General features: G+C 28.7%; 44 protein-coding genes, 3 pseudogenes, 1 riboswitch and 1 other annotated feature (1 of these 49 running past the window's edge). Of the genes and pseudogenes, 11 read left to right on the forward strand and 36 right to left on the reverse strand.

Features of this window, described 5'->3' with window-relative positions; all coding sequences use genetic code 11:
* Positions 1–203 (forward strand): transposase domain-containing protein (locus FNZ64_RS13290; protein ID WP_142415498.1); only part of this gene is annotated, 203 nt, incomplete at its 5' end.
* 291 nt (positions 204–494) lie between these two features.
* Here FNZ64_RS13290 and FNZ64_RS15085 read toward each other — a convergent pair.
* The 5 genes and pseudogenes from FNZ64_RS15085 to FNZ64_RS13315 all read right to left on the reverse strand — a co-directional run.
* Positions 495–719, reverse strand: a pseudogene (locus FNZ64_RS15085) (flagellin); the annotation flags it as partial.
* Positions 720–725: 6 nt separating this feature from the next.
* Positions 726–1,538 (reverse strand): annotated as a pseudogene (locus FNZ64_RS13300) (flagellin N-terminal helical domain-containing protein); the annotation flags it as partial.
* A gap of 438 nt (positions 1,539–1,976) precedes the next feature.
* Complete coding sequence (locus tag FNZ64_RS13305; RefSeq protein WP_142415499.1) at positions 1,977–2,798, reverse strand: flagellin N-terminal helical domain-containing protein; 822 nt, start codon at positions 2,796–2,798, stop codon at positions 1,977–1,979.
* Between the two features lie 310 nt (positions 2,799–3,108).
* Positions 3,109–4,515 carry a DEAD/DEAH box helicase gene (locus FNZ64_RS13310; RefSeq protein WP_142415500.1) on the reverse strand — a complete coding sequence of 469 codons (1,407 nt, stop codon included), beginning with the start codon at positions 4,513–4,515 and terminating at the stop codon, positions 3,109–3,111.
* Between the two features lie 187 nt (positions 4,516–4,702).
* Positions 4,703–5,245 carry a biotin transporter BioY gene (locus FNZ64_RS13315; RefSeq protein ID WP_142415501.1) on the reverse strand — a complete coding sequence of 181 codons (543 nt, stop codon included), beginning with the start codon at positions 5,243–5,245 and terminating at the stop codon, positions 4,703–4,705.
* Between the two features lie 305 nt (positions 5,246–5,550).
* Between FNZ64_RS13315 and FNZ64_RS13320 the strand changes: the two genes are divergently transcribed.
* Positions 5,551–5,895 carry a cupin domain-containing protein gene (locus tag FNZ64_RS13320; RefSeq protein WP_142415502.1) on the forward strand — a complete coding sequence of 115 codons (345 nt, stop codon included), beginning with the start codon at positions 5,551–5,553 and terminating at the stop codon, positions 5,893–5,895.
* Between the two features lie 216 nt (positions 5,896–6,111).
* Positions 6,112–8,208 carry a methyl-accepting chemotaxis protein gene (locus FNZ64_RS13325; protein WP_142415503.1) on the forward strand — a complete coding sequence of 699 codons (2,097 nt, stop codon included), beginning with the start codon at positions 6,112–6,114 and terminating at the stop codon, positions 8,206–8,208.
* Between the two features lie 177 nt (positions 8,209–8,385).
* Here the strand turns inward: FNZ64_RS13325 and FNZ64_RS14975 are convergent, their stop codons facing one another.
* From FNZ64_RS14975 to FNZ64_RS13350, 6 genes are all read right to left on the reverse strand, one after another.
* Entirely contained in the window at positions 8,386–8,673 is a 288-nt protein-coding gene (locus FNZ64_RS14975) for a hypothetical protein (protein WP_243129287.1), read from the reverse strand.
* Positions 8,576–9,310 carry a patatin-like phospholipase family protein gene (locus FNZ64_RS13330; protein WP_243129288.1) on the reverse strand — a complete coding sequence of 245 codons (735 nt, stop codon included), beginning with the start codon at positions 9,308–9,310 and terminating at the stop codon, positions 8,576–8,578. Before FNZ64_RS13330 ends, FNZ64_RS14975 begins: the two co-directional genes overlap by 98 nt.
* A gap of 151 nt (positions 9,311–9,461) precedes the next feature.
* The gene (locus FNZ64_RS13335; protein WP_341472639.1) at positions 9,462–10,277 is read right to left on the reverse strand and encodes an IclR family transcriptional regulator; all 816 of its coding nucleotides are present in this window, start codon (positions 10,275–10,277) and stop codon (positions 9,462–9,464) included.
* Positions 10,278–10,307: 30 nt separating this feature from the next.
* The gene (locus tag FNZ64_RS13340; protein ID WP_142415505.1) at positions 10,308–11,438 is read right to left on the reverse strand and encodes a THUMP domain-containing class I SAM-dependent RNA methyltransferase; all 1,131 of its coding nucleotides are present in this window, start codon (positions 11,436–11,438) and stop codon (positions 10,308–10,310) included.
* A gap of 211 nt (positions 11,439–11,649) precedes the next feature.
* Positions 11,650–12,945: an NCS2 family permease gene (locus FNZ64_RS13345; RefSeq protein ID WP_142415506.1), complete on the reverse strand. Its 1,296-nt coding sequence runs from the start codon at positions 12,943–12,945 to the stop codon at positions 11,650–11,652.
* A 346-nt stretch (positions 12,946–13,291) separates the two neighbouring features.
* Positions 13,292–14,989: a M3 family oligoendopeptidase gene (locus FNZ64_RS13350; protein ID WP_142415507.1), complete on the reverse strand. Its 1,698-nt coding sequence runs from the start codon at positions 14,987–14,989 to the stop codon at positions 13,292–13,294.
* Between the two features lie 149 nt (positions 14,990–15,138).
* Positions 15,139–15,399, forward strand: a binding site (T-box leader).
* A 117-nt stretch (positions 15,400–15,516) separates the two neighbouring features.
* On the opposite strand from FNZ64_RS13350, the gene FNZ64_RS13355 reads away from it, so the two are divergent.
* Entirely contained in the window at positions 15,517–16,062 is a 546-nt protein-coding gene (locus tag FNZ64_RS13355) for a tryptophan transporter (protein WP_142415508.1), read from the forward strand.
* A gap of 260 nt (positions 16,063–16,322) precedes the next feature.
* Here FNZ64_RS13355 and FNZ64_RS13360 read toward each other — a convergent pair whose 3' ends face one another.
* On the reverse strand, positions 16,323–17,684 hold the full coding sequence (locus FNZ64_RS13360) for an MATE family efflux transporter (protein WP_142415509.1): 1,362 nt from the start codon (positions 17,682–17,684) through the stop codon (positions 16,323–16,325).
* A gap of 182 nt (positions 17,685–17,866) precedes the next feature.
* On the opposite strand from FNZ64_RS13360, the gene FNZ64_RS13365 reads away from it, so the two are divergent.
* Positions 17,867–19,117, forward strand: a complete 1,251-nt coding sequence (locus FNZ64_RS13365) for a putative manganese transporter (protein WP_142415510.1) — start codon at positions 17,867–17,869, stop codon at positions 19,115–19,117.
* An 83-nt stretch (positions 19,118–19,200) separates the two neighbouring features.
* On the opposite strand, the gene FNZ64_RS13370 is transcribed toward FNZ64_RS13365, so the two are convergent.
* The 8 genes from FNZ64_RS13370 to FNZ64_RS13405 form a co-directional block, all read right to left on the reverse strand.
* Positions 19,201–21,087 (reverse strand): magnesium chelatase subunit D family protein, encoded by a 1,887-nt coding sequence (locus FNZ64_RS13370; RefSeq protein ID WP_207705531.1) that lies wholly within the window; start codon positions 21,085–21,087, stop codon positions 19,201–19,203.
* A 16-nt stretch (positions 21,088–21,103) separates the two neighbouring features.
* Positions 21,104–22,042 (reverse strand): magnesium chelatase ATPase subunit I, encoded by a 939-nt coding sequence (locus tag FNZ64_RS13375; RefSeq protein ID WP_185903795.1) that lies wholly within the window; start codon positions 22,040–22,042, stop codon positions 21,104–21,106.
* A gap of 50 nt (positions 22,043–22,092) precedes the next feature.
* The gene (gene bchH / locus FNZ64_RS13380) at positions 22,093–25,833 is read right to left on the reverse strand and encodes a magnesium chelatase subunit H (RefSeq protein ID WP_142415511.1); all 3,741 of its coding nucleotides are present in this window, start codon (positions 25,831–25,833) and stop codon (positions 22,093–22,095) included.
* Between the two features lie 42 nt (positions 25,834–25,875).
* A complete protein-coding gene (locus tag FNZ64_RS13385; RefSeq protein WP_142415512.1) occupies positions 25,876–26,664 on the reverse strand; it encodes an ABC transporter ATP-binding protein in 789 nt (262 codons plus the stop codon).
* A gap of 8 nt (positions 26,665–26,672) precedes the next feature.
* Positions 26,673–27,713: a FecCD family ABC transporter permease gene (locus FNZ64_RS13390; RefSeq protein WP_142415513.1), complete on the reverse strand. Its 1,041-nt coding sequence runs from the start codon at positions 27,711–27,713 to the stop codon at positions 26,673–26,675.
* Complete coding sequence (locus FNZ64_RS13395; RefSeq protein ID WP_142415514.1) at positions 27,688–28,731, reverse strand: ABC transporter substrate-binding protein; 1,044 nt, start codon at positions 28,729–28,731, stop codon at positions 27,688–27,690. The genes FNZ64_RS13390 and FNZ64_RS13395 overlap by 26 nt, the downstream gene beginning before the upstream one ends.
* Positions 28,732–29,039: 308 nt before the next feature.
* Positions 29,040–29,221, reverse strand: a riboswitch (cobalamin riboswitch).
* A 77-nt stretch (positions 29,222–29,298) separates the two neighbouring features.
* Positions 29,299–30,516, reverse strand: coding sequence for an EAL and HDOD domain-containing protein (locus tag FNZ64_RS13400; protein ID WP_142415515.1), 1,218 nt, complete (start codon positions 30,514–30,516; stop codon positions 29,299–29,301).
* A gap of 227 nt (positions 30,517–30,743) precedes the next feature.
* Positions 30,744–32,477, reverse strand: a complete 1,734-nt coding sequence (locus tag FNZ64_RS13405; RefSeq protein WP_243129289.1) for a methyl-accepting chemotaxis protein — start codon at positions 32,475–32,477, stop codon at positions 30,744–30,746.
* Positions 32,478–32,859: 382 nt separating this feature from the next.
* Between FNZ64_RS13405 and rluF the strand changes: the two genes are divergently transcribed.
* Positions 32,860–33,579 carry a 23S rRNA pseudouridine(2604) synthase RluF gene (rluF, locus tag FNZ64_RS13410; RefSeq protein ID WP_142415516.1) on the forward strand — a complete coding sequence of 240 codons (720 nt, stop codon included), beginning with the start codon at positions 32,860–32,862 and terminating at the stop codon, positions 33,577–33,579.
* Between the two features lie 159 nt (positions 33,580–33,738).
* On the opposite strand, the gene FNZ64_RS13415 is transcribed toward rluF, so the two are convergent.
* From FNZ64_RS13415 to FNZ64_RS13440, 6 genes are all read right to left on the reverse strand, one after another.
* Positions 33,739–35,379: a SulP family inorganic anion transporter gene (locus FNZ64_RS13415; RefSeq protein WP_142415517.1), complete on the reverse strand. Its 1,641-nt coding sequence runs from the start codon at positions 35,377–35,379 to the stop codon at positions 33,739–33,741.
* 66 nt (positions 35,380–35,445) lie between these two features.
* Positions 35,446–35,643 carry a cold-shock protein gene (locus FNZ64_RS13420; protein WP_142415518.1) on the reverse strand — a complete coding sequence of 66 codons (198 nt, stop codon included), beginning with the start codon at positions 35,641–35,643 and terminating at the stop codon, positions 35,446–35,448.
* 330 nt (positions 35,644–35,973) lie between these two features.
* Positions 35,974–37,068, reverse strand: a complete 1,095-nt coding sequence (locus tag FNZ64_RS13425) for a GerAB/ArcD/ProY family transporter (protein WP_142415519.1) — start codon at positions 37,066–37,068, stop codon at positions 35,974–35,976.
* A 17-nt stretch (positions 37,069–37,085) separates the two neighbouring features.
* A complete protein-coding gene (locus tag FNZ64_RS13430; RefSeq protein ID WP_142415520.1) occupies positions 37,086–37,295 on the reverse strand; it encodes a hypothetical protein in 210 nt (69 codons plus the stop codon).
* Position 37,296: 1 nt separating this feature from the next.
* Positions 37,297–38,448, reverse strand: a complete 1,152-nt coding sequence (locus tag FNZ64_RS13435; protein ID WP_142415521.1) for a Ger(x)C family spore germination protein — start codon at positions 38,446–38,448, stop codon at positions 37,297–37,299.
* Positions 38,445–40,013, reverse strand: coding sequence for a spore germination protein (locus FNZ64_RS13440; RefSeq protein ID WP_142415522.1), 1,569 nt, complete (start codon positions 40,011–40,013; stop codon positions 38,445–38,447). The genes FNZ64_RS13435 and FNZ64_RS13440 overlap by 4 nt, the downstream gene beginning before the upstream one ends.
* Before the next feature lie 215 nt (positions 40,014–40,228).
* Here FNZ64_RS13440 and FNZ64_RS13445 point away from each other — a divergent pair, with 215 nt between their 5' ends.
* The gene (locus tag FNZ64_RS13445; protein ID WP_142415523.1) at positions 40,229–41,116 is read left to right on the forward strand and encodes a LysR family transcriptional regulator; all 888 of its coding nucleotides are present in this window, start codon (positions 40,229–40,231) and stop codon (positions 41,114–41,116) included.
* Positions 41,117–41,325: 209 nt separating this feature from the next.
* Here FNZ64_RS13445 and FNZ64_RS13450 read toward each other — a convergent pair whose 3' ends face one another.
* The 4 genes and pseudogenes from FNZ64_RS13450 to FNZ64_RS13465 all read right to left on the reverse strand — a co-directional run.
* Positions 41,326–42,666 (reverse strand): NCS2 family permease, encoded by a 1,341-nt coding sequence (locus FNZ64_RS13450; protein ID WP_142415632.1) that lies wholly within the window; start codon positions 42,664–42,666, stop codon positions 41,326–41,328.
* A 101-nt stretch (positions 42,667–42,767) separates the two neighbouring features.
* Positions 42,768–43,871 (reverse strand): ABC transporter permease, encoded by a 1,104-nt coding sequence (locus tag FNZ64_RS13455; protein ID WP_142415524.1) that lies wholly within the window; start codon positions 43,869–43,871, stop codon positions 42,768–42,770.
* Complete coding sequence (locus tag FNZ64_RS13460) at positions 43,871–44,992, reverse strand: ABC transporter permease (RefSeq protein ID WP_142415525.1); 1,122 nt, start codon at positions 44,990–44,992, stop codon at positions 43,871–43,873. The genes FNZ64_RS13455 and FNZ64_RS13460 overlap by 1 nt, the downstream gene beginning before the upstream one ends.
* A 103-nt stretch (positions 44,993–45,095) precedes the next feature.
* Positions 45,096–45,758: pseudogene (locus tag FNZ64_RS13465) on the reverse strand (ABC transporter ATP-binding protein); the annotation flags it as partial.
* A 398-nt stretch (positions 45,759–46,156) separates the two neighbouring features.
* On the opposite strand from FNZ64_RS13465, the gene FNZ64_RS13470 reads away from it, so the two are divergent.
* Complete coding sequence (locus tag FNZ64_RS13470) at positions 46,157–46,945, forward strand: response regulator (protein ID WP_142415527.1); 789 nt, start codon at positions 46,157–46,159, stop codon at positions 46,943–46,945.
* Positions 46,946–46,987: 42 nt separating this feature from the next.
* On the forward strand, positions 46,988–48,190 hold the full coding sequence (locus FNZ64_RS13475) for an alanyl-tRNA editing protein (protein WP_142415528.1): 1,203 nt from the start codon (positions 46,988–46,990) through the stop codon (positions 48,188–48,190).
* 197 nt (positions 48,191–48,387) lie between these two features.
* Here FNZ64_RS13475 and FNZ64_RS14815 read toward each other — a convergent pair whose 3' ends face one another.
* Entirely contained in the window at positions 48,388–49,557 is a 1,170-nt protein-coding gene (locus FNZ64_RS14815; protein ID WP_185903796.1) for a DUF5667 domain-containing protein, read from the reverse strand.
* Between the two features lie 193 nt (positions 49,558–49,750).
* On the opposite strand from FNZ64_RS14815, the gene sigI reads away from it, so the two are divergent.
* Together sigI and FNZ64_RS13485 are read left to right on the forward strand one after the other, a co-directional pair.
* A complete protein-coding gene (sigI, locus tag FNZ64_RS13480) occupies positions 49,751–50,434 on the forward strand; it encodes an RNA polymerase sigma-I factor (RefSeq protein ID WP_142415529.1) in 684 nt (227 codons plus the stop codon).
* On the forward strand, positions 50,431–51,492 hold the full coding sequence (locus tag FNZ64_RS13485) for an anti-sigma-I factor RsgI family protein (RefSeq protein WP_142415530.1): 1,062 nt from the start codon (positions 50,431–50,433) through the stop codon (positions 51,490–51,492). Before sigI ends, FNZ64_RS13485 begins: the two co-directional genes overlap by 4 nt.
* A gap of 111 nt (positions 51,493–51,603) precedes the next feature.
* Here the strand turns inward: FNZ64_RS13485 and FNZ64_RS13490 are convergent, their stop codons facing one another.
* From FNZ64_RS13490 to FNZ64_RS13510, 5 genes are all read right to left on the reverse strand, one after another.
* Positions 51,604–53,328 carry an ABC transporter ATP-binding protein gene (locus tag FNZ64_RS13490; RefSeq protein WP_142415531.1) on the reverse strand — a complete coding sequence of 575 codons (1,725 nt, stop codon included), beginning with the start codon at positions 53,326–53,328 and terminating at the stop codon, positions 51,604–51,606.
* A gap of 1 nt (position 53,329) precedes the next feature.
* A complete protein-coding gene (locus FNZ64_RS13495) occupies positions 53,330–55,078 on the reverse strand; it encodes an ABC transporter ATP-binding protein (protein ID WP_142415532.1) in 1,749 nt (582 codons plus the stop codon).
* 301 nt (positions 55,079–55,379) lie between these two features.
* Positions 55,380–56,369: a helix-turn-helix domain-containing protein gene (locus tag FNZ64_RS13500; RefSeq protein WP_142415533.1), complete on the reverse strand. Its 990-nt coding sequence runs from the start codon at positions 56,367–56,369 to the stop codon at positions 55,380–55,382.
* Between the two features lie 208 nt (positions 56,370–56,577).
* Positions 56,578–57,264 carry an ABC transporter ATP-binding protein gene (locus FNZ64_RS13505; RefSeq protein WP_142415534.1) on the reverse strand — a complete coding sequence of 229 codons (687 nt, stop codon included), beginning with the start codon at positions 57,262–57,264 and terminating at the stop codon, positions 56,578–56,580.
* Positions 57,257–57,671 carry the 3' portion of an ABC transporter permease gene (locus FNZ64_RS13510; protein WP_142415535.1) on the reverse strand. The gene runs 743 nt beyond the window's last position, so 415 of the gene's 1,158 nt are visible here — the last part of the coding sequence; its start codon lies off the right edge, out of view — the gene reads right to left on this strand; the stop codon is at positions 57,257–57,259. Before FNZ64_RS13510 ends, FNZ64_RS13505 begins: the two co-directional genes overlap by 8 nt.

The raw sequence follows: 57,671 nt of genomic DNA on the forward strand, positions 1-57,671 counted from the left end.
CTGCTAAGGGGGCAACTGCAAGTAGCAATATTTATAGTATTGTTGAAACTGCCAAGGCTAATAATTTAGTTGTAGAAAGATACTTGGTTTATCTGTTTGATAATTTATCAAAGATAGATATAAAGGATAGCGAAAGTCTAGGGAATCTCATGCCTTGGTCTCATAAGATCCCTGAAAATATGAAAATTAAAGATAAGAAATAAAATTAATCCTAGTAAAGCTTTTATATTGCCTTACTAGGATATTTTAATACTATTTTTGAAATTATTAAAGGTGCTAAAACTTTGACGCTTACGTTTTATCAAGGAAAAGCTAGCTTTTTTGTTGTGCGAAAGTTGAGTTATGAACTTAAAGAAACTCCACCGATTTACATCGGTGGAGTATTCTATACTAATTAAATAAGAAATTTAAATTTCAATTTTAAAAATGAAACTCCTTCTCCTTACGTCGAATAAGTAAGTTCCACTAACTAAATCAAAGATTTAGAGTGTCAGCTATCTTAATAATTGAAGAACTCCTTGAGGTTGTTGGTTTGCTTGAGCAAGCATAGCTTGTGCAGCTTGAGCTAAGATATTGTTTTTAGAGAAGTTCATCATTTCTTTAGCCATGTCTACGTCTCTAATTCTTGATTCTGCTGCTTGCAAGTTTTCTGAAGAGTTATCTAAGTTAGCTATAGTATGTTCTAATCTGTTTTGATTAGCTCCAAGTTTCGCTCTTTCTTTNTATCTTAATAATTGAAGAACTCCTTGAGGTTGTTGGTTTGCTTGAGCAAGCATAGCTTGTGCAGCTTGAGCTAAGATATTGTTTTTAGAGAAGTTCATCATTTCTTTAGCCATGTCTACGTCTCTAATTCTTGATTCTGCTGCTTGTAAGTTTTCTGAAGAGTTATCTAAGTTAGCTATAGTATGCTCTAATCTGTTTTGGTTAGCTCCAAGTTTTGCTCTTTCTTTTGATACTGAGTCAATAGCATCATTAATTGTCTTTATCATTCCTGATATTGACCTAGCAGATTTAGATATATCAATCTTGTCTACTTTTAATGCAGAAGTATTCATAGTACCTATAGTTAATTCAATGTATTGTTTTTCGTTTGCTCCAATTTGGAAGACCATTGATTTAGCTGAACCATTTAAAAGGTTTTTAGTATTAAATTGTGTTTGGCTAGCTATTCTGTTTATTTCGCCTTGAAGTTCGCCAACTTCTTTTTGTAGATTAGCTCTATCTACGTTTACATTTGTATCGTTAGCTGATTGAACTGCTAATTCTCTCATTCTTTGTAGAATTGAGTGAGTTTCGTTTAAAGCACCTTCAGCTGTTTGGATTAATGAAATACCATCTTGAGCATTTCTTGAAGCTTGGTTTAATCCTCTAACTTGAGCTCTCATTTTTTCAGAAATTGCAAGTCCTGCAGCGTCATCTCCAGCTCTGTTAATTCTTAAACCTGAGCTTAATTTTTCCATAGACTTTCCTGATGCAGTTGTATTACCTGTCATCATTCTATGAGCGTTCATAGCATTCATATTGTGATTGATTATCATAATAAATACCCTCCTTGAATTTTACAGTAAACTTCCTTGCTTACCTATTTTTTATTATGTAAGATCTTCTTTTCAAACCTTACATTACTAATATCGCAATATAAAAAATAAACTTTATATTTTTTTATAATTTTTTTATGTTTTTTTAAATTTTTTTTGCATTGTTACAATGCTGTGATATATCCATCCTCCCTTTGCATAGGATACGGATATACTTCTCATTGTATCGAATGAGTAAGCGACTCACACAATTTTAGAAAACCGCTAAAATTGGTTCTATAATTAAAGAAACTCCACCAACTTACATCGGTGGAGTAATCCATACTAACTAAATGAAAAGTTTAATTTCTCAATTTTTAAAATGAAACTCCTTCTCTTTACGTCGAATGAGTAAGCGACTCACACAATTTTAGAAAATCGCTAAAATTGGTTCGCTGCTTATCTTAATAATTGAAGAACTCCTTGAGGTTGTTGGTTTGCTTGAGCAAGCATAGCTTGTGCAGCTTGAGCTAAGATATTGTTTTTAGAGAAGTTCATCATTTCTTTAGCCATGTCTACGTCTCTAATTCTTGATTCTGCTGCTTGCAAGTTTTCTGAAGAGTTATCTAAGTTAGCTATAGTATGTTCTAATCTGTTTTGATTAGCTCCAAGTTTCGCTCTTTCTTTTGACACTTTGTCAATAGCATCATTAATTGTCTTTATCATTCCTGATATTGACTTAGCAGTTTTGCCACTTCCTATATCAATACTGTTTACGCTTAATGCAGCAGTATTCATAGTACCTATAGTTAATTCAATGTATTGTTTTTCGTTTGCTCCAATTTGGAAGACCATTGATTTAGCTGAACCATTTAAAAGATTTTTAGTATTAAATTGTGTTTGGCTAGCTATTCTGTTTATCTCACTTTGAAGTTCTTTAACTTCTTTTTGTAGATTTTCTCTATCTACTTTTACATTTGTATCATTAGCTGATTGAACTGATAGCTCTCTCATTCTTTGTAAAATTGAGTGAGTTTCGTTTAAAGCACCTTCAGCTGTTTGAATTAATGAAATACCATCTTGAGCGTTTCTTGAAGCTTGATTTAATCCTCTGATTTGTCCTCTCATTTTTTCAGAGATTGCAAGTCCTGCAGCGTCATCTCCAGCTCTGTTAATTCTTAAACCTGAGCTTAATTTTTCCATAGACTTTCCTGATGCAGTTGTGTTACCTGTCATCATTCTATGAGCGTTCATAGCATTCATATTGTGATTGATTATCATAATAAATACCCTCCTTGAATTTTACGGCAAACTTCCTTGCTTGCCTAATCTTTTATTATGTAAGATATTATTTCTAAGTCTTACATTACTAATATCGCAGTATAAAAAATAAACTTTATAGGTTTTTAAAATTTTTTTATTTTTTAAAAAAAAGTTTTTCACCCTATTACAACGCTGTCATATGTGTATTTTTTTTGGTGGAAGTTACACTCTTTCCATATATAAATTAAGACCCCATGCTATCTAATCATGAGGTCTTTTTCAATATTTCAAAATCATTTATAAGTAAAAACTTTAAGTGCTTCTGGTGTTAAACTTTAGAAACCCTTATAAAATCTTTTTTAATTTTAATTTCACCTTTTTTAATCAATTCTTTTCCATATCCATTTAATATATCTACAGTACTATAGTAATCAAATATATCTATAACTCCAATACTATCTCCTGGTATACCTATATCCTTTGCTAGGGCTCCAACTATATCTCCTCTACGGACTTTATTCTTCTTTCCTCCGTTTATTTTAACTTTAATAACTTCAAAGGAAGGGCCTTCTTTTTTAATTATTTCTGTAGTTTTTCTAGGAATACACTTGCTTAATTCTTCTTTTGTTGGTGCCATGACTTTTGTTATTTTATGGTCTATAAATTCTTCTATTGCTCTTAAAAATTTTTCCTCATAAGGAGTTACAAAAGTTAGGGCTTCTCCTTTGCTGCCTGCCCTTCCTGTTCTTCCTATTCTATGGACATAAGCTTCTAATTCTAAGGGAATGTCATAGTTTATAACATGGGTAACACCACTTGCATCTATACCTCTTGCAGCTACATCTGTTGCCACTATAAACATATATTCCCCACTTTTAAATGCATTTAAAGCTTCTAGTCTATCTCTTTGTTCCATGTCACCATGTATCTGGCAAACGGAGTATTCATTACCTTTTAAATTAGAATAAAGTAATGCTACATTTTTCTTTGTTCTACAAAATATAATGCCCTGATTTATTTCTTTTATCTTAAATAAATCCTTTAATAAATCTATTTTTTTCTCTTCTTTAACTTCATAATAAACCTGATTTATATTATCTACAGTTAATTTTTCTGGATTTATTTCAATAATATCTGGACTTTTCATATGTTTTTTTGTAAGATTTTTTATTTCCTCAGAAAAAGTAGCTGAAAACATAAGCGTTTGTCTATTTTTAGGTAATAAATTTATAATTTCTTCTACCTGTTCTATAAAGCCCATATTTAACATTTCATCTGCTTCATCAATAACCAAATATGATATATTACTTATATCTAAGTTTCCCTTTTTAATATGATCCATGGTTCTTCCAGGAGTACCTACTACTATATGTACCCTTTGATTTAGTTCTCTTTCCTGAACCTTCATAGGTTGTTTTCCATATATAGCTGCTACTTTAATCTTTTTATATATTCCTAAATTTGTAATTTCTTCTTTTACTTGAACAGCAAGCTCTCTAGTAGGTGTTAAAATAAGAGCAGCTACCTTATTATTTTCTATATCAATATTTTCTATAATAGGAATAGCAAAAGCTGCAGTTTTTCCACTTCCTGTTTGTGCCTTTACTATTAGATCTTTTCCCTCTAATAATTTTGGTATTGTTTCCTCTTGAACCTTGGATGGGTTTTCATAACCCATATTTTCTATACTTTTTAATATCCTTTTATCTAAATTAAATTTGTAAAATCCATTCATAAATTTAAAAACCTCCTTAGCTACTTTATTTTACCCTTAATTCTACATAATTAAAAGCATTTTCACTAAGAAGGTTTTATATTTAAAAAGTTTTATATTTAAATACGCTAAAAAAAGTATAGTCCCTAGATAATAATTTATAAGTTTTAGCGAGAGTAAAAACTCCCACTAAAGCGTAGAACTCTGCTTATTGACTATAAAATCCCTGTCTTAAACTAAGAGTTTTCTTTATTTTAACTCCAATTATAGCTACCATAGATAATTTAATTAAATCAAAAACAATAAAAGGTAAAACTCCTAAGGTTAGTGCCTTTGTATAACTTATTTTAGCTACAAAAGAAAGTTGAATACTTCCTAATAAATAACTTAATATAAGTCCTAATAATCCCCCTAAAAATATATAAGTTACTTTATTATTTTTTTCGGTAAAATATCCTATGATTAATGCCATAAATGGAAAAGCCATTAAAAATCCTCCTGTAGGCCCAACTAACATTTGAATTCCACCCTTCATACCAGCAAAAACTGGTGCACCTATTGCCCCTAAAAGTATATAGAGAACTACAGATATAAAGCCTTTTTTAGGACCTAGCACAGTTCCAGCTAAGGCAACTCCAATTACTTGAAATGTAAAAGGAACCGGCTGTATTGGTATAGATATTTGAGCTAAAACTGCAATTATAGCTGCAAAAAGTGAACATAATATTATATCTCTTGTATTTAATTTCATTTTCAAACCCCCTTATTGTAAACTTACTTTTTTTATAGGTTTACATTTATTTTAATAAATCTATTTTTATTTGTCAAAGATTTTTTATAAACAAATTTATTGTAACTTATGGAATTAATTAAATTTAGAACATTTATATATAAAATATACTTTTTAGGAAATCCTATTATTTAAGAAAGTATTCTAATTTTAATACTCTATAATTCTTTCATATCTAGTAACATATGTTACAGATTATTCTATAACATATGTTATGATTAAATTATAATAAATATATTATCTATAACTATAAGGAGGATTTTTTTATGGAAAAAAAACATCTAATAAAAAATATAGATTTTGCTAAGGTTCTAACTATGGGTGATTTAGTGGATTATGAAGATGGAAGAGTTGTAAGCAGAACTCTAGCTCAAGGAAAAACCATGAGCCTTACTCTTTTTGCTTTTGATTCTGGTGAAGAGATAAGTTCTCACTCCTCTTCCGGTGATGCCATGGTATATATACTAGATGGTGAAGCTAAAATCACTGTGGGCAATGAAGATTTTTCTGTAAAATCAGGGGAAACTATTGTTATGCCTGCTGGCATTCCTCATGCATTACATGCTACAGAAAAATTTAAAATGCTTTTAGTTGTAGTTTTTAGTCTTTAAAATACTAATTTTAATCAATTTAATATTATAACTATAGCCTGTATAAAAACTATTAGCAGGCTATTTTTTATTAAGTATTATAAATATAAATATATATTTTAATAGTATAAATTATTATATTAAAGTGTTTGATTTTCATGTATAATTAAGTTAACATTTAGTTGTAAAACTATTAACATAAATTTAATATATTTTTATACATACGAGGTGGATATAATGAAAAATGGGGTAAAGAAAAGTTTCTCTCTTGGTAAATTATCAAGTAAAATTCTTTTATTAAGTCTTTTAAGTGCTTTTATAGTTTCTTTCGCGGTTGGATTAACTTCCCTTATAGTTTCTACTAAAATAGTAGAAACTAAGTCTAATAAAGCTTTAGATGCTTCAGTAAAAGAGCAAACTACTAATTTTGAAAATTTACTTCAATCAGGAAAGAATAATTCAAATATTCTTTCTCTAAATATTCAGGATACTTTTGATATTTCTAAAAAAAATGATCCTAAATATATTGAAGCTTATGTAAACTCAAAAAAAGCTTTAATGAAAACTCTAATTAGAAATGATAACTATGTGCATAATATGGTTATTATACTAAACCCTAAGGTCTTTGGAAAATCTTTTCCTGCAGGACTTTCTAAACTTAACAACGCTATTAACAACATGGATTTAAAAGAAAGGTATAATATGTCTGAGAGTAATCCTGATCATAAATGGTTTTTTGATTGTTTAGATCATAAGGAAGCTCTTTGGTATGCTCCTTATGTAGATAAGCAGACAAATGAAAGCATAATTTCATATGTTACTCCTGTATTTATAGACAATATACCTATTGGTATAGTGTGCACAGATATCTTCTTTAGTGAGTTAAAAGAGAATATTGTAAATGCTGCTCCTTTAGCCAAGGGAAGTTATGCAATTTTAGACCAAAACTATAACTTTATCGTCCATAAAACTTTTGATGAAAAGACCAATATAGAAACCCTTTTAGGAGATAAATTTTCTAACTTTAAAAAAGATATAAAAGAAAATAAAAAAGGCTCCTTAGAATATACCTACAAAAGTGAAAAAAACTTTTGTAACTATAATAGATTAGAAAATAGATGGATTGTGGTTTCTTTAGAAAAATCTAAAGATATATTTAATGATATATCCACTTTAAGAAATGTGATTTTCTTTATAATACTAGTGGGAATTATTTTTTCTAGCATAATATCCATAATATTTGGTAAAAAGTTATCTAAATCTATAATGAAGGTTACAGAAATTGTAGATAAAACTTCTAATTTAGATTTATCAGAAGATAAAAGTTATAATTTTCTCCTTAAGAAAAAAGATGAAACTGGAGACATTGCAAGATCTATTCATAACTTAAGGACTAAATTGAAAGATATAGTTGTAAATTTAACCACTAGTTCCTCCTCCACATATGAACTCTCAGAAAGTTTATCTTCTGTCTGTTCAGATTTAGTTCAATCTATGGAATCTATTTCATCAACAACTAATGAACTTGCAAATGGTGTTTCAACTCAGGCAGAAGAAGCTCAAAGGTCTAATGAAAATCTGCTACTTCTAAATGATGAGATAGATATTATGATTAAAGATGGTACTCTCGCAAAAGAAAAGGCAGATGAGATGAATTCCAATAGTTCGGAAGGCATGAAAAGCATTGAAGATCTATTAGTAAAAATGAATAACAATGTAGATGCAACCTTAAAGATGCGTACTAATATAGATAATCTATATGAAAAATCTGAGTTCATAGTTGAAATATTAAATACAATTGAAGCTATAGCATCCCAAACAAACCTTCTTGCACTTAATGCAGCCATAGAAGCTGCTAGGGCCGGAGAAGCTGGCCGTGGTTTTGCTGTAGTTGCAGAAGAAATAAGAAAACTTTCAGAAGGAACATCTAATGCAACAAAAGAAATAGGACAATTATTAGGGGATATTCAATTAGAGGTAAATAACTCTAGAGACAATATGAACTTAGCACAAGAAACAAATAATGAAGCTAAAACTTCTGCTGATTCCTTAAAAAATGTCTTTACAGGTATTAATGAAAGCATAGGTATAGCCTTAAAGTCTGTAGAAAGCTTACTTCAAAGTATGGATAAAATTGACTCTGATAAAGAAAAGGTTTTAGAAAGCCTTCAAAATATGTCTGCAATTTCAGAAGAATCCTCTGCAGCTACAGAAGAAGTATCTGCAACTATGACAGAAGAATTGTCTGAAATTCAAAAGGTTTCTCAGTCCTCTGAAGAATTAGAGACTCTTGTAAATAAGTTAAACACTATAATAAAAGAATTTAAAATTTAGAACATATTTTTAAATATAAAAAGTAAGGTATTATTTTAAAATTTTACCTTACTTCTTTATATTAAGACTTTATATTAAGACTTTATATATAAATCATATGAACTTATTATAATATTCATGTGAAGAAATTTAATTATTAAAAAACCTCTGTTCATAGAAGAACCTATACAATAAAACCTACTTTTCCCTGTGTTTTCTTACATATTCTTCAAAGTTCCATCTCTTTAAAAATTCATCTGCTTCTTTATACCCAGAATCAAATAATTCTTTCTTCTTTTTATTGCTAAGATTAAAATCTATGGCGCTTACCCCTAAAGTAGGAATGGATATGGTCCTCTCCTTATCTTCTTCGCTTAAAAGAACCTCATCATAACACCCTATAGTAGTATCTATTACATCTAAAGCATATGAAAAAAAAATTATTTTTAAATTTACTAAATAGATGCTTTTTTTCAGGTTTTTCAAATTTAAAACCTATGGTTGGCCACTTAGGTCTTCCTTTAACATCAAATATCCATATAGGATAATTACTTGTTATACCCCCATCTACTATAAAACATTGTTTTCCCATATAATTAAGTTTAACTGGTTCAAAGAAAAAAGGAATACTAATACTCATTGTAACAGCCTTAGCTATTTCAAATTCCATAGGATCTATGCCATACTTTTTTATATCATTAGGCAAAATCAGTAATTCTTTATTAGTTACATCTGACGCTATAACCTTTAATTTAAATTCCCCATCCTTATACATATCTTTAAACTTTGTCTTACCCTTATGTTTATATAAAGACTTAAGATATTCTTCTATATCCCCAGTTCCAAAAACACCTTTTTTCATAAGTATTCTTAAGTTTTTACCAAAAATTTTACCTTTTTTAATAGAATCTTCCCCTTTAAACTCAGTAAAATCTAAATCATACATTAATTTTTCCATTTCAACCCCTGTATAACCTACAGCTATAAGTGAAGATATAAAGGCTCCTACGGAAGTTCCTGCAACCCTTTTCCACTGCACTTTAGACTCTTCTAGCCTGCAAATAGCACCAACTAATCCAATCCCCTTTACTCCTCCACCTTGAAATACTCCATCTATTTTCAAATAAATCTTCCTCTAAAATTAGTATACATTTTAGATATATGAATAATAAAAGAAAAATATGTAATTGTTTATCTAGTTCAGCCTTCCTATTCCTTATACTTTTTAAAAATAAAAGGAATAGAACATATCATCATAAAAAAACTTGGTTACATTAACCTTTGTAACCAAGTTCTCTTGAAATTATACGAGCATACTCTATAAGATATGGAGCAAATTTCTCTACTTTATCCTCAGTAAAACTTAAAATAGAACCCGAAACACTAATAGCTCCACAGATGTTTCCATTATAATTCTTTAAAACTGCACCTATACATCTTAATCCCTGTTCATTTTCTTGCTCATCTATAGCATAACCTTTTAGTTTAACTTCCTCTAAATGTTCTTTCATCTGCCCTAAATCTACTATGGTTTTTTCTGTTAATTTTCTAACATCACTTTCATTCCATAGTTTATCTAACTCTTCTTTAGTCATATTAGACATCATAGCTTTTCCTACAGCTGTAGAATAGATTGGCATCCTCTTTCCTATTCTTGAATACATTCTAATAGTCTTTTGAGGCTCTACTTTTGATACATAAACTATTTCAGACCTTTCCCTTACGACTAAGTGAACAACTTCTTCAGTTCTTTCCATAAGTTCCTTTAAATAAGGCTCAGCTACTGAAACTAAGTTCATTTGTTCTACTCTTTTATTTCCCAGTTCAAATAATTTTAAAGTAAGTCCATACTTATTTGTGCTTGAGTCTTGCATAACATATCCTTTGTATATAAGGGTATTTAATAATCTATGTACTGTACTCTTGTGTAAATTTACTTTTTCACTTATATCTGTAATGCCAAGTCCCTCTTCATAATCAGATAAAACTTCTATAATAGAAAGAGTTCTATCCACTGATTGAACAATTTCTTGCATGTAAAGATTATCTCCCTTCAAATTAAATTTAGTAACTAAATTTAATCTTATCATATAATTGTAAATTAGTGAATATGTTCAGTTCTATTTCTCTTCAGGATTTTTTCCAAAGTATTGATAATAATAACATTTTAACCTTCCATTATAAAGCTTCCTATTTTTATCAGACTTTCTTCCAAAACATTTTTCAAAGTTATCATTAGATGTTATAACAAAGTAAGACCACTCATTAAGACTTCTATATACTTCTCCCATAACTTTATATAATTCTTCCGCTTCCTTTGATTCACCTAATCTTTCACCATAAGGAGGATTTGTTATAATAACTCCAAATTTCTTTTTACTTGAAAATTCTTTAACATCTAACTTTTGAAAGTTTATATATTCTTCAACTCCTGCTTTTTTAGCATTAGCCATAGCTGTTCTTAGAACTCTTAAATTGATATCTGATGCTAGAATTTTAAATTCTTTTTTATTAATAGAATTTCTAGCATGACGTCTTATATCTTCCCATAAATCCTTAGGTATTATACCCCAGTTTTCAGATACAAAATTTCTATTCAGTCCTGGTGCAATGTTTTTAGCAATCATAGCTGCTTCTATAGCTATTGTTCCTGAACCACAAAAAGTATCGGCAAGTATTCTAGAATCATCCCAATTACTTAAAAGTACTAATGCTGCTGCTAAGGTTTCTTTCATGGGAGCTTCTCCTGAATTTTCCCTATACCCTCTCTTATGTAAACCTTGACCTGAAGTGTCTAAGATTAGGGTTACTATATCTTTTAAAATCCCTACTTCTATCTTATACTCCGCACCATCTTCTGGAAATTGTTCTACATTATATTTTTCCTTCATAGCTTCAACTACAGCTTTTTTAACTATAGATTGACAGTCAGGTACACTAAAAAGTTTTGATTTAACCGATTTTCCCGTAACATGCATAAAGCCATCTATAGGAATTATATCACCCCAATTTATTTTTAAAGTCCCCTGGAAAAGTTCTTCAAAACTTTCTGCCTTAAATTCTCCCATTTTTATTAAAACTCTATCTGCAGTTCTAAGCCACATATTACAAGTTACTATATCCATCTCGTCACCTTCAAAAGTGACTTTACCATTTTCTACCTTTAAATCTTCATAGCCTAATTCTCTAAGTTCATCTGCTACAACCTTTTCAAGTCCAAAAGTAGATGTTGCAATTAATGTATATTCCATTATCTCTTCTCCTATTTTCATAAATAAATTTTTATATTTATATTTTACCATTAAAGAAAAAAATATAAACAATTAAATTTAAATCTTTTAACAACTAAATTTAAATCCTCTAGTTAAAATGGCTCTTGAAGAATCAATTATATAGCTAAAGGTACCAAAGTAAAACTTAGACTTCTAAATTTTACTAGGTACCTTTATATTATATTATAAATTACATTATGAAAAATTTAAGTAGAAAAACTAAACCTACTATTACTGTAGGAAGAGTAATTTCTTTATATTTCCCAGAAAATAACTTTAATAATATATAAGAAATAACTCCAAATACTATACCATCTGATATGCTGTATGTAAAAGGCATCATTATTATAGTTAAAAAAGCTGGTATTGCTTCTGTATAATCTGTAAGATCTATTTCTTTTATTGGTTCTATCATAAATAATCCTACTAAAATTAAAGCTGACGAAGTAACTGCTGGTGTTATAGAAGCAAATATTGGTGCAAAGAAAAGTGCTAAAAAGAACATTACTGCTGTAGATACCGCAGTTAACCCAGTTCTTCCGCCCTCAGCAACTCCTGAGGCACTTTCTACAAAGGTACTTACAGTACTTGTGCCTAAGCAAGCTCCTAAGGTTGTTCCAACTGCATCAGCAAATAAAGCTTTTTTCATATTAGGTACTTTCCCATTCTCGTCTAACATCTTTGCCTTTGTAGTTACCCCAACTAAAGTTCCTATGGTATCAAACATATCCATAAATAAAAGTGTAAATAAGGCAATTGCCATATCTACAGTAAATATGTTATGCCATTGGAATTTAAAAAATACAGAAGATACAGAAGGTGGCATACTAATTATCCCACTTGGTAGTGGAGTTACCCCCATTGGAATTCCTATAATCGATGTTATAATCATTCCTATAAATAAAGCCCCTCTTACATTTCTTGAAACTAATACTCCTGTAATTACAAGCCCTATTATGGCTAAAAGTCCCGAACCACTTGTTATGTTTCCAAGTGCTATTAAAACTCCTCCATCCTTAGGATGAAGCACAATTCCAGCTCCTTCAAGACCAATAAGTGCTATAAAAAGCCCAATCCCTACTGAAATTGCTTTTTTTATATTAAGTGGGATAGCATCCACTATAGCTTCCCTAACATTTAAAACTGTAAGTGCTATAAATATAAGTCCTTCTAATAAAACTGCAGTTAAGGCAAACTCATAGGAATATCCCATAATCTTCACAATGGTGAAAGCAAAAAAGGCGTTAAGTCCCATGCCTGGTGCCTGTGCAAAAGGAAGTTTTGCATAAAGTCCCATAATTAAAGTTGAAATTACAGCTGATATTGCTGTAGCTGTAAAAACAGCACCAGGATCCATTCCCGCCTGAGAAAGTATAGAAGGATTTACTATCAATATATAAGCCATGGTCATAAAAGTAGTAATACCTGCTAAAATTTCTGTTTTAACATTCGTGTTATTTTCCTTTAGTTTAAAAAATTTTTCCATGTAACTCCTCTTTTCTTTAGTTTTTTCGACTCACTATACTATAATAATACATTTTAAAATTTTTTCAATAGAAATTACGAATATTTTTTTATTTTTTTAGTGTAAAGTTTGCCTTAGTTTAGAAGTCATTATCCAGGAACATGACCATTTTTTTCTATAACCTTAAAGAATATGGTAGTATTAGGTCTGATAATCCTCTAATCATCGGATAAAAATAAGAAATTTTTTGTGTATTCTTCTTTACTTGGGTCTTGTGATAGCAATCGTATAAAAATAAAAAACCATGTATAAAGAATATATTCTATGCAACTGTTTGTTGCTCCTTTATACATGGTCCTTATATTATTTACATATTACTATCATCAACTGAGTTTAACCATGCTTTTGCAGGTTCTACTACACTTTGAATACATCCATCCTCAAATGGATTATTTAAATTACCAAGTTCAACAATTTCTAAGAAGGACTTGCTTCCTCCAACCTTACATATTTTTAAATAATCTTCCCAAGCTTTTTCTCTGTTTTCCATTGTTTTAACCCAAAATTGTAATGCACAAACTTGTGCTAGGGTATAATCTATATAATAAAATGGTGTTTGGAAAATATGGCTTTGTCTAAACCAATATCCTCCTCTATTTAGGAATTCATTATCTTCGTAATCTCTGCTTGGTAAATATTTTTTCTCAATTTCTCTCCAAGCCTTTTTTCTTTCCTCTGGTGTAGCTTCAGGATTTTCATATACAAAGTGTTGGAACTCATCTACTGTAACTCCATAAGGTATAAAAGTTAAGGCACTAGCTAAATGAGTAAATTTATATTTAGCCTCATCTTCTTTAAAGAATAACTTCATCCAAGGCCAAGTTATAAATTCCATACTCATGGAATGAATTTCAGCAGATTCACTAGTTGGGAAACCATATTCAACTACTCCTAAATCCCTGCTTTCATAAGCTTGAAACGCATGTCCAGCCTCATGAGTTAATATATCTATATCACCTGAAGTTCCATTAAAATTAGCAAATATAAATGGAGATTTAAACTTAGGTATAAATTCACAATATCCTCCACCCATTTTTCCTTTTTTACTTAGAAGATCCATAAGTTCATGTTCTATCATATAGTTAAAATATTCATGAGTTTCTGGGGATAACTCTTTATACATTTGCTTTCCATTTTCTATTATCCAATTTGAATCTCCCTTTGGAGTTGCATTTCCACTTAAAAATTCTAAAGGTTCATCATAGTATTTTAATTCTGTAAGTCCTAATCTCTTAGTTTGTCTCCTCTTTAATTCCTCTGAAACTGGCACTATAAACTCTAGAACTTGTTTTCTATAGTTAGCTACCATTTCTGCATTATAATCAAGTCTCATCATTCTTATATAGCCAAGCTCTATATAGCTTTTAAATCCTAACTTCTGAGCTATTTTATGTCTTACTTTAACTAATTTATCATATATATTATCAATTTTAGATTCATTTTCTATATAGAAAGAAGAGGATGCTTCGTATGCTCTCTTTCTCATGTTTCTATCTTTAGATTGAATAAAAGGTCCTAATTGTGATAAATTTCTCTCTTCACCTTCAAACATTATTTTAGCTGAAGCCATAAGACTGTCATATTCACTAACTAGTTTATTTTCTTCTTTTAGATCCTCTAATATCTCAGGTTTAAAAGCTTTTAAGCTATTTTCAGCTATTCTAAATAACTGTTTTCCCCATTTTTCCTCTAGTCCTTCTTTAAATTTAGAATTTACTAAAGCTCTATAATAATCAGATACTATTCCTTCATAAACAGGCATATTTTCATCCATGAAATCCTTTTCTTTTTCATAGAATTCATCCTTTGTATTTATAGAATTTCTAATGCTAACTAATTGAGCCATTGAATCTACATGACTTCTTAAAGTATTTATATCTTCCATAATACTGTTTTGTTCTTCTAGGGAATTAGCTTCTTCAAAATTTGTAATTAATCCTCTAAATTCATTTTCCACTTTTTCCATATCTGGTCTCTCATACTTATAATCTTTAAACTTTGTCATTTTTAGTTCCTCCTTCTATGATTCTTACTATATTTTATCATATTTTATATAAAAGTAATTTAGATTTTCTAAATAATTTAAAAATTTAAATTAATATTTGAAATTTTCTTGATTAATTTTATTATATATAGTAATATATAGTTAATATTTAAAATTCGTTGATAAGGAAGAGTAACTAAAAATTTACCATATACAGAGAGTTGGGTTAGCTGAGAACCAACAATGATGTTTTTAGTGAATGGACCTTTTAGAAGTAAGCCGAAAGCTTTTGCAAGTAGTCCTTACCGGAAGCCTACCGTTAAAAAGGACGGAGCATGTTGGTGCTCTTGTATGAGATGTATTATACTAATCCATTAGGATTTTTATAATACAATTTAGGTGGTACCGCGAATTCAAACTTCGCCCTAATTTTAGGGTGAAGTTTTTTTATTTTATAATTACGAAAGGAGGGGTTAAAGTGATGTGAAATGATGATATTTTAGGTGAATGGTATAAAAATATATTAAATTTAAAGGAGAAATGTAATTATGAAACCATCATTAAATGTAAAAAAATTAACTTCAATATCAATACTTTTAGCACTAGGAGTAGTTTTTCACTTTATAGTTCCCCCTCTATTTATGGGAGTTAAACCTGACTTTTTATTAGTTACTATGTTTCTTTCTATGATGCTTACAGACACTTACAAAGAAGCCTTAAGTGTATTTATAGTTTCTGGCATATTATCAGCATTAACAACTGGATTTCCTGGTGGACAACTTCCTAATGTTATAGATAAATTAATAACTGGTAATGTTATTTTCTTAATTCATAAAAATTTACATGGAGATAATATATTTAAAAATATACTAATGTTCTTTCTAGGTACTATAATAAGTGGAGCTACTTTTTTAGGTTCTGCATCCATTTTAGTTGGACTTCCAACTTCTTATACTGCCTTACTTTTAACTGTAGTGCTACCAACTTCACTTATTAATACTTTCTTAGGAGTTTTCTTGTATAAAATTATACTTACTAAAACTCCAGTTTTTAAAGAAATTAAATCTAAAAATATAGAACCACAAAATATTTAAGGAATCTATTCCTATGAGTAAACCACAAAAGTTGTAAGCATATTTTCAATATACAATATGAATTTTTACTCAATTGCCCTATATACTATAACATGAAAACATGAGACAACTTTTTGTGGGAAAATAAAAGTACTAGTGGATAATTCAGATATTAGAATTACCCATAGTACTTTTATTTTCTATACTTAAATTAGGCTTTGTTAGACACTTTTGTCCATATCAATATTTTCTTCTGACACAGTATTATATTAATAACTTATTTAAGCTCTAATAATTTTCTTTTCCCATTGCCCTTTTCTATACATCATATAGCCGTATATACATATTATAAGATTACTAAATGACATGGAAAACCATATTCCTGTAGAACCTACATTAGTAAAATATTTAAATATTAATATCATAGGAAGTCTTACAGCCCAAAGTCTTCCTATTTCCATTGCCATAGAATATTTTGTGTGTCCTGAACCTTGAAACACACCTTGTAGTACACTAAATATGCCCATGAGTGGAAGTGATGCACAGGTAAATCTTAAATAAATTATGCCCTCACTTATAACTTTTAAATCATCCTTAGATTGCATAAAAAAGTTAATTACCGGATTCTCAAGTAAAACTAAAATTAGTGCTCCAACTATAGAAAAAGCAATGGTTAGTTTTAAAGATTTCACAAAACCTTCTTTTACTCTGTGCATCTGATCTGATCCTAAATTTTGACCAATAATAGAAGTTAAAGCTGCTCCCACTCCCATTGCAGGTTGCATTATAAGAGATGTAATTCTATTTACCATACCAAAAGCAGCTATGGTAGCCGTACCGTAAGATGCTATAAAGCCATTAAGAACCATAAATCCAAGAGCTGATCCAGATTGTCCCACCGAGGAAGGTAAGGCTATTTTTATAATCCTCTTTATAATAAAAGGATCAAATTTAAAATTTTTAAAGTTTGGTCTAATATGACTTTTAGGATTCATAATTATAATAAAAGCTATGATTGAAAGAATTGCTTTTGCAATTAGGGTAGCTATAGCAGCACCAGCTATACCCATATTAAAGGTAAATATGAACAATGGGTCTAATACTATATTCAAAACTGCACTTATAGCACTAAGTATAGTTGGCATCAATGTGTTTCCCTGAGCATTTAAAATTGAATTAAAATTAAAGGCAAAAAACATAAACGGTGTATCTAAAAAAGTAATACTAAGATATATAATACTATATTTTTCAAGGTCCCCACTTGCCCCCATGAGTCTTACAACTGTAGGAGTTATAAGATATCCTATAATAGAAAATGCTATGGCACATATAAAGGATATCACGATGAGCTGAGTTGCATATTTACTAGCTTTCTCTTCTTTATTAGCGCCTATTAGCTGAGATAAAATAGATGTACCTGCAATGGAAAGTCCTATTCCAATAGATATAAACAAAAAGTTTACAGGCCAAACAAAAGCTGTAGCTGCAAATTGCACAGAACCTAATTTACTTACCCATACTCCATCAGCTAAATTATATAAAGTTTGAATTAAGTTATTAATCATAATAGGTATAGATAGTGTAATGATTACCTTATACATATCCCCTTTTAATATAAGGTTCTTTCGTTCTTGTAAATCCATAAAATTTCCCCCTATAATATATTTCGAAACTCTAAGTAATATTATATCATTAAGTTTTCATGTTGAAAATAGCAACTTACTAAAAATGCAATTTAATATTGATTTATATTTAAATATAGTTTATACTTTAATTGATAATGATTATCAATATTATGTAGTGTTTTAATGAAGGAGGTACTATTATGATAAATGATATTTTTAAAATTATATTAAAATGTGCAGAGGATGCCTTTCTTCAAGTAGGTGTATTTGTAGGGGCAGTATTAATTATTTTTGGATATTTGGATTATAGAAAAAGTGGAAAACTAATACAAGGAATTGAAAATAGTAAAAGATTTCAACCTGCTATAGGTGCTTTTTTAGGACTTACTCCTGGTTGTGGTGGTGCAATTTTAGTAATGCCTCTTTTTATAAAAGGTAATGTTAGTTTCGGTACCGTTATTGCAACTTTAATTGCTACCATGGGTGACTCAGCTTTTGTATTAATGACATCTTCTATAAAGCATTATTTTTTAGTTAGTATTATTTCTTTTATAATAGCCATATTTGTTGGGTACTTAGTAGATTATTTGAAATTGGAACAAAAGTTAAATTTAAGAGTAAACATTGAAAACTCTAAAAGAAACTCTTCCCACAATGGATTAGAACATATAGAAACAGAATTTCAACTTGCTCAATGTAAAAATTGTAATAGCAATACAGAAACCGCATTGCATATAGGTCACTCTGAGGGGGATTATGTAGATATAGCTCTTCATCATCAAAATAAAAAGAGAACTCCTTTGATGAAATGGGCACATAGCTTTACTCATGGCACTGGATATAAAATTTTCTGGCTGTTCACAGCTATTGGTTTAGTTCTTGGTATTGCTCTCCTAGGTCAAATAAATGTTAATACTGATATGTGGATTCCTAATCTAGGCACTGTAATAGGAATCGGTGGAACTATCTTTTCTATATTTTATATGATTATTAATAACAAATTTCTTGGAGATGACACTCATGAGGAAACTGAAAGTAAAATACTTTCCTTAAAAGAAACCTTTATTCACAATGCTAGTGAAACTGCCTTTGTTAATACTTGGGTTTTTGTAGCATATGTTATTTATGCAATTTCTGTATATTTTATGGGCGGAGAAGCTATTGTTGCAAACTGGCTTACTGCTACAGGCTTTATATCAATCATAGTAGGAGCTGCAATAGGTTTAATTCCTGGTTGTGGTCCTCAAATAATTTTTGTAACTTTATTTACAAAGGGCTTTGTACCCTTTGCAGCTCTACTTTCTAATGCTATATCACAAGATGGAGATGCTCTTTTCCCTCTTATAGCTATGGATAAAAAATCTTCACTTTGGGCTACCATTATAACTACTATCCCTGCCTTATTATTTGGCACAATATTTTATTTTATAGAAATTAAATTTTTTAGGTAATAATTTGATTAGAGAAAAGTTAGATATTTAAAATCAATATATAAAAACAAGGTATGGAATAAAACTACTCCATACCTTGTTTTTTAACTTAAATAATTTTTTACTATTTTACTTATTTCCTTAGAACTTATGTCTTCTAATTTATAGTATTCTGCATTCATATTTTCAGCTATTTCCTTAGCTAATTTTAATTTTACAAAATCTTCTTCTGTATCTATTACTATAGTATGAATACCTTTTTCTCTTATTTGCCTCGCTACACCTATTGCTTCTTCTAAGGGATTATTACTATTTTGAGCTACATTAGTCCTTCCATCGGAAATCAATACTATAATCGGAAACATATTAGGTTCTTTCTTACTAGCAAATTTTATAACTTCATAAGCTTTTTTAAGACCAGCTGAAAGAGGTGTTTTACCTCCTGTAGGCATTTCTTTTAAACATCTTTCAGCTAAATCTACACTTCTAGTTATGTCTAAAAGAACTTCGGCACTTTCTTTTCTAAAAGCTATCATGCCAACCTTATCTCGCTTTTCATAGGCATCTGTAAGAAGAGATAATATAGTTCCTTTAACTTCTTTCATTCTTTTTTCAACTCCCATGGAACCGCTAGCATCTACCACAAATAATATGGTGCTTCCTGTCCTATGTTCTCTAACCTTCTCTCTAAAGTCCTCTTTTTTTATACTAAAAGCAAATCCATTATTTTCTCTAAATTTTTGATAGGGAGCTGCTGCCCTTAAAGTTGCATCAAAGGCTAAATCTCTAATCTTGCCCCTTGGAAAAGAGTATTTTACATATCTCCCCTTTTGCATATCAGTTCTACTTTTTATTCTCTTTCCAGTTCCCTTTATCTTATTAAACTTTCTATTAAGGGGACTTATATCTTCTAGCTTAAAAGATATGAAGTTATTAATATCTTCAATTTTATCCGTAGAACTATTACTATTATTTGAGATTTCACTTTCATGATTTTTTTCATCCTCTATGGACTCTTCATTTTCTGAAGGCTTTTCCTCTTCCATTTCTTCTAAGGGTGATTCTTCTGTATTTTCACCTGTGTCTTCATCCTTATCAGTAGAGTTTTTTTCATCACTGTAATTACTTATATCTGGGGATGCCTCTCTAATCCTATGTGGAAGTGCATAAGATGCTGCCTCCTTTATATCCTGTAAGGTTATATTGCACCTATTCTCTAAAGCAGCTATTGCCTTTGCAGATTCTATTATTACTAGTTCTGCCCTATGCCCACTGCAATTACCCTGAGTACATATATCTGCTACAAGATTTATAATCTCATCTGTTACTTTTACATCTTTTAAAACCTTTTTAGCTCTTAAAATAGACTTGTAGAGCTCTTTTTCTTTATTACTATAACTTTCTATATAAAATTTTTTATCCTTTTCGAAATCTAATCTTCTTTTTAATATTTCCATTCGTTCTAATACATCTCTACTTCCTTGTACTTCTACATAAAGCCCAAATTTATCTAATAATGCAGCTCTTAAGAATCCTTCTTCTGGATTCATAGTACCTATAATAGAAAATTTGCATTTGTGGCTATATGATATACCTTCCCTCTCCACATTATTTATTCCTGTGGAGGATACTTCTAATAGACAATTTACTATATGTTCACTAAGAAGATTTATTTCATCTACATAGAGAATATTATTATGTGCTCTTTTTAATAATCCAGATTTAAAAGACTTTTTTCCTTCTACTATAGCCTTTTCCATATCTATAGTTCCTACTAAATTATCCTCAGTAATATTTAAAGGTACTTCTACAAATTCCATATCACTAATTAAATGAGCAAGTCCCCTAACTAAAGTGGATTTTGCAGTTCCCTTTTCCCCACTAATCAGCACTCCACCTATGGAAGGATTTATTACATTTAATATAAGAGCTCTCTTTAAGTAGTCTTGACCTATTACTGCTGTAAAAGGAAACACCATATCTTCTATCATTTAACCCTCTTCCTCTCTAAGCTCTTTCCATAGATTTAATTATATGCTCCACCTTTGAATAATCCATTACTCCCTCTTCAAAAGGTCTTCTTCTCATCCTATGTGGAAGAACTAATTCTGCGGCTTCTCTCATATGCCTTCCTGTAACATTAAGTTCCCCATAAAAAGCTGCAATAGTGGTTGCAGCCTTTATCATGCTAATATCTGCCCTATGACCATCTACTTCCATTTCAATGCTTATAGTAGCTGCCATTTCTAAAATATTATAATCATAATTTACTCTGCTTAAAATTTCCTTAGCTTTTAAAATTCTCTCTCTTAGCTCTTCTTGCCTTTTATCATAAGACTTTATAAATTCTTCCCTATTTTTTTCATATTGAAGTCTTCTTTTTATAACTTCCACCCTTTTTTCTTTTTCCCTTTCTCCAATAACATTAACCACCATACCAAACCTATCTAAAAGTTGAGGTCTTAAATCCCCTTCTTCAGGATTCATAGTTCCAACTAAAATAAACTTTGATGGATGAGAGTAGGAAATACCCTCTCTTTCTATGGTATTAACACCCATAGCTGCAGCATCTAATAGTACATCTACTACATGATCATCTAATAAATTAACTTCATCTACATATAGAATATTTTCATTGGCCGAAGCTAAAATCCCAGGTTCAAATTTCTTTTCTCCTTTTTTAATAGCATGTTCTATATCTAAAGTACCAACCACTCTATCCTCTGTAGCACTTACGGGAAGATCTATAACCTTCATCTTACCCCCTTTAGATTCTTTTAGAAGTGCTGCAAGGGCACGTACTGCTGTTGATTTTGCTGTGCCCTTTTCCCCTTTAATTAGAACCCCTCCTAAAGATGGATTTATTACATTTAGTATTAATGCCTTCTTCATAGACTCTTGTCCAACTATAGCTGTAAATGGATAAACCTCTCTTATACTTTCCACAAATACCCTCCCATACTTTCCATATACTTTTATCTTATATTTTTTAAATATTATTCTTCAAGTTCCCCTTCTAGTTTTAGGATTTCTCTTATTAATTCTTCTTTTTGATCCTCTTTAGGATTCCAATACCCTCTATTTTCATATTCAAGCATAAAATTAAGCATTTCCATGTAAGCCCACTTGTTATTTTCTTTAAGTCTTCCCCTCAACTCTTCATCTTTTATATAAGTATTAAACATTTTATCATAAACCCAATTTTCTACCTTGTTAGTGGTTGCAGATAGTCCTAAAATATTCTCAAATCGCTTATTTATCTCACTTCCAGCATGATAATCATGTTCTAATAATCCTTCTATCCATTTTGGATTTAAAAGTCTAGTTCTAACCCCTCTATTTATAGACTTTTCTACATCCTCTGTTAAAATTTCTTCTCCTGTAGTATCAGTAATATACATCTCCGCTTTCTTACCTCTAGATATTTCAACAGACTTTGAAAGCCCTCCAAAAAATTCATAGTAATGATCTAAATCTGTAATTTCGTATTCATGATTACTTCTAATCTGAGATACTATATCCACCACTGAAAGGTTGTTTTTAAAAAGTTTTTCTGCTTTTTTTCCTCTATAATTAGGGCTATATACATGGTTTAGACTATCTATATATGACTTTCCTATATCCTCTTCTGATTCCCAACTTTTAGTTTCTATTAAACTAGTAACTTTTGTGCCATACTCTCCTTCTGCCGGTCCAAACAATCTTGCTGTACTAAGTTCACTAGCTTCTTCTTTGCAATAACCTTCCTCAAGCAATTCATTATATATTATTTTGCTATGTTTTTTTACATAATTCATATTGTCATTTTCATCTAAACTGCTTATTTCAACAAAAAGTCTTGTTAGCTCTTCCATAATGTTAGGAAACATATCTCTAAAAAATCCACATATATTAACAACCACGTCTATTCTAGGCCTCTTCAATTCTTCTAGAGGAATTATCTCAAATTTATTTTTAAATTCCCTAGAATTAGTTTTAAATCTTACTCCCAAATACCATAAAATCTGTCCAAGGGTTTCTCCTCCAGTCCTAGAAGTCTCAAGCCCCCATAAAACTGATGCTATACTCTCTGGATATTTTGAATTATTATTTTTATAATTTTCTAAAGTATTTTGAGATATAATTACTCCCCTATTAAAAGCAAAAATGGAAGGTATGCTAAAAGGATCAAATTGATGAAGATTATATCCAGTTGGCATACTCTCTGGGCTTCTTATAATATCTCCTGCTAGTTTACTTGGAATATATTCTGAAGAAAGTCCTTTTAATAATCCACTAAACTCATGACTATAAAGTACTTCATTGTATAAAATCTTAGCAGATTTAAGTTCTTCTTCTATTTCTCCTATAATATCTCTACTTGAAAATTTCTTCTCTAATATAAGTTCTCCATGACTTATGTAAGAACTTATTACTCTTTTCATCTCTTCTTTTATATCTTCAATTTCTTCTATTTTATTTTCTTTTAAAAGATCTTCATAATTCTCTCCCCTTAAAGTTGCCATAAGAGAATTCAACGATTTGCCAGAAGGTCTATTAAAAGAAAGAACTTCTCTTATATAGTTTATAGCTTCTTCCCTAGAATAAGCCTCCCCAAAAATATGAAGTCCCTTTGGTATAAGAGAATTTTTCATTCTGTAGAGTTCTTTTTCTATATCTTCTAAGGAATTAAATGGTAGATTGTTTTTTAAACTTAAAGATTTTATCTCTTCTACTATGTCTTTACTCAAAATAGGATTAAGTCTTTCAGCTTCATAGTATTTATGAAACAGATTTTCTATATTAGTAAACTCTCCATAAAGATCACTTTCTATAAACATAGGAGGTTTATATCCTATTAAGGTGGCAAGGGATCTTCTCTTTGCTATCATAGCTTCAGAAGGATTTCCTACATAATATAAATACAAATGAGGTATAGCTCCTGTTAATATATCTGGAAAACACTCTCCTGAAACACCACATTCTTTTCCTTTTAAAAATTCAAGAGTTCCATGGGTACCCACATGAATTATTACATCAGCTTTAAATTCTTCTTTTATATAGTTATAAAAAGCTAAGTACTGATGATGTGGTAATAATTCTTTATTATGATACAGCTTTTCTGGATTTTCATGAACCCCTCTACTTGGCTGAAGTCCTATAAATACCTTACCTCTTACAATACCAGGAATTAAAAACTCATTTCTAGAACTCATTACATCTCCTGGTACCTCTCCCCACTGCTCTATTATTTTTTTCTTATGTGAAATAGTATTAAGAAAACTACTATATTTTTCACTGCTATATTTTAAACACTGCTCTTCTCCTTCTATTCTCTTCCATCTTGGAGAATTTACTATTCCATTATTTATAAACAACTCTTTAAGTGCCTTGCTATATATAGGTTCTACGTCATAGTCTTCTTCTTTTAATCTTTCTAATATATTTTCTATGGATTTAAAAGTATCTAAAAAAGCTCCTCCAAAAATATTAGCTTCACCTGGTGGATAATTGTAACATACAATAGCAACTCTCTTATCCCTATTTTCCTTTCTTCTGAGTTTAACCAAATTAAATGATAACTCCCTTAATTTTTCCACTCTTTCTTCTATAATGTTAAGTTTTGTTAAGGTTACACCATACTTTTCTTTATTCTCTATAATATCTAAAGCCCCCACTGGTATCATGTCTATAGCACCATCTAGCTCTGGAAGCATTATGGAAACTAAAAACTCAGAAGTATTTAACCCTTCCACACTATTTTCCCATTGTACTTTAGTTTTTCTAGTCATAAAAAATGGATGAAGTAATGGAACATTTAAAAGTCTTAGAAGTTCTAATGATCTCGTAACATCTCCTCCCATAGGTCCTGCCCCAAGCCTAAATGGCAGAAAGTTTATTATTAATTCAACTTCTATATCAAGACTTCTTATTATTTCCTCTAATTCCTCATTTCTTCTTAAAGCTGAAGCTGGGAATACTAAGGGAAGTATATTAAAATCTTTTTTAAACTTCCTATATATTTTTTCAACTTCACTCATGGTATCTGTAGGATAATTGTAGCCACTAAACATAAATAATAAGTTAGGTTTCTCTTCATCTCTAAACATAACCTCTGAAAATTCCTTAAAGGTCCTAAATCTTTCTTTTCTTTCAAAGCTATAAAAATTTATATTCTCTACCTCTATAGGCTCCTTAGGTTTTGGAAATTCTCTTATATTACCATAGTCTCTCATTAAAAGATATAATAAATTTTTAAAATCTTCCTCTGTGGAGTTTGTCCAATACTTACTGATATAAGATAAATTTTTCATGTCTTTAAGTATTCCTACTGGGATCATGCTACCCAATTTTTCAGACATATTCATCATCTTGTTCATCTTTTTCATATGTGATTCATCCATACCTTTTGATGAACTCTTACTTCCCATATCCTTCATAGTTAGTTTTCCAAGTCTCATAGATTTTTGTATATCTGAACTTCTATCTCCAATAGGAACAACATTTCCCTTAGCATAGCTGCATGCCTTAGCTACTTTTTCATAGTTTTCCATAGGTGCTCCCATAAGGTCTATTAACACAACATCTGAATCCTCTATATCAGCAAATAGTCTTTCCCATGCATGGAGACTTAACTTTTCTCTTCCATTATATAACTTTAAATCTAAAACTTTAGGGTATCCTTCTTCTATATCTTCATGAATTTTTACAAGACAATTTAAAGCCACATTAGAAATTGTAATTACTGTTATCTTCATAGCCACCAGCCCTTTTAATTTAATGTTTAAACTCTCAAATTATTAACTATTAGATAAAACATAAAAATAAGGTTTTTTAGTATCTTCTCTTTTAAACACTTTAGACTTTATATTAAATATTTCTTTTAAATTTTTTTCCGTTATAATCTCTTCACCACATCCACTTTTAATTAATCTTCCTTCTTTTATAACAAATAACCTATTCGAATATCTAGCTGCCTGATTAATATCATGAAGAACCATTAAAACAGTTAATTTATCCTCTTCATTTAAGGTTTTAATAAGTTCTAATAATTCTATCTGATGGCAAATATCCAAATAAGTAGTTGGCTCATCTAAAAGAAGAATTTTAGGTTTTTGAGCAAGAGACATTGCAATCCAAGCTCTTTGTCTTTCTCCCCCTGATAATGTACTTAACTTTCTATGTTGAAAAGGGAGTAATTTTGTTCTATCCATAGCCCAATTTACCGTATCTATATCTTCCTTTGTGTCCCTTCCAAAGAAACTTTTATAAGCATACCTTCCATAGGTTACAAGTTCTTCCACTGTTAAATCTAAATTAGAATTATAATTTTGTGATACATATGCCATATTTTTAGCTACAAATTTATTATTCATGGTTTTTATATGCTTACCATCTAAAAAGACTTCTCCTTCATAATTTTTTATGTTTCTTGATAAAACTTTAAGTAAGGTGGTTTTTCCTGAACCATTAGGTCCTATGATTGAAGTTATTTCCCCCTTTGATATCTTTATATCTATATCTTTTATAATTGTTTTTTCCTTAATTTTAACGGTGATATTTTTACCTTCTAATATTAAATCATTCATTTTATCACCTAAGCCTTTCTTAGTAAATATAAGAAAAATGGTGCTCCTAGAACAGCCATAGCTACTCCTACAGGAATCTCTACAGGACTAAATATGGTTCTTGACAAAGTATCACAAACTAAAAGCACTGTAGCACCTAAAAGCCCAGAGGCTGGTATTAAATGCTTATAATTAGATCCAACCATTATCCTTGCTGTATGAGGCACTATTAAACCTACAAACCCTAAAAGTCCTGCTACAGATACGGAGCTTGCTGCCAATACGGCGGCTACAGCTGTCATTATAAGCCTAGTTCCCTCCACATTAAGTCCAAGACTTCTAGCTATATCATCTCCTAAAACTAAGATGTTCATCTTTTCACTCATTAAAATTGCTACTATAAGCCCTATTATAGTGTATGGAAAAATCACCGACACTTGTGGCCAACTCCTTGCTGAAAGACCTCCTGTCATAAACATTAAAGCACCATGAACCCTATCACTATAAAATACTAATAAGGCTGATATTCCTGCACCTAAAAGACTTGATACTGCCACACCAGATAAAATAACTCGCATAGGTTGAATACCACCTTTCCATGCAAGAGCATAAATAAGAAGGGCAGCACCCATGGCACCTAAAAAGGCTACAGGTGTGAGCAACTCTTGATGCTCAGGAAAAATTATCAAAAGTATTATTCCCGTAAGGCCTGCCCCTGAAGAAATTCCTATAATGCCTGGGTCTGCAAGGGGGTTTTTCATAACCCCTTGCAATATGGCACCAGAAATTGAAAGATTCATTCCAACTAGAGCTGCTAATATACTTCTTGGAACTCTAACATTCCAAATTACTATTCTCTTTGAATCCATATTACTACTTGTTAATGCTTCTATTATCTCCCTAAATGAAAGTTTCATAGTTCCAAACATATTACTTATAAAAAAACTAGCTACAACACATATAAATAGTATAATAATTATATTCCACTTATAATTATGAGATTCACCTTTTAAATTATTATATTCAACCTTTTCTATACTATTTTTATTTGATTCCCATTTCCTCAACATTTCCATATACCTCCGGATATACAGCTCTTGCCATAAATTCTATGCTCTCAACAAACTTATCACCAGGATTATATAAGAAATGACTTTGTGGTAAAAATACTATTTTGTTTTCTTTAACTGCCCTTAACTCTTTCCAAGCTGGATTATTTTCAAGATTTTTCTTCATAGATTTTTCTGCAAGTTCCCTTGAACTAACCATACTGGTTACTAAAATCATATCTGGGTCACTTTCAACTATTTTTTCCATACTAAAAGGTACATTTTCTTCTCCCATTTTTTCTGCCTTAAGTCCTTTTGCTATATTTTCCAATTTAAGATTTTTAGCTACATTACCTGCAATACTGTTTTCTAACTTTAAGGAAACATCTTTTCCTGTAACGTATAGTATAGCTACTTTTTTAGGTTTTTTAGGAAGTTTATCTTCAATAGCTCTTTTCTTGTCCTCCATATCTTTTATTGTTTTTTCTACTTTATCCGTGTTTTCTGTTATTTTACCCATTATCCTAAACTTATCTAAAACATCTTCATAACTTCTCATATTTAAAGTTATAACAGGTATATTGCTTTTTTGAAGTATAGGAACAACCTTGTTTTGAAGACCAAATTGAGCTATAACAAGATCTGGTTTTAAAGATATAAGTTTTTCTATATCCACATTGTATACAGCCCCTACGCTCTCTAGCTTATCTGCTTCTGGTGGGACAAATCCCCCTCCCTTAGAATCAGTTTTTGTTATAGATTTACCTCCAGCCGCATATAAAATCCCCATATAAGTTGAAGATATAGCTGCAATTTTTTTAGGTTTTTTTTCTAATATTACTTCATTTTTTAAGTCATCTGTTATTTTTAATGGATAAGAGACTTTATTAGTTTCTTCTTTTTCCTCTTTTGATGCTTCTACTGAAGTAGTTTTTGCTTTGCTAGTTTTATCTTCATTTTTTTCCTTTGTGCCACATCCACTTAAAGTAACCATGGATGCTAATAGTAAAATTGATACAAGCCTTTGAATTTTTTTCATTTAATAACCCCCATTATGTATTAGGCATAGAGAAAAGTTAATTTAAACTTTTGCTTTAACCTTTTTATTTAATTAAATAAAAAAAGCTATACCAAGTAATTTTACAAATTACTTGGATATAGCTCTCAGTGATACCAAATATTTGGAAAATGTTATATTAATAGTCTATATATTTAATATATATAGACTTATTAAACAATTTTAAAACATAAACAAAAAAACTCCTATCGGAGTTTGTATGCACAAATATTAAAAAGCTTAGATAAAGATAGCCTTTTATATAAGAGCACATCATTTTCCCACCGAAAACTATGCTTAGATATTAGGCAGGTCTCCTGACTTACACTTCACCCTTGTCCTACCTTCCCAGAACATATTAGTTCCAGTGGTTTTAGGATTCGTCTGTGCTTACAGTAGCGGGGGCTGTAACGGATTTTAACCGTTTTCCCTATTAATTCCTTAAAAGGAAACCTAATACTACGATATATTATATTTTCCACAAGTCTTATGTTATAATATTTTAGTTTTAATGTCAACTTAAAATATAGTAATTTCTAATCTAATTTATTACATATAAATAACCATATTTACCCATTCAACCGATTCAATATACATTTTATATAATTCTTTTTTGTCTATATTTATTTTCTTACAATAATACTCTACCTTATCCCATTGTGCTCTCTCATAATTATAAATCAGTTTATAAATATAATAAAATATGTTTTCTTCAACACCTAGTAATGCTAATTTTATATCTTCACCTATATAAATTTCATTTAAAACCTCTTCTAATTCCATATCTAGTAAGACATCTACCATAGAAATCATGCCCATCATATAAACTTCAAAACTTTTTTCTTTAAATTTTGTATTATTACATAAAAGTTCTCCAAATTTTGCTCTTATTAAACTTATTTTTAATAACTCTGAAGGTTTGTCTTCAGTTAAACCCCTAAGAGCAATTAAATATAACCAATTAACGACGTCTCTTTCTCCTATTAAAGCTATAGCATGTTTAATTGATGTAACCCTACTTTTAAAACCAAAAGAAGAAGAATTTATTAGTTTTAAAAACTTATAGGATAAGGATACATCTTTCATTATAATAGATTCCAAATGTTCTAAATTTATATTCCTTGAATAAATTTCATTCATTATATTTATACTATTTAGTTTTGAAACTGGGATATCTCTGCCAGAAATTATATCTGGTCTGCAAAAATAGTATCCCTGAAAATAAACATAACCATACTCCATAGCCTCTTTAAAGTCATCATAAGTTTCAACTTTTTCAGCTAAAAACCTTATATTTCTTGTTTTTAATCTTTCTATAATTCGCTTTCGTTCTATACCCTTAGTAGCCAAAAAATCTACTTTTATTATATCTGCCACATCTATTAATGCATTGTATTCTTTACTAATTATAAAATCATCTAGTGCTATGGTATAACCCTTTGATTTTAATGTCTTACACTTATCTAGAATTTCTTTGGAAGGAGTTACATTCTCTAGGACTTCGATAACTACATTTTTTATTGGGAGCATATGGGGTATATTTTTTTTGATAAGTTCTTCTGTAAAGTTTACATAAGTGGTCTTCCCATCTGTTATATTTTCTATGCCCATAGTTATAAAACTATTTGCTATAACACTTAAAGTTGCGTTTTCACCATTTATAGCATTATATTTATTTTCCTTTGGGTTGCTCCTATACAATAACTCATAAGCAACAGTATCACCATTTCTATTTAATATAGGTTGTCTACCAATAAAAACCTCCAAAAAACCACTCCTTTATATTATGTGAAAGTCAAGTAGGATTTAATTACATTTTTAAATCATACTTTCTATTCCTATACTATTATATATAAAACTAGATAATATTACTACATATTTATATAAGGTTAGATTAATTTCAACAAAATTATTTAATAAATCAAAAAAATATCCCTTAAGTAGCTATATATAATTTAAAATAATAGCTACTTAAGGGAGTTTTATGCTAAAAGTTATTTAATATTATTTATTTCTCTAATTTTAAACTTATTAATACTCTCTTCAAGCTCTATAGTAAGGTTACTTAAATCATTAGCCGTCTTAGCCACCTCTTGTGAAGATGAATTCATTTCCTCTGAGGATGCCGCAATCTCTTGTGAGGATGCTGACACTTCTTCAGCTATAGAAGATGTACCCTCCACTTTTTGAAAAATATTGTTTTTCTCAGAATCTATAAATTCTGAAGACTTATCTAAGGAACTAATTTGCGGTAAAACTTCCTCAATAGATTTTAAAATTTCTTCAAAAGAATAAAGAGATTCGGATATAACCTCTGAAGAATCCTTTAATCTTGCACCTATTGTATCCGTGTCCTCTACTATAATCTTAGTTTCATCTGATATATTATTTACTATAATGCTAATATTATTTGAAGACTCTTTACTTTGTTCTGCAAGTTTTCTAATTTCTTCAGCTACTACAGCAAAACCTCTACCTGAATCTCCTGCACGCGCTGCCTCTATAGCAGCATTTAGTGCTAAAAGATTAGTTTGTTCTGCCACATTATTTATTAAAACTGTTATTTCATTTATTTTATTAATATTGTTCCCTAAGCCCCCTATCTTTTCAGCAAAATTCTTAAAGGTTTCTCCCACAAATTTAAAAGAACTATTTAAAGTAGTCATTTTATCACTATTATTTTTAGCCGTTTCACCTATTTTATTTGAACTATTATTTAAGTCAGTTATACTAGAGGCAACCTCTTCTATAGCATGGCCAAATTCATTTAATATGTTAGTTACATCTATTAATTCTTGTGCTTGTTCCCCTGTTCCCTTAGCCACATCATTAATAGCATTAGCTACATTATGTGATGAAGATGCCATTTCCTCTGATATAGCACTTAAATTTTCAGAAGAAGTAGTTATTAAATTTATTTTTTCCTTTAAGGATTTTATAATGTTCGAGAAACTATCTAAGGTATTTTTAATATCTAACTTCATTTCTTCAAATTCATTTCTACCATTATTTTGAACTTCTATATCCAAGTTGCCTGAGGCCATTTCCTTAAATATATATGACATCTCTTTCAAATAAGTTTTCATAGTTTTAATTATAATTAATGATAGTATTCCAAAAACTACAATACTCATAATAAGTATACATATAAGGATATTTCTATTAACTTTAAATATACTGTCACTTTCTAATTTATCTTCATCAGCACACTTAATATCATAAACTGATAATTCCTCTAAAGCCTTTTCTATTTCATTTCCTAGATCTGTTATCTTATCTCCATCTTCCTTTGAAAAACGTTTTCCTTCCTTAGAACTTATAACAGCCTTTTTTGCTAATTCTAAATATGTATTATAATTATCCTCAAAACTCTTAAGAAATTTCCTCTCTGTTTCATCAGATGGTGTAGATGTATATTCTTTATAATTTTCCATTATAATTTTGTTATCTTCTTCTATATTACGCATATATACATCATCATAATTTAGATCCGCATTAGCTGCATTTAATCTAATAGATATAAACTTTTCCTTTATATTAGCTATATTGTTTATTGGAAGTAGTAATTCATCATACATATTTTTAACATTATTATTAACCTTAGATGTAGCTACTGTACCAAAAATTCCTGTAAGTAAATTAAAACTCATTCCTAAAAAAGCTAGAAGTAATACAAGATGGGTTATTTTAAAATTTCTAACCCCATTAACTTTAATTCTTTGTTTCAAAGCTATTCCCCCTTATGTTTTCTACAATATTTAAAGTTTATTTCAGGCTGTGTTAGATTGAACTATCTGACATAGTCTTATTTTAATATAAAATATGAAAATAGTTATTAAATAATTATTAATATTTTCATCTTATGTATAATATCGTATATTTAAGATATTACTTAAATGATTATACTTAAAGTTTTTAATTTACTATATCCATATATCATAGAATTATATTTTAAAACAAATTCTATGCTAAAACAAATTAAATTTCATAGAATTTATTTTAAAAGACCTATATAATCTATAATGAAGAAACTTATAATGTGCTTTATATATTAATATATTATAAATAAAATATTTGTAATTAAATCATAGAAAGGAAAGGAATTTATTTATGAGATTAAACAAATTTATTAGTGAAAAAGGGATCTGCTCAAGAAGAGAAGCTGATAGATTAATAAAATCAGGAAAAGTTAAGGTAAATGGTAGTATAGCAGAGCTAGGTCTTGAAGTTACAGAAGATGATTATGTTTTAGTTAATAATCGTCCCTTAAAAAAACGTGATGACTTAGTTTACATAGCTTTTAACAAACCTGTTGGGATTACCTGCACCACTGATAGAAGTATTAAAGGAAACATTATAGATTATGTAAACTATCCAAAAAGGATATTTCATATAGGAAGACTGGATAAACCTTCTCAAGGACTAATATTTCTAACCAATGATGGTGACATTGTAAATAAAATTTTAAGAGCTGGAAATAATCACGACAAAGAATATATAGTTACTGTAGATAAACCTATTACAAAGGAGTTTATAGCAAAAATGGGTAGTGGAATTCCTATCCTAGGTAAAATAACAAAGAAATGTTTTGTAAAAAAGGAAAGCAAATATGTGTTTAGAATAATATTAACGGAAGGTCTTAATAGGCAAATTAGAAGAATGTGTGAATACCTTGGTTATAATGTAAAAAAACTTCTAAGAATTAGAATTATGAATGTAACTATAGATGGAATTCCAGAAGGAAAATGGAGATATCTAAGTAAAAATGAATTAGATAAATTAAATGAGTTAGTAAAATCATCAGTTAAAACAGAAGAAGGTTCTATATAATAAAAAATATAATAATTAAATTTATATACAAAAGTAACCTATAAATAAATTTCTAAGCTTCAAAAGGATTCCCTCCCTCTGAAGCTTATCAACAGACTTCTTAGGAGTTTTACTCCTTAGAAGTCGTTATCCTTTAAGGGAAATCATTATTAATTATTCTTAGCCCACTAAAATATTTGCCCTTTCAATGGCCTCATCTATATTATTGCAGAAGCTTGACTCCCCAATTATTTCTACAAATCCGTACTTCTTAAGCATTTCCATAGGTTGTTCTTGAAGTTCTAGCATAATTAACTTGGTTTTATTCTTTTTACAAATATCATATAACATTTCAAAAGAATGATATGCTGTAGCATCCATAAATGGTACCTTACTCATTTTTATTATTAATATTTTGGGTGGTGTTCCCATTTCCCTAATAGCACTTACAAATTTGTTTGCAGCTCCAAAAAAGAATGGACCACTTATTTCATAAACCGAAATATCCTTTGGTATCTTAATACTATCTATTAAATCATTTACGTCATTATCTTCCAAATCATCTAATACACACTCCACCTTGGTAATCTCAGCCATCTTTTTCATAAATAAAAATGAGGAAAGCACAACTCCAACTCCAATAGCAACGACTAAGTCTAAGAAAACAGTCAAAAAGAATGTAACTATAAATACTATAGCATCACTTTTAGGAGCCTTAAATATATCTTTAAAAGCTTCCCATTCCCCCATATTATAAGATACCATAACCAATACCGCTGCCAATGAAGACATGGGCACTAATTTTACATAAGGCATAAATAATAGCATAATAATTAAAAGTGTAAGAGAATGAACTATGCCTGCCACAGGAGTTCTTCCACCATTTTTCACATTAGCTGCTGTTCTTGCAATAGCACCTGTAACTGGTATACCACCAAAAATTCCTGAAAAAACATTTGCAGCACCTTCTCCTATTAGCTCCATATTAGAACGATGCTTTCCACCAATCATTCCATCTGCAACCACAGCAGATAATAATGATTCCACCCCTGCTAATATAGCAATAGTTAATGCCGGAAGCATAAGCTCATTTATCATTGTTAAATTTACCTTTGGCATAATCAATTTCGGGAGTGAGGAAGAAAGCTCACCAAATTGACTTCCTATAGTATTAATATTTAAACTAAATATCATGGTAACCACGGTGCTTATTACTATAGCAATAAAAGTTCCAGGGATTTTTTTATTAATTTTAGGCCATAAAACAATTATTCCAAGAGTTAAAAAAGCAATAAATAAACTTTGTAAATTTATACTATGTATACTATTAAAATAAGCTATCCATTTATTTATAAACTCAGAAGGAACTGATTTCATTTGAAGTCCTAAAAAATCCTTTATCTGAGTTGAAAAAATAACTATGGCTATGCCACTTGTAAAACCAGTAGTTATAGAGGATGGTATATATTTTATTAAACTACCAAGCTTTAAAAATCCCATAATAATTAAAAAAATCCCTGCCATTATAGTTGCTACTGTAAGACCATCTATTCCATATTTTTGTATGATCCCATATACGATAACTACAAAAGCTCCTGTAGGTCCACCTATTTGAACCCTACTTCCACCTAAAAGTGAAACTATAAAACCTCCAATAATTGCAGTATACAGTCCTTTTTCTGGTGACACTCCAGATGCTATACCAAGTGCTATAGACAGTGGAAGTGCAATTATTGCAACGATAATACCTGAGATAAAATCCTTTAAAAATTGTTCTTTTGTGTAACCTTTTAAACATGTAATTGACTTTGGAACTAACATAATTATCCCCCTTTTAAGACGTAAAAAAAACCTAAAGATTTATCTTTAGGTTTCAAAAGTCTATTACTAGATTGTTTGTATATTTTCAGCTTGAGGGCCTTTAGGTCCTTGAACAACTTCAAAAGAAACCTTTTGTCCTTCTTCTAAAGTCTTGAATCCTTCTTTTTGGATTTGAGAGAAATGTGCAAATACATCATTTCCTTCTTCTGTTGTTATAAATCCAAATCCCTTTTCTGAATTAAACCATTTAACTGTTCCTGTCATGTTTCGTACCTCCGAAATTTTTATTCCTTTAATTCTTTGTAAAAATATTTCATTAATAAAAATTTCGAAATATAAATACTGAAGTTAATACTAACTTAGATAATTTCAAAACTATTAATATAACAAATCATTTACTTCTGAATTAAGGTTCTTTTATATTATATAATACAATAAAAAATAAATCAAGTGTTTTTAGTAATTTAATATAAAATTTATTTTATATATTTTAAATACTTATTATATGCTTATTTCCTATAATATTTTAACCTCTATTTATACGATGACTACTCAATCTAAAACCCCCAAAGACAACAACTTTGTTTATAACTTTTACCCACTATGTTCTTTTAAAAACTTTTTCTTTATAATGCCTGAAATAAATATAAATAATGGAAATAATATTTGAATAAAGAAACCATATGTAGGCCAGTACTTCCCAACAAATTCCATAGCCTCTGTAACTCCGCTAAACATTATATAAGAAAGGTTTAGCAATAAAAAAACCACAGGCACTAATATATCTCTATAATCATTTAAGCTAAAAACCTCTTCAATCCCCTTTGAAGCACTTAGTATGCAATAGGTTATTTCAAGAAACTGTATTATGGTAAAAGCTATAGAAACTACTATCTCTATTCTTTGAAATTCGCCTCCCCATTTTAATCTTTTTATACTTTCATAACCAGCATAATAGAAATGAGAATAAGCTTCCCCACCTATTAACATTATATTTATTATAGTTGATATGGTAACAAAAATTCCTCCAATAATTAAGGGTTTTAAAAATATATTTTTATTTTTTTCATTTCCCTTTATATAATCAAAAAAACCTACAAATATAAAAACTTCTGTAAAAGGAAAGGCAGTTATTGCAAAAGATTCCTTTAATACAGTTTTAAAATCAGTAAATATAATTGGGTATATATTTATTGTTTGCATTTGGGGGATTAAAAGTATCCATGTTAAAATAACAAAAATTATTATTTTTCTTATAAAAAAATGGGACCAAGCAGATAATACCTCAATTCCACTCCGTAATATCCAAATGCTAAGTACTCCTATAAATAACATGGTAATAAACTTAGGTGTATTAAAAAGAGCTGTTAACTTTATGAAATCTATAAAATCATTTAAGATATATGCCCCAAGAAAAATCATATGTAATATAGGAATTATATTTAATATGGTACCAATTTTTTTACCGAAAATTTCGGTTATAACTTGATAAAAATTCTTTTGGGGATATAAATCTAAGATTCTACCATACATTAAAATAATAGGGATACTCATAACCATTCCTATTAAAGTAACAACCCAAGCATGCTGTTTTACTTTTCCTCCAAGACTAAATAATAAATAGGCACCTATGCAATAACTAAAAATAAGAAGTTGCATTTGTTTTTTAGTTATAACCTCATTATTCATGGTCTCCTTGTCACCCCTTAAAATATTTTAATTAGTTCCATAAATTTTCCAAATGGTATCATAGGATCTGGTACCTTTATTTTTAAGACCTCTAAAGAGCTAATAATTAAACTTATGGAAATTATAAAGATGTATACGGGTATTTCCTTCTTTAAATTTTTATTATATAAATTTTTTAAATCGTATAATGCTATTAAAACATAAAACATAATCATAAAAAAAATCATCTTATTTTCCTACTCCTATATTTTTATTAGTTAATCCTGTATATTGTATATCTACATTTACTTCAACTTTAATTTTTGTATCCACAAAAGCCTTATCCCAATCCTTAGAGACCTTATCCCATTCCTTAGGCTCTTTTTTTCTGAAAATATATCCAGTGCCAATTATATCAGTATCATATTCCTTTTGCAGTTTTTCTATTAAATTAAGACAATTATTTTGTATATATTCTTCTGCTTTCTTTTTTACCTTTTCTCTTCCATCCTTTGCTACATAATCTACCCCTTCTTCTGCCAATTCAGATAGGGCTGTTTCTAAATCTACATATATAGTTAAACTTCTTCGTCCTTCTTTTACCTTTGTCTCTGCCTTTCTTGTAGTCTTTATTACTTCTAGAGATATATTTTGATCTTTACCTAATACTATAGGAATTACAAATTTCATTTCAGGATTAACTAAGATATCTAGCATCATAGTCTCAACTTTGTTTAATTTACCTATCATTTTATCTCCCTTAAACACCGCAGTACCTAGTATTTGTGTAGAAGACTTAGTTCCATCTTTCACTATACTTATCATGGGAACTGATGGTGAAATTCCCTTACTAGATATATCATTTATAAGTTTAAATATTTGTACTCCTCTGTACTCTCCTGTCTTATCATTGCTTTTTATAGAAGATTCCAAATCATAAGATAATATTTCATCAGGCTTTTTATCCGTATTAAGAATTTCTGAGGCAGTAGACATTTCAGATATTATAACCCACATATCATTTCTAATTTCTACATCTCTATTTATTAAATCAATTACTGGTATTATCCCTTTTTTAGCAATATCCTTACTTATTATAACTACTTTTGCATGGGACAATTGTAACATCTTGCCAACCTTCTTAATTGCATCTCTCAATGCCTTATGTATAGTTTCTCCTCTAGTCTGAACTATACTTGAATTTATAGTTTTTTCATTTACAGTCCCCTCTAAAACCTCCATAGTTAATATATATTCATCTGTATCTTTATCCCTATCTATAGCCATACCAGCTACATATTTTAAATCTGTCATTTCTACATAATCCCAGCATCCAGTTAATGTTGTAGAAAAGCATAATAATATAAATAAAACTATTATTTTATTTATATATTTTCTCATCTCTTTTTCCTTCTTTTATTATATTTTTTAGCTCTTACAATGTCTTTATTAATAAATTTTGTTCTATATCTTAAAAACCACCAAGGTGCCCTAATAGTTTTATCTTTAATGTTATCCTTATCTAAATCAATGGTGTTTAACATATATGGTATACCAAAGGTCTTTATAGACATTAAATGAATAACTAACCCCATTCCTGCAAAAATAACTCCATATAATCCAAGAAAGGAAGCTAAAATTAAAAATAAAAACCTTGTAACAATTACTCCTGTCCTCATTTCATATAATATTAATTCACTTATGCCAGCAATGGCAGTTACAATTACAATAGGAGCACTAATAAATTTAGCATTAACTGCTGCATCACCTAATACAAGGGCCCCAACAATACTAACTGTTGCACCAACATGCTTAGGTAACCTTATACCAGCCTCTCTTATTATTTCAAAAGTAATAACCATGGCTAAAGCCTCTACTGATGTTGGTAGTGGAACACCTTGCTTTGCAGAATATATACTTAAGGCCAATTTAGTTGGTATCAATTCCTTATGAAAGGTTATAAAAGCAACATAAGCAGCTGGAGTAATTGTCGCTAAGATAAAAGCAATTATTCTAATGATTCTATTGAAAGTGGCATATATAAAATTATCATAATAGTCTTCATTTACATGAAAATATTCTAAAAATATAAAAGGAGCTGTAAGTGCTGCAGGAGTTCCGTCACACAATATTACTATTCGTCCCTGTAATAATTTTAATGAAACCACATCGGGTCTTTCTGTCTTTCCAATGGTGGAAAAGGGAGAAAGACCCGCATCACTTATGTACTCTCTTATATGTTCGCTAGAAAAAATCCCGTCCACCTCTATTTTATTTAACCTTTTTTTTAATTTTTCTAGTATTTCAGGGTTTACTAAGCTCTCCATATACCCTATAGAAACTTTAGTCCTAGTTCTAACTCCTATTTCCATTCGTTCAAATTTTAGATCTGGAGAATTAATTTTTCTTCTTATTAATGACATATTAGTATTTATAGATTCATTGAACCCTTCCCTAGGTCCATTAACTACTGTTTCAGATTGTGGCTCTTGTATAGACCTAGTTTCCCATCCTTTAGTATTAAATATTAGTGCTCCATCAAAACCATTTATAAGCAATATAGAATCACCATATAATAAAGCTTTTGTTATGTTATCTAAATTCTTCTCTTCTTTTAAATCATCTATAAGTACAACTTCCTCTTTTATGTATTTTATAAGATTATTTTGCTCTGTATCTAATTCAGCATTCATTATAGGAAATAATATATTTTCGTTAATGACTTTTCTATCTGTCATACCATCTATAAATATTAGACAAAATTTTAAAGCAGAATTTATATTTTTAAAATCTCTATAAATTACTGTGTCATCATTTTTAAGTATATTTTTCTTAAAAAGCTTTATATTTTCCTGAAGTGATTTTTCTAAACTGGCTTCTTTAGTATTATTTTTTGTTTCTTTATTCTCTTCAGGTAATTCCTTCACAAAACCACTTCCTTCCAAAAACAACTTTTCTATTATCATATATTATTTCCATAGAATGCTAAACTATTCAATATTTAAGTTCAATATTACGTAACTATAGATTTATTTCTTTTTATTTATTAAATTATTTTTTATTTATCCAATTGCTCCTTATTTATTTAATTATTTTTTCCTTGATTTTATTATGGTATAATTATAAAATTTAATTATACATAATAAATTATTTATTAGTTTAACTTATAGGAGTATGTAAAATGTTAGATATAAAAATTGAATCCTTCTTATGTGTATGTAAACATAAAAGCTATACAAAAGCTTCAGAAGAGCTTTGTATAACTCAGCCTGCAGTAACTCAACATGTTCAATCTTTAGAAAAACACTATAACTGCAAAATGCTAGAATATAAAAACAAAGCATTAAAATTAACAAAAGCCGGTGAACTTTTCTATAGGTATGCTGTTAATTTAAAAGGAATTGAAAGCCTTATGGAAAAGGAACTTATTGAAATAACTAAAAAAACTAATACTTTAAAGTTTGCAACTACCTTAACTATTGGAGAATTTACCATTGCACCAATGCTGGGGGATTTTATAAGAGAATTTAGTGAGTATGATATAACCATGTATGTAGATAACACAGAAAAGGTTCTTACCATGCTTAAAAAAGGCGAAATAAATTTTGCCATAGTTGAAGGTTTATTTAATAAAAATGATTATGAATCTAAACTATATAAAGTAGCTAACTTTATACTTATATCCCCTACAAACCATCCATTATTAATGCAAAATCAAGTTTTTTTAAATGATCTTAAAAATGAAACTATAATAGTACGTGAAAAGGGTTCCGGTTCCCGTGAAGTATTAGAAAGAGGACTTTTTGATAAAAATTATACTCTGGATAATTTTAAAAACATTATAGAAATCGGAAATGTAAATGTAATGAAAAAGATGGTTGAAGGTAACATTGGCCTTAGCTTTATGTACGAAGATGCAGCCATTTCTGAAATAAATAAAGGTGAGTTAGCCCAAATTAAACTATGTGATTTTATTCTCCAAAGAGAATTTAACTTTATATACTTAAAAAATCAAACAACAGAAAAAGATCTTAATAAGTTTTTCTCCTTTTTCCTACGTAAGTTATAATCTGTAAATAAGTAAAAGTTGAGAAGTAAGATTGAAGAGGTAAGAGGTAGTAAATAAGAATTAAAAAGTAATAAATAAGAGGGAAAAAGTAAGAAGTAAGAGGTAAAAGTTAATGGGTAAGAGATAATAAGTAAGAATTGAGATGGAAAAGTTAAGAAAGACCTATGAAAATATCAGTAAACACTGTATTCATAGGTCTTATAATTTAATTAACCTAAGGCATGTAGTATAAAACTCATTAAGAATATAGCTGAAATTATATACATGGTAAGAGAAATTTCCTTTGATTTTTTTGCAGCTAATTTTACAATTGGATAAGCAATAAATCCAAAGGCCATACCATCTACAATACTAAAAGTAAGTGGAATCATAACTATAATTAAAAATGCTGGGAATCCCTCTGAAAAATCATTTAAATCAATATGCAATACATTTTTTATCATTAGTCCACCAATAACAATTAATATAGGTGAAATAGCACTATTAGGTATAACTTTTATAATTGGAAGTAAAAATAAGGATGTTAAAAATAAGCTCCCTGTAATTACAGAAGTTAATCCTGTCTTTCCTCCTGCTGCTATGCCAGCTGCTGTTTCAATAGTTGCAACTGTAGGACTTGTTCCAAATAAACCGCATGTAATAGCCGATAATGAACAAGATCTAAAAGCATTTTTGAATTTTTTAGGTTTCTCTAGCATAATATTTATCTGTCCATGGAGAAGTCCTAAATTTTCAAAGACTAAAACCAATGTTAATGAAAACACAGCTATCCAAAAGGTAATTGAAGTTATGGCGCTAAAATCTACCTTAAAGAAAACCTCTTTATATGCACCTAGTGAAAAATTTGAAAAAGTAACCTTTGAAAAATCCACTAGTCCGAAGAAATAGGATATAATAGTTCCACCTATCATGCTAATTAAAAAATTTCCTGGCACTTCACGTATAAATAACATTAAAGTAATTATTAAATTAATAAAAGTTACATATACAAGTGGATTGCTAAAATCCCCTAAGGATACAAAAGTTGTTTCACTTCCAACGACTATTCCACTCTTTTGTAATCCTATAAATGTAATTAGTAAACCAATTCCCACAGTTATAGCTTCCTTTAAGGAAGTTGGAATTGATGTTGTAAGTATTTTAGAAAACTTTGTAAATGATATTATAGCAAATAAAATTCCTGATACAACTACTGCTGCCAGTGCCTCCTTCCATGAAAGGCCCATAGCACCTACAATAGTATATGAAAATAGTGCATTTACTCCCATGCCTGGCACTAAAATTATAGGAGCATTACTTATAAAACCCATTAATAAGCATCCTACAAAAGATGATAAAACAGTGGCTATTATTGCACCCTCTACCGGTAATCCTGCATCAGATAATATAGACGAGTTTACAGCTATTATATAAACAACTGCGAAAAATGAGGTAAGCCCTGCTATAAATTCTCCCTTTACTGTAACATCATGTCCCTGAAGATCAAATATTTTTTTTACTTTTGTTTTCAATTCTCCTTCATCCTTTTTCTTTTTCCCTCTCCCACCCACATTATTTTTATATAATGCATTAACCATTATATTTAAAAACTTTTAAAAAATCAATAAAAAAATCTCATGTAAGTATTTACACACCACATGAGATTTAAACCTTAATTATTATCCTTTAATTTCCTTGTAGATATAACCAATAACACTACAGTCAATATACATAAGAACATGATCTCTGCTTTAACATAATATAAATTCTCACCATATAAGACTTCATTACTAGCTACATTAATCCAAGTAGTAGGAATAAACTCTGAAATTTTCTTTAAAAAGCTAGGCATAATATCCCTAGGCCAGAAACATCCCCCAAGCATAGCAAAGGGTATATTAACAAGTGAACTTATGGCTCCTGATTGCCTTAAATCATTAGAGTGCGTTGATATAAATAATCCTAAGGACACAGTAAACACTGCGAATATTATAAATAAAAGTAATATTTCAAAGGGTCTATCCCCTAAGTTAAACTTAAATACATATTTCATTAACATAAAAAATAATATAACTTGAACTATAGATACAGTTAGGAAACTTAAAAGATTTTCCATAATATATCTACTTCTACTTAATGGAGTCGTAAAATATCTTGTATATAGATTTTTTTCCTTATCTTTTATAAGCATATTAGTAGTAGATGTAGTTAAAAACAACATATTCATAACTATAAATCCAAGTGCAACTGCAGTTTTTGATTTATTTCCTTCGCCTTTATCTACACTTTCATATTGAGCCTTATAACTTCCACTTTCATAATACTTAAGCCCCTTATAAAATTCTTCCTTATTTCCCTTTGATACTGAAGCTATCTTCTTTACATTATTTAAATATCCATCTAAAGAAAGTTTAATAGACATAGCCGCATTTCCTTCTTTTACTTCATAAGTTTTTAAAGTAGGATTTTTGCCTAAAATTATGTTTTCTGTAAAACCTTTTGGTATTACTATAGCATAGTCAGTCTTATTATCTACTAAGTTATTTTGAATATTTTCTTCACTATCTAATAATACAGTACCTTTAGCTTTTATATTGTCTATAAGCTTCGCTGAAAACTCTGTACTATCCTTATCAACCACAGTAACTTTTAAGGGCTCTACCCCGCTAGACCCTTTAAATGATATAAACATAAATACAAGTGGTAAAATTAATATAAATAATATGTTTACTTTATTCCTAAATAATCTTTTTAAGTTTGTAAAATAAATAGTCATTACACCCTGTCCCTCCTTCCTACAATCTTAGCTCCTATAAATAATATTAAAGTTAAAATCCAAATACCTAAAATATTTAAAAATATATCTTTTGAAGCTCCTCCATAAATGCTTTTAAATATAGCATCTTGCGCTAAATAGTTTGGTGTCATATGAGATATTTTCCCAAGTATTCCAGATCCAAAATCTATCTTAACAAAACCTCCACCTAAGAAAGTAAAAATAGGGACCAAAATATTTAAAAGAGCTAATCCATATAATCCTTTTTTAGTCATCATACAGACAAATATACCAAGCATAGTGGACATGGTAGCTAAGGACAAGGTTGTTAAAAGTATAATATGAATTTTACCTCCAAAACTAACTTTAAATACTAGTTTTGATACAAGAAGTAAAATTATAATTTGCCATAAAAGAGTAAATACTGCCCCTATGCCTTCTCCTAAAAACATTTCCCAAAGCTTTACTGGTGATGATTTAATTCTTCCTCCAACCACACTATAATAATCTTTGTCTATGGCAAAGTTTGCATAAATTGATCCAAACATTATAATCATTATAAGCATAGTTATGGCATAATATTCTGTAGCTGTAGGCTTCTTTCCTGATATAGTTACTATGTCTGAGTCTATATTATTATATTTTTTAAGGGAAAAATCTCTAGTTTTTAGCTTAGCTAAAGCTTCAAAGCTATTTGCCTTATCTGCATAAGCATCCATTATATTTTTTACTATGGATACCTTTAAACTATTATAATCACTACCAACTACTTTAATTTTTCCTTCTATACTTTCATCATATATAACAAGAGCCTCATATTCCTTTTTTTCAACAAGCTTTTTACCCTCTTCTATGTCTTTAATTTTAGTAGCTTTTATAATATCAGAGAATTCCTTTAAATTTATAAATTTTTCAAAGTTCTCTCCACCAGTTCCACTTACATTATTTACATATAACAAATTTATTTTCCCTATGTTTTTAGCTGCAAAATCCTCACTATTTCCTAGGGCATTTCCCAATATTGCAATTAAAATTACTGGAATTACTAACATAGATATTAAGGACTTTTTATCTCTTATATATTGTATTATTCTATATTTAGCTATAATAAGAAAATTCATGTTTTTCCCCCCCCTTCTAATCTCTAAGCTTTCTACCAGTTAGGTTTAAAAATACTTCTTCTAAGGTAGCTTTTTCTCCATTTTCTTTTTTAACAAGACTCTTTAGTTCATCCTTGTTTCCCCTTGCTATAATTTTTCCATGATCCATTATACAAATGTCTGTACAAATAGCCTCTATCTCCTCCATGTAATGAGAAGTATATATTATAGTGGATCCTTGTTCATTTAACTTTTTAACTGTTTCTAAAATATTATTTCTTGATTGTGGATCAATTCCTACAGTAGGTTCATCCATTATTATTAATTTTGGTTTATGAGCAATAGCACAGGCTATATTAAGTCTTCTTTTCATTCCCCCAGAAAATTTTGTTGGAAAACTATCTTTTCTATCCCAAAGCCCAACAAACTCTAAGGTTTCCTTTACAGCATTCTTTAGCTCTTCTCCCTTAAGCCCATAAAGTCTTGCAAAAAAAGTAACATTTTCATAGGCAGTTAAGTCCTCAACTAAGGCCAAATCTTGTGGTACTACTCCCATATGCTTTTTTATCTCAAAAGAATCTTTTTTAATATCCTTATTAAAAACCTTTACATCACCATTAAATTTAGTATATAAACCACTTAAAATACTTATAGTAGTGGTTTTACCAGCTCCATTAGGCCCTAAAAACCCAAAAACCTCTCCTTCTTTTATGCTTAGTTCATTTATATCTACTGCTTTAAAATCTTTATAACTTTTTTCTAAATTTTTAATCTCTATTATCATTATTATTCCTCCCTAATCTTTATTTTCTTTAATATACTAACTTATTCTTAAATTTTATAATTGATAAGATACTTTTTCTTATTTTGATTTAATTTTTTAAATTTTATAAAGTAACTTTCTCTATCCTACTTTAAATATTTTGCTCCTTGTAATAACAATTATCAAATACTATTAAATATTAAACATCTTTATTAAATACAATTATATCTTCATAACTCTTCTATGCCCTTCATATTATTATATTTTAAACTTTTACATAGGTTTTAAAATTTTAATAGTTAAAGATACATAAAATAATTATGTATTCACTCTAACTATCCTATACTATATTTTACTAAAGCCTTATAAAAGAACTTCGATAATATAACAAATAAATATAATATTGTAGGGGGAATATCCACATGTATACAGTTCTTCATATAGAGCAGAGTGATTTTTTCTGTAAAATGGTCAAAAGTATCTTAAAGGAAAAAAATTATGAGTACATTTCAACTGATAGTTTTAATGAAGCATATACTCTAATAGATAAATATAAAATAGACCTCATAATAACCTCTCTTTATGGCAAAGGTGGAGATGTTGAAGATTTTATAAAAAGTGTAAATTCAAAAACCTCAAATGAAATCCCTATATTTATTGTTACTAGTGATAATAACTATGAAAAGAAGACAAACCTATTTAACTTAGGTATAGTTGACTATTTATTAAAAGACAATTTAAAGGAAGAAATAACAAAGCATATAGATGCAGTATTCCAAGACGATGAATATATGGCAAACTTAAGAGAGGCAAAAATAGCAATTATAGAGGATAACTCCTTTGACTCTATTATAGAAAAAGATATACTTAATAAAAATGGCATCAAAAATATAGATCACTATAAATCCGGAAAAGAATTGTTTAATTCCAATAAAAACTATGATATTTATTTAATTGACATGGTTTTAAAAAACGAATTTGGAAAAAACTTAATACAAAAAATAAGAAGAAATAATATAAATTCCTCTATTATTGCGGTTACTGTTCTAGATAATCCTAAGACCATATCCAATATTTTAAGCTGTGGAGCTGATGATTTTATAAACAAACCTTTAGATGAAAATCTATTTATAGCAAAATTAAAATCCAATATAAGAATCTATACCCTAAACAAAAAAATAAGGCAGATGTTGAAAGAATTTAAAAAATAGGTATACTTATAGTTAAAAAGTATTTCTATTGGAGGATAAAAAATGCAAAAACTTTTTTATGAAGATCAGTATATGAAAGACTTTACAGCTGAAGTACTTAATGTAAAAGTAATTGATGATAAATTTCATGTGCTTTTAGATAAAACAGCTTTCTTTCCAGGTGGTGGAGGGCAGCCTTGCGACCTAGGTTTTATTGAAGATCATAAAGTTATAGATGTATATGAAGAAGAGGATAATATATATCATGTTTTAGAAAAAAAGCCTGTTAAGATCCATAGAGTAAAATGCTCTATTGACTGGAATAGAAGAATAGATGGAATGCAGCAACACTTAGGTCAACATGTGCTTTCTGGATGTTTTTTTAAGTTATTTGGAAAAAATACTGTAGGTTTTCATTTAGGAGAAGAAATTAGTACAGTAGATATTGAAAGCTATTTAAGTGAGAATGAAATAAGAAAAGCTGAAGTCTTAGCTAATAATATTATTGAAGAGGACTTAAAAGTTGAATTTTCATTTCCTTCTAAAAGTGAACTAAAGCATATAAATCTTAGAAGAGCCTTACCAAAAACAGATGCTCCCATAAGAGTTGTTACAATAGAAGATTTAGATGTTAATGCATGTTGTGGAGTACACCCTAATTCTACCCTAGAACTTAGACTTATAAAAATTAGAAGATGGGAAAAACATAAAAATTCCACAAGAATAGAATTCTTATCTGGGAGACGTGCCATAGAAGACTCCTTTAAAAAAGATAAATTCGCCTCTGAACTGTGCACATATTTAAGTGCCAATGAAGAGGAAGCCATAAATGCTATAAATAATCTAAGTACGGAACTAAAGAATTCAATAAATACTAATAAAAAGCTAAAAAGTGAACTACAAACTTATCAAGTTAAAGAACTTATTCAAAACTCAATAAAAATAGGAAAATATACATTAATAAAAGAAATTTTCTTTGATGATGATATAAAGTATATAAGTAAATTAACATCAAAACTTGTTGAAAATGAAGATACAATTGCACTTATGATTGTACCTTCAGAGGAAAAAGCTAATTTAATATTTGCATGCTCAAAGGATATGGAAAAATTAAATATGAATGAACTATTAAAAGATTCCATTAGCCTTATAGATGGAAAAGGTGGCGGAAGTAAAGTCTTAGCTCAAGGTGCTGGTAAAAATAACAATAATCTTCAAGGGGTTATTGATTATGCCTTTATGAAAATTAAAAATACTCTTTCCTAGCTAATAAGGCATAAAATTTCTATATTTTCAAATAAAATATTATGTAAAAATAAAGTAGTCTGTGTAATCTTTATAAGATAATATAATAATTATCATTATAAAGATACACAGACTATATTATTTAAATATCTACTTTGATTAGATGTGGCTGTATAAAAATTTTTGTGTGAGCAGAATAAGTTATTAAAATATAAGCACTATTTTCCTGATTTTTTATTGTTAGAGTTCCCATTTTGTTTTTCATCATTTTTATTATTAGATTTATCTAATTTTTTAGTATCCTCTTTATTTTCTTTTTCTTTATTTTCTATCCTAGTCTCTTTTATTTCTTTATACTCAACTTTTACTTCTTCCTTATTTTTTAAACTTTTTTCTTCCTTTTCCTTTTCACTATTTATTTCTTTACCCTCTTTATCAGTTTCTTCTTTTACTTCTATAGTATTTTTATCTTTCACTATAGCCTCACTATCTTTATTATTTTCATTCTTCTTATCTTTGTTTACTTCCTTTTTCTCTTTATTATCTACTTTTTGATCTTTATTTTCATTTATACTGTCTGTGGTTTTTTTCTCTTTATTCTCCTTAGCTTCACCAACTTTAACTTCCTTGACTACTTTTGACTTATTTTCTATTGCTTCTTTTAATTCTTCCTTTTTACTAGTGAAAATCTCTTCAGATTTCTTAAGTTCTTCCTCTGCCTTCTTTATAGCTTCTGCATCTCCAGAGTGTTGAGCCTTTTTTAATTCAACCTTTAACTTATTATAATCTTTTTTAGCTTTATTAAATTCATGTCTCTTTTCAACCATTAACCTTACTGCTTCCTTTTTACTCTTTTGCATTTCAATTACACTTTCTAACTTAGCCTTAGCTTCCTCAGGTAACTTTTCTTTTATGGATTCTAAAACTTTTAAAGAAGCTTCTGAGTTTTTAATTATAGTATCTTCAGCTTTATCTATTTTATCTTGTAATTCTTTATTTTTTTCTTCCTCTTTATTTTTTTCTTCTTCAGTACTCTCTTCTTTATTAGCTTCTTCTTTACTTTCTTCCAGTTTACTAATTATATCCTGTGTTTCTTTTATAGTCTCATTATAGTCCTCTAAAGTATTTTTTAATAATTCCTCATGATTACTTTTACCTATAATCTCTATTTCTCCAAGTCTTTCCTCTGAAATGTCTAATAGTTTTTCTACCTTGTCTTCATCTGAACTAAATTTTAAACTTATATCTTCTATGGTCTTATCTACTACATAAAATATACTGTCTGGTGCTATCCCCGCCTTATCTTTAAAGGATATTGCTTCATCAGCCTTTACAGTTCCTCCAAAAGCTAATAAAGCTAACATAGTTAATATAAATACTCTTTTCATCTTTATTCCTCCCTATATGGTGTTTTAATTATAATTTTTCTGTTTTTTTAATTCTATATATATTTACGATTAAAAATAATTCTTTTAGGGGGTAATCTTACCACTTTAAAAAATATATTTTATACGTATATAATAATATATAAGATTTTATACAATCATTTTATCTAGATTTCTTTATAATGGGGGTGATTTTATGGACGCAGATTTTTTGAAAAAAGAAAATAGAGATAAATTTATACAAGATAGTATGAACTTTATATATAAAACAACTAACAGAATTTGTAAAAGAGTTTTGGATGATAAAAACGATGATGAGATAAGTATAGCACTTATAGCCTTTAATAAAGCTTGTGATACATATAACAGTGAAAAAGGTAATTTTTTTACATATGCTTCTGTATTAATAAAAAATTCCTTAATAGACTTTTTTAGGACATCAGAAAAGACTCCGTACTTAATATGGAATGATAACGAAAGCACCACTGACTCTATTGAAAAACATATATCAATGGATAATTTTAATATTGATTTTGAAAATTCTATAAGGTTAGAAGAAATACAACTATTAAATAGTGAATTAAAAGAATATAAATTAAGTTTTAGTAGCATTGCTGAAAATTCACCCAAACATAAAGATACTAGGGATGTACTACTAAATATAGCTATGACTTGTATAAATAATGAGCATATAGTTTATGATTTAAAAACAAAAAAACAATTACCTATAAAAAAAATATGTCTACTTACAAATAATAAAAGAAAACTATTAGAAACTTGGAGAAAGTACATAATAGCACTAATTATAATATTAGGTAGCGAAGAATACCCCTATATTAAAGGTTATTTAAATATTGAAAAGTCAGGTGATAATTTATGATAAAAAAAGGCATAGTAATGGAAATTAATAAAAACTCTGTTGGAATCTTAACCTGCGGTGGAGAATTTCTTTATGTGAGAAAAATAAGTACCTGTCCATGTTTAGGAGAAATGTACGAATCAGAAGAAATAAAACAAAAATCTTTATTTTATAAAAACACAAAAAAACTTTCTATAATGGTAGCTTCCTTACTTATTACCTTTGTACTCTCTTCCTATATTGTAATTTACAATAACCCTGTATCTGCTGTAACAATAAATATAAATCCATCCATTAAATTAGAATTAAATCGATGGAATAACATAATAAAAATAACTGCTTTAAATAAAGATGGCGAACATATTTTAAATAATTTAAATCTTAAAAATAAGAGTTTGGAAACTGGAGTTACCTTGATATTAAAAGAATCTGAAAAAGAAAATTATATTAACGATAATTACAGAAGCAGTAATAAAATTATATCTCTAGATTTTCAAGGAGATGTGTCTAAATTAGACCTTACAAACATAGAAAATACACTGAAAAACCTTAAAACAAACTATAATATTAAAACGCCTAAATATAATAAAACAAACTATAAAGAAAATATTAAATTAGAAGAGGATAAAATAATTAATACAGAAGAAAATTTACACTCTGAACCTAAAAATGCTATAGATAAAAGCAATTTAGATAAAGATAAAAATATACTTAAAATTGAAAATAGTACTTCTAATGAAAAAAATATTAAGTCTTCTAATAAAGACAATATAGATAATGTTAAAAATAATAATAACCAAAATAAAGCTAATAGCAAAAATAATGATAACAATGATAATGATAAACAAAATAAAAATAACACTAATAATAACAAAGAAAATAAAAATCTTAACAAAGCCAACTCCAATAATAATACTACTAATAATAATACTAATAGTAAGGATGTAATAAATTCTAAAACTAATAATAAAGAAAATACAAATAACAATAAAGAAGCTTATATAGACAACTCCAAAAATAATGATAAGAATAGTCCTAAATCAGAAAAAGTGACCAATTATAATAAAGGGAAAAAATAAACAATATAAAAATTCTATACTAAGATTTCTAACCTTCAGAAAAAGTTATTACTCTATATGAAAGTTAGAAATCTTTATTTTATATATTTTCCTTTTATATATTTTAATAGTTTAAAGTGCCCATTGTTTTGCTTTTTCCATCTCATTATACATATTATAATATCTCTTTTTATTTTGCATTAATTCCTTATGAGTACCTTTTTCCTCTATACTCCCCTCATTTAATACCATAATTTGATCTGCATCTTTTATGGTGTTTAATCTATGGGCTATTACAATTACAGTTTTATTTAGAGTAAGTTTTTTTATAGATTTTCTAATTTCAAGTTCATTATCAGCATCCAAGGAAGCTGTGGCCTCGTCTAATAATACTATAGGAGCATCTTTTAGTATAGCTCTAGCTATGGATATTCTCTGCTTTTCACCTCCTGATAAGGTTGAGCCACCTTCCCCTACTATGGTATCATATTTATTTTGCAAGGCTTCTATAAACTCATGACAATTTGCAAGTTTAGCTGCCCTTATTATGTCTTCTCTAGTAGCTTTTTGATTTCCAATTTTTATATTGTTATATATTGTATCATTTATAAGGTATACATCTTGAAATACAATGCTTATATGCTTTAATAATGAATCTGGATTTACTTCTCTTATATCTTGTCCACCAATTTTTATACTCCCACTATTTATGTCCCAAAATCTAGCTAGTAAACTCGTAATAGTGCTTTTTCCTGAGCCTGATGGACCAATAAGAGCCGTCATTGTACCTTCTTTAGCTTTAAAACTTAAATTATCAATAACTTTTTTCCCTTCTTCATATTGAAAAAATACATTTTTAAACTCAATATCATAATTTTTAAAATTAGTATTTTCATATTTATAACTCATTTGTGGTTTTTTATATATTTCCACTAATTTTTTTGAAGCTAATTTAAGATATCTAAAAGTTCCATATTGTGCCCCAAAAGCTCTTAACACATTAGTAAGTGCTAAATTTATTATAATAAAGGTTAAAAATTCTTTTTTATCTATACTTCCCATTCCAAATTTTGTAGTAGCTATAAGTAATAATATAGGAAAACTTATATCAACTATTATTTGAAACACCAAGACAAAAGGCACAATAGATACCTCTGTTCTAATACTTTCTTTTTTAAAATCTCTAAAGGATTTTTCCAATCTTTCAAACTTTTCTCCTACTAGATTATAAGACTTAAACACCTCTATTCCACTAAGATATTCAACCAACCTAGATATAACTTCATTCATGACTATCTTCTTCTTATTTCCTATACGAGAAACCCTCTTTCCTCCTATATAAATAATTGGCATAGCTATACATATTACTGCTAATTGAATAATTCCTAGCTGAATATCAATAAAAAATGTTATTATAAGGAGGTATGAGCTAAGAAATATGGTCTTTATTAAATCACTAGTACTGTGAGTTATAACCTGCTCAAAATCTTGAAGGTCATTAGTCATTATATTAGATAGACTTCCTATGCTATTTTTATTAAAAAAACCAAGATTTATATTTTTGATATGATTTCCTAAAGATATACGCATCTTTTCAATAGCACGCGCTCCTCTAGCTTGTATCCCTGTATATCCTATGGAATTAACTATTCCCCTAGCTATAAAAGCTATTATCATAATTATGGTATACATTTTAATTTTTGAAAAACTAAGTTCATCTTTAATTAAATCTAATAATACAAAATACATCATTGAATAAGAAAACATATTAAATATAGTATCTATACTAAGTAAAACTATAGGTTTTACAAGTTTTTTCCAATCTTCTCCTAGTAACATTTTTATATCCGATAGCATATTAAACCCTCCTTTCCTCAGCTACTAATTCATAATCATATATATCCCAAAGATGTCTATACACTCCTGCTTTATTCATAAGATATTCATGGTTTCCCTGCTCTACAATTTTCCCATCATTTAAGACTACAATTTTATCTGCATTTTTTATTGTATATAGTCTATGAGCTATAATTATAGCTGTTTTACCTTTTAATAAATTTCTAAGTGCTTGTTGTATTTTACTTTCATTTTCTATATCTGAATATGAAGTAACTTCATCTAAAATTACAATAGGACTATTCTTTAATATAGCTCTTGCAATAGATATCCTTTGTTTTTCTCCTCCACTAAGTTTAATTCCTTTTTCCCCAAGAAGGGTATTGTAACCCTCGGGTAAACTCATTATAAAATCATGAATTTGAGCTTCCTTACTAGCTTCTATAATCTGTTCCTCAGTTTTATTTAGCCCCATTTTAATATTCTCTAATATACTATCTTGCAACATAAATACATCTTGAAACACAAAAGACACATTATCCATAAGCTCTTCCATCTTAATATCTTTTATATCTATACCATCAATATTAATACTTCCCTCATTGACATCCCAAAACCTTCCTACTAATTGCCCCAATGTAGTTTTTCCTGACCCTGAAGGTCCTACAAGAGCAACTATACTTTTAGGCTCTACAGTTAAGTATAAATCTTTAATAACTTCCTTTTTATCATATTTAAATGAAATATTTTTAAACTCAATTTTTCCATTAATCTTTGAATTTAATTTTTTATTTCCGTATGCTTGAGGTTCTTGTTCAATAATATTCCTTACCTTACCTGCACCTTCTAAAAGCATAGAAAAGTTCCCACCAAATTCTAATAACTGTTTAAAGGACGTAAGAAAATTTGCACTTAAAATTAAAAATAATATATAAGTAGTACTGTTTATACTTCCATTTAAAAACATAATTCCACCAATAGGAATTATAAACAAAAGTCCAGAATCAATAATTACTAAAAATATACTATATGGTGGGGCTAACTTCATAGTTAAGTCAATCCAATAATTTGCATATTCTTCTGTGTTATCCTTATAATTTTTAAAAGACTTTGCAGATAAATTAAATGCTTTCATTACGTTCATTCCATTTATATACTGAATAATAGTTGAGTTTAGCTTTTCAACTAAATGGTGATAACGTATCATTCTCTCTTTCATACCTTTAAATGTAGCCACTTGACTTATAACTCCTAAAATAATTGGAATGAATAAAACTATTGCTAACCTCCAATTTAAATATAAAAGGTAAATCATAACTATAATTGGAGTTACAACTGCTGAAGCTAAATCTGGAATTTGATGTGCTATAAAATTTTCTAACTTCTCTATATCTTCATTTATAATTTTTTTAATCTCTCCTATTGTATGACCTGTGAAAAAGCCCATGTTTAACTTTGAAATATGGTTTACTGCCTTCATTCTAAGCTCATAAAGTATAGTAAATGCTGCTACATGAGAAAAAACTCCTGATGCTAAAAATATTATCATTCTAAGCACTACAACAAAAGCTACAATTATGGCCATAGATTTAATTCTTTCATAATCTACTGAGTCCTTGAAAAGTTCTAAGACTATATTGTACATTAAAATATATGGAGCAATAGAAAGCACCGAACTTATTACACTTAATATGCCTGATATATAGAGTTTAAACTTTTCTTTCCCAGATATGTCTAAAAGAAATCTTAAATTTGATTGTTTCTTTTCCATAAATTTCTCCTTTCTACCCAATAAATTTTTAGTTTTTTTAATCTTTTAAATCATAGTAAAGTAAAGGCTAATACTGTTCTATTAAAGTTGCTGTGTTTTAATAAAACCACTGTTTAATGCATACTAAAATAAAATATCATCCCTCTAATTACATCCAAAACCATTGTAATTGATACTCATTATCGCTTCCACTCCAAAAAAAATTAAAAATGCTCCAAAAAGTAAAAACCTAATGGTTTATATACTATTGAAACATTTCTAATACTTTATAGTAACTAGTTAAATTCTACAATACCACATTTTAACTTTTAGTTGAATTTCTATACTTTAGTGGAGTTATATTATTATAATTCTTAAATACCTTTGAAAATTTACTTGGATTTTCATAACCTATTTCATTTGAAATTTCTATTATGGACATACTTGAATTTTTTAATAAGTACTTAGCCCTCTTAAGTTTTGATAATTTTATATATTCATATACCGTATTTCCAGTAATATTTTTAAATCCTTTTTGCAATTTATATATACTTGTATTTAAATTTTCCGCTAGTTCTTTAATGGATGGAGTGCTTTCAATATTGTTATCTATAATTTCCTTAGCACTAATTACAAGCTTGCTTTCTTCTTCCATAATATCTTTATTAAATATGCCCTCAGACTTTTCTTGAAGAAAAGTAGTTAAAAACTCTATGGTCTTTAACTTTAGTGTCATATAATCCACAATATTACTAATTGTAAGAGAGTCTATATCTTCTGATATTCTCTTTATATCATAACTAGCCTTTTCAATTATTAATATATCTTTTTTAAATATTTTATCAATATTTTTTTCCCATTCTAATACAAGCTTATATTCCCACAATGGATTTACAACATTTTTTATAGTATTAAAATTCATATGAATAGATATATTTTTATAATCATTATATTTAAATTTAAAGTATTCAACTCTATTTAAGGTTTTATAAATAAAAATATCCCCCTTATTAATAGTGTACTTCTTATTTTGTGGTAAAGAAAAAACTTCTAAATTTCCACTATAGCAATATCCAACCTCTAAAATATTATCCGCATTTTTTCTATTATCAAAATCCATATCCATAGCTGTTTTAATACTAGCTATGGATATTTCTAATCCATCTTCAATTTTAGTTCTAGAAAAATTTCCTGCTCCAAACTCTTGTCCTACAATATATTTTTTAGTGAAAATTTCATTTGAAGTTTTACAATTATATTTATTTTTAACATATTTATAATATTCATCTACTATTCCATTTCCTGTATTCATAACATCCCCCTATAAAGCTAATGATTAATTTAAAATCCCCATAGCATAAATAAAATAGGCTATAAATGATATTGTTTTTCATTTACAACCTATTACTAGTATACTTATTCTTATATAAAAAATCAACAATCTATATTTACTAAAATCTCTTAATTATCCTTAAATTACGTAATACTTTTTACTTATTATTTATTTTTAAAAATAAATTCTATTTGCAAATATCTTTATATATTCGCCCATCCTTTATTTCTACTATCCTATCTGCTTTTTCTGCTATTTTACTATCATGAGTTACTATAATAAAAGTAGTTTTGTATTTTTCGTTTATCTCTCTTAAAATATTATATATATTTTCTGTAGACTCTGAATCTAAATTCCCTGTAGGTTCATCTGCAAGTATTATCTTAGGATTGTTCATAAGAGCTCTTGCTATAGCTGTTCTTTGTTGTTGTCCACCAGACATCATAGTAGATAAATTATTCTTTACTTTGCTTAAGCCTACTAGGTCTAAGAGTTCATTAGCCCTTTCATAAACTTCTTTAGGGGGATTTACTTTCTTTATTTTATATGGCATTAATACATTTTCTAAAGCCGTAAACTCAGGTAATAGATAATGAAATTGAAAAATAAATCCTATGGTTTCATTTCTTAACATTGCCAATTGATTTTTCTTCATACCCTTTGTATTCTTGCCATCTATTATAACTTCCCCACTAGTTGGAGTATCTAAGGTTCCCATAATATTAAGCAATGTACTTTTACCACTACCTGATTGCCCTATTATAGAATTAAATGAACCTTCTTCAAATTGTAAGTCTAAATCAAATAATACTTGTGTTTTTACTAAGTTACCATAAATTTTTTCTATATTTTTTAGTTCTATAACTTTAGCCATTTTTTATCACCTCTATTGGACTTAATTTAGATGAATTTATAGCAGGTATAAGCGCTGCTAAAGTGGCTGCTACTATTGCAATAAGTCCTGAAAAAGCAATAAACTTATAGTTTATATATAAAGAAACTATAGGTGTTCCATCTGGATTTACAGCAAATTTTGTAAACGTATATAATAATCCTATTCCTAGAGCTATTCCAAGGATAGCGCCAAGAACTCCAAGCATAGCTCCCTCAAATAAAAATATTTGACTTGCTGTCCTATCTTGTATTCCCATAGCTTTTAATATACCTAACTGCTTTGATTTCTGAACTACTGTTATAGCTAGAACACTTGCTATACCTAATAATACTGATATAATAACAAATACCTGAATCATTATACTAGATACGCTCTGTCCCTTAAGT

The organism is Hathewaya massiliensis (assembly GCF_902143515.1).
GTDB lineage: Bacteria > Bacillota > Clostridia > Clostridiales > Clostridiaceae > Hathewaya > Hathewaya massiliensis.

Coding starts and splice junctions, on each gene's coding strand:
- FNZ64_RS13335 (WP_341472639.1), bottom strand. CDS start 10,277: ATGATAAGATTAAATTTAGTTACTAAATTTAATTTGAAGGGAGATAAT.
- FNZ64_RS13430 (WP_142415520.1), bottom strand. CDS start 37,295: ATGATTTTTTTTATGATTATGTTTTATGTTTTAATAGCATTATACGAT.
- FNZ64_RS13485 (WP_142415530.1), top strand. CDS start 50,431: ATGATAAAAAAAGGCATAGTAATGGAAATTAATAAAAACTCTGTTGGA.
- FNZ64_RS13495 (WP_142415532.1), bottom strand. CDS start 55,078: ATGGAAAAGAAACAATCAAATTTAAGATTTCTTTTAGACATATCTGGG.
- FNZ64_RS13360 (WP_142415509.1), bottom strand. CDS start 17,684: ATGGATTTACAAGAACGAAAGAACCTTATATTAAAAGGGGATATGTAT.
- FNZ64_RS13390 (WP_142415513.1), bottom strand. CDS start 27,713: ATGTTGAGGAAATGGGAATCAAATAAAAATAGTATAGAAAAGGTTGAA.
- FNZ64_RS13385 (WP_142415512.1), bottom strand. CDS start 26,664: ATGAATGATTTAATATTAGAAGGTAAAAATATCACCGTTAAAATTAAG.
- FNZ64_RS13350 (WP_142415507.1), bottom strand. CDS start 14,989: ATGACAAAGTTTAAAGATTATAAGTATGAGAGACCAGATATGGAAAAA.
- bchH (WP_142415511.1), bottom strand. CDS start 25,833: ATGAAGATAACAGTAATTACAATTTCTAATGTGGCTTTAAATTGTCTT.
- FNZ64_RS13420 (WP_142415518.1), bottom strand. CDS start 35,643: ATGACAGGAACAGTTAAATGGTTTAATTCAGAAAAGGGATTTGGATTT.
- FNZ64_RS13310 (WP_142415500.1), bottom strand. CDS start 4,515: ATGAATGGATTTTACAAATTTAATTTAGATAAAAGGATATTAAAAAGT.
- FNZ64_RS13475 (WP_142415528.1), top strand. CDS start 46,988: ATGCAAAAACTTTTTTATGAAGATCAGTATATGAAAGACTTTACAGCT.
- FNZ64_RS13435 (WP_142415521.1), bottom strand. CDS start 38,448: ATGAGAAAATATATAAATAAAATAATAGTTTTATTTATATTATTATGC.
- FNZ64_RS13315 (WP_142415501.1), bottom strand. CDS start 5,245: ATGAAATTAAATACAAGAGATATAATATTATGTTCACTTTTTGCAGCT.
- FNZ64_RS13470 (WP_142415527.1), top strand. CDS start 46,157: ATGTATACAGTTCTTCATATAGAGCAGAGTGATTTTTTCTGTAAAATG.
- rluF (WP_142415516.1), top strand. CDS start 32,860: ATGAGATTAAACAAATTTATTAGTGAAAAAGGGATCTGCTCAAGAAGA.
- FNZ64_RS13305 (WP_142415499.1), bottom strand. CDS start 2,798: ATGATAATCAATCACAATATGAATGCTATGAACGCTCATAGAATGATG.
- FNZ64_RS13325 (WP_142415503.1), top strand. CDS start 6,112: ATGAAAAATGGGGTAAAGAAAAGTTTCTCTCTTGGTAAATTATCAAGT.
- FNZ64_RS13490 (WP_142415531.1), bottom strand. CDS start 53,328: ATGCTATCGGATATAAAAATGTTACTAGGAGAAGATTGGAAAAAACTT.
- sigI (WP_142415529.1), top strand. CDS start 49,751: ATGGACGCAGATTTTTTGAAAAAAGAAAATAGAGATAAATTTATACAA.
- FNZ64_RS13445 (WP_142415523.1), top strand. CDS start 40,229: ATGTTAGATATAAAAATTGAATCCTTCTTATGTGTATGTAAACATAAA.
- FNZ64_RS14815 (WP_185903796.1), bottom strand. CDS start 49,557: ATGAAAAGAGTATTTATATTAACTATGTTAGCTTTATTAGCTTTTGGA.
- FNZ64_RS13425 (WP_142415519.1), bottom strand. CDS start 37,068: ATGAATAATGAGGTTATAACTAAAAAACAAATGCAACTTCTTATTTTT.
- FNZ64_RS13505 (WP_142415534.1), bottom strand. CDS start 57,264: ATGGCTAAAGTTATAGAACTAAAAAATATAGAAAAAATTTATGGTAAC.
- FNZ64_RS13365 (WP_142415510.1), top strand. CDS start 17,867: ATGATAAATGATATTTTTAAAATTATATTAAAATGTGCAGAGGATGCC.
- FNZ64_RS13370 (WP_207705531.1), bottom strand. CDS start 21,087: ATGATAGAAGATATGGTGTTTCCTTTTACAGCAGTAATAGGTCAAGAC.
- FNZ64_RS13455 (WP_142415524.1), bottom strand. CDS start 43,871: ATGACTATTTATTTTACAAACTTAAAAAGATTATTTAGGAATAAAGTA.
- FNZ64_RS13415 (WP_142415517.1), bottom strand. CDS start 35,379: ATGTTAGTTCCAAAGTCAATTACATGTTTAAAAGGTTACACAAAAGAA.
- FNZ64_RS13395 (WP_142415514.1), bottom strand. CDS start 28,731: ATGAAAAAAATTCAAAGGCTTGTATCAATTTTACTATTAGCATCCATG.
- FNZ64_RS13355 (WP_142415508.1), top strand. CDS start 15,517: ATGAAACCATCATTAAATGTAAAAAAATTAACTTCAATATCAATACTT.
- FNZ64_RS13320 (WP_142415502.1), top strand. CDS start 5,551: ATGGAAAAAAAACATCTAATAAAAAATATAGATTTTGCTAAGGTTCTA.
- FNZ64_RS13460 (WP_142415525.1), bottom strand. CDS start 44,992: ATGAATTTTCTTATTATAGCTAAATATAGAATAATACAATATATAAGA.
- FNZ64_RS13500 (WP_142415533.1), bottom strand. CDS start 56,369: ATGAATACAGGAAATGGAATAGTAGATGAATATTATAAATATGTTAAA.
- FNZ64_RS13340 (WP_142415505.1), bottom strand. CDS start 11,438: ATGGAATATACATTAATTGCAACATCTACTTTTGGACTTGAAAAGGTT.
- FNZ64_RS13440 (WP_142415522.1), bottom strand. CDS start 40,013: ATGATAATAGAAAAGTTGTTTTTGGAAGGAAGTGGTTTTGTGAAGGAA.
- FNZ64_RS13345 (WP_142415506.1), bottom strand. CDS start 12,945: ATGGAAAAATTTTTTAAACTAAAGGAAAATAACACGAATGTTAAAACA.